Origin of the sequence: Bacteroides sp. 2201st1_D9_2201SCRN_220225 (assembly GCF_040928965.1) — a bacterium.
GTDB classification, from domain to species: domain Bacteria; phylum Bacteroidota; class Bacteroidia; order Bacteroidales; family Bacteroidaceae; genus Bacteroides; species Bacteroides stercoris.
In genome coordinates, this window is record NZ_JBCODG010000015.1 from 1 (window position 1) to 57,671 (window position 57,671).

The 57,671-nt window shown below is 50.2% G+C and carries 42 protein-coding genes (1 of these 42 running past the window's edge); 28 read left to right on the forward strand and 14 right to left on the reverse strand.

The window, feature by feature from the left end:
• The first annotated feature begins 154 nt into the window (after positions 1 to 154).
• The 5 genes from ettA (at position 155) to AB5903_RS06785 (ending at position 10,256) form a co-directional block, all read left to right on the forward strand.
• Positions 155 to 1,852, forward strand: coding sequence for an energy-dependent translational throttle protein EttA (gene ettA, locus AB5903_RS06765; RefSeq protein WP_272710654.1), 1,698 nt, complete (start codon positions 155 to 157; stop codon positions 1,850 to 1,852).
• Between the two features lie 222 nt (positions 1,853 to 2,074).
• Positions 2,075 to 4,798 carry a TonB-dependent receptor gene (locus tag AB5903_RS06770; RefSeq protein WP_060385039.1) on the forward strand — a complete coding sequence of 908 codons (2,724 nt, stop codon included), beginning with the start codon at positions 2,075 to 2,077 and terminating at the stop codon, positions 4,796 to 4,798.
• Positions 4,799 to 4,817: 19 nt separating this feature from the next.
• Positions 4,818 to 6,170, forward strand: coding sequence for a hypothetical protein (locus AB5903_RS06775; RefSeq protein WP_195658008.1), 1,353 nt, complete (start codon positions 4,818 to 4,820; stop codon positions 6,168 to 6,170).
• A gap of 507 nt (positions 6,171 to 6,677) precedes the next feature.
• Entirely contained in the window at positions 6,678 to 6,881 is a 204-nt protein-coding gene (locus tag AB5903_RS06780) for a hypothetical protein (RefSeq protein ID WP_040315655.1), read from the forward strand.
• 180 nt (positions 6,882 to 7,061) lie between these two features.
• Positions 7,062 to 10,256 carry a carboxypeptidase regulatory-like domain-containing protein gene (locus AB5903_RS06785; RefSeq protein ID WP_368117703.1) on the forward strand — a complete coding sequence of 1,065 codons (3,195 nt, stop codon included), beginning with the start codon at positions 7,062 to 7,064 and terminating at the stop codon, positions 10,254 to 10,256.
• Positions 10,257 to 10,388: 132 nt separating this feature from the next.
• Here AB5903_RS06785 and AB5903_RS06790 read toward each other — a convergent pair whose 3' ends face one another.
• From AB5903_RS06790 to AB5903_RS06815, 6 genes are all read right to left on the reverse strand, one after another.
• Positions 10,389 to 11,501: an endonuclease/exonuclease/phosphatase family protein gene (locus AB5903_RS06790; protein WP_005653540.1), complete on the reverse strand. Its 1,113-nt coding sequence runs from the start codon at positions 11,499 to 11,501 to the stop codon at positions 10,389 to 10,391.
• An 84-nt stretch (positions 11,502 to 11,585) separates the two neighbouring features.
• Positions 11,586 to 12,542, reverse strand: coding sequence for a D-2-hydroxyacid dehydrogenase (locus AB5903_RS06795; RefSeq protein ID WP_060385035.1), 957 nt, complete (start codon positions 12,540 to 12,542; stop codon positions 11,586 to 11,588).
• A 49-nt stretch (positions 12,543 to 12,591) separates the two neighbouring features.
• On the reverse strand, positions 12,592 to 13,860 hold the full coding sequence (locus tag AB5903_RS06800) for a replication-associated recombination protein A (protein ID WP_005653543.1): 1,269 nt from the start codon (positions 13,858 to 13,860) through the stop codon (positions 12,592 to 12,594).
• 25 nt (positions 13,861 to 13,885) lie between these two features.
• Positions 13,886 to 14,251, reverse strand: coding sequence for a four helix bundle protein (locus tag AB5903_RS06805; protein ID WP_005653544.1), 366 nt, complete (start codon positions 14,249 to 14,251; stop codon positions 13,886 to 13,888).
• Positions 14,252 to 14,297: 46 nt separating this feature from the next.
• Positions 14,298 to 16,883 carry a DUF5686 and carboxypeptidase-like regulatory domain-containing protein gene (locus AB5903_RS06810; RefSeq protein ID WP_040315657.1) on the reverse strand — a complete coding sequence of 862 codons (2,586 nt, stop codon included), beginning with the start codon at positions 16,881 to 16,883 and terminating at the stop codon, positions 14,298 to 14,300.
• 418 nt (positions 16,884 to 17,301) lie between these two features.
• Positions 17,302 to 18,396, reverse strand: coding sequence for a UDP-N-acetyl glucosamine 2-epimerase (locus AB5903_RS06815; RefSeq protein WP_005653550.1), 1,095 nt, complete (start codon positions 18,394 to 18,396; stop codon positions 17,302 to 17,304).
• A 79-nt stretch (positions 18,397 to 18,475) separates the two neighbouring features.
• Between AB5903_RS06815 and AB5903_RS06820 the strand changes: the two genes are divergently transcribed.
• From AB5903_RS06820 to AB5903_RS06830, 3 genes are all read left to right on the forward strand, one after another.
• Positions 18,476 to 19,111: a trimeric intracellular cation channel family protein gene (locus AB5903_RS06820; RefSeq protein ID WP_368117704.1), complete on the forward strand. Its 636-nt coding sequence runs from the start codon at positions 18,476 to 18,478 to the stop codon at positions 19,109 to 19,111.
• A gap of 429 nt (positions 19,112 to 19,540) precedes the next feature.
• On the forward strand, positions 19,541 to 20,044 hold the full coding sequence (locus AB5903_RS06825; protein WP_005653557.1) for an RNA polymerase sigma factor: 504 nt from the start codon (positions 19,541 to 19,543) through the stop codon (positions 20,042 to 20,044).
• Between the two features lie 408 nt (positions 20,045 to 20,452).
• Positions 20,453 to 22,228 (forward strand): oxaloacetate decarboxylase, encoded by a 1,776-nt coding sequence (locus AB5903_RS06830; RefSeq protein WP_117665817.1) that lies wholly within the window; start codon positions 20,453 to 20,455, stop codon positions 22,226 to 22,228.
• Between the two features lie 17 nt (positions 22,229 to 22,245).
• On the opposite strand, the gene AB5903_RS06835 is transcribed toward AB5903_RS06830, so the two are convergent.
• From AB5903_RS06835 to AB5903_RS06845, 3 genes are all read right to left on the reverse strand, one after another.
• Positions 22,246 to 24,972 carry an ATP-binding protein gene (locus AB5903_RS06835; RefSeq protein WP_368117705.1) on the reverse strand — a complete coding sequence of 909 codons (2,727 nt, stop codon included), beginning with the start codon at positions 24,970 to 24,972 and terminating at the stop codon, positions 22,246 to 22,248.
• 12 nt (positions 24,973 to 24,984) lie between these two features.
• On the reverse strand, positions 24,985 to 26,175 hold the full coding sequence (locus tag AB5903_RS06840) for a glycosyltransferase family 2 protein (protein ID WP_005653568.1): 1,191 nt from the start codon (positions 26,173 to 26,175) through the stop codon (positions 24,985 to 24,987).
• A 186-nt stretch (positions 26,176 to 26,361) separates the two neighbouring features.
• The gene (locus AB5903_RS06845) at positions 26,362 to 27,564 is read right to left on the reverse strand and encodes a BamA/TamA family outer membrane protein (RefSeq protein WP_117899361.1); all 1,203 of its coding nucleotides are present in this window, start codon (positions 27,562 to 27,564) and stop codon (positions 26,362 to 26,364) included.
• Positions 27,565 to 27,810: 246 nt separating this feature from the next.
• Between AB5903_RS06845 and AB5903_RS06850 the strand changes: the two genes are divergently transcribed.
• The 20 genes from AB5903_RS06850 (at position 27,811) to AB5903_RS06945 (ending at position 51,689) form a co-directional block, all read left to right on the forward strand.
• Positions 27,811 to 29,208, forward strand: a complete 1,398-nt coding sequence (locus AB5903_RS06850; RefSeq protein WP_005653573.1) for a C1 family peptidase — start codon at positions 27,811 to 27,813, stop codon at positions 29,206 to 29,208.
• 250 nt (positions 29,209 to 29,458) lie between these two features.
• Complete coding sequence (locus AB5903_RS06855) at positions 29,459 to 30,808, forward strand: Na(+)-translocating NADH-quinone reductase subunit A (RefSeq protein WP_005653576.1); 1,350 nt, start codon at positions 29,459 to 29,461, stop codon at positions 30,806 to 30,808.
• A 122-nt stretch (positions 30,809 to 30,930) separates the two neighbouring features.
• Positions 30,931 to 32,103 carry an NADH:ubiquinone reductase (Na(+)-transporting) subunit B gene (locus AB5903_RS06860; protein WP_005653578.1) on the forward strand — a complete coding sequence of 391 codons (1,173 nt, stop codon included), beginning with the start codon at positions 30,931 to 30,933 and terminating at the stop codon, positions 32,101 to 32,103.
• A 16-nt stretch (positions 32,104 to 32,119) separates the two neighbouring features.
• Complete coding sequence (locus AB5903_RS06865; RefSeq protein ID WP_016662928.1) at positions 32,120 to 32,809, forward strand: Na(+)-translocating NADH-quinone reductase subunit C; 690 nt, start codon at positions 32,120 to 32,122, stop codon at positions 32,807 to 32,809.
• 4 nt (positions 32,810 to 32,813) lie between these two features.
• The gene (locus AB5903_RS06870) at positions 32,814 to 33,449 is read left to right on the forward strand and encodes an NADH:ubiquinone reductase (Na(+)-transporting) subunit D (RefSeq protein ID WP_004294324.1); all 636 of its coding nucleotides are present in this window, start codon (positions 32,814 to 32,816) and stop codon (positions 33,447 to 33,449) included.
• Positions 33,450 to 33,543: 94 nt separating this feature from the next.
• A complete protein-coding gene (gene nqrE, locus AB5903_RS06875) occupies positions 33,544 to 34,170 on the forward strand; it encodes an NADH:ubiquinone reductase (Na(+)-transporting) subunit E (RefSeq protein ID WP_005653585.1) in 627 nt (208 codons plus the stop codon).
• A 17-nt stretch (positions 34,171 to 34,187) separates the two neighbouring features.
• Positions 34,188 to 35,462, forward strand: a complete 1,275-nt coding sequence (nqrF, locus tag AB5903_RS06880) for an NADH:ubiquinone reductase (Na(+)-transporting) subunit F (RefSeq protein WP_034536317.1) — start codon at positions 34,188 to 34,190, stop codon at positions 35,460 to 35,462.
• A gap of 156 nt (positions 35,463 to 35,618) precedes the next feature.
• The gene (locus AB5903_RS06885; RefSeq protein WP_005653588.1) at positions 35,619 to 37,172 is read left to right on the forward strand and encodes an ATP-binding protein; all 1,554 of its coding nucleotides are present in this window, start codon (positions 35,619 to 35,621) and stop codon (positions 37,170 to 37,172) included.
• A 640-nt stretch (positions 37,173 to 37,812) separates the two neighbouring features.
• Complete coding sequence (locus AB5903_RS06890) at positions 37,813 to 39,210, forward strand: hypothetical protein (RefSeq protein ID WP_368117706.1); 1,398 nt, start codon at positions 37,813 to 37,815, stop codon at positions 39,208 to 39,210.
• Between the two features lie 51 nt (positions 39,211 to 39,261).
• The gene (locus AB5903_RS06895; protein WP_368117707.1) at positions 39,262 to 41,058 is read left to right on the forward strand and encodes a PL29 family lyase N-terminal domain-containing protein; all 1,797 of its coding nucleotides are present in this window, start codon (positions 39,262 to 39,264) and stop codon (positions 41,056 to 41,058) included.
• A gap of 108 nt (positions 41,059 to 41,166) precedes the next feature.
• Positions 41,167 to 42,498 carry a DEAD/DEAH box helicase gene (locus AB5903_RS06900; protein WP_272710742.1) on the forward strand — a complete coding sequence of 444 codons (1,332 nt, stop codon included), beginning with the start codon at positions 41,167 to 41,169 and terminating at the stop codon, positions 42,496 to 42,498.
• 326 nt (positions 42,499 to 42,824) lie between these two features.
• The gene (gene serC, locus AB5903_RS06905) at positions 42,825 to 43,892 is read left to right on the forward strand and encodes a 3-phosphoserine/phosphohydroxythreonine transaminase (protein WP_117665826.1); all 1,068 of its coding nucleotides are present in this window, start codon (positions 42,825 to 42,827) and stop codon (positions 43,890 to 43,892) included.
• A 113-nt stretch (positions 43,893 to 44,005) separates the two neighbouring features.
• A complete protein-coding gene (locus AB5903_RS06910) occupies positions 44,006 to 44,926 on the forward strand; it encodes an NAD(P)-dependent oxidoreductase (protein ID WP_016662923.1) in 921 nt (306 codons plus the stop codon).
• Between the two features lie 21 nt (positions 44,927 to 44,947).
• Positions 44,948 to 46,195: a DUF1015 domain-containing protein gene (locus AB5903_RS06915; RefSeq protein WP_005653622.1), complete on the forward strand. Its 1,248-nt coding sequence runs from the start codon at positions 44,948 to 44,950 to the stop codon at positions 46,193 to 46,195.
• 178 nt (positions 46,196 to 46,373) lie between these two features.
• Positions 46,374 to 46,778, forward strand: a complete 405-nt coding sequence (locus AB5903_RS06920; RefSeq protein ID WP_005653626.1) for an FKBP-type peptidyl-prolyl cis-trans isomerase — start codon at positions 46,374 to 46,376, stop codon at positions 46,776 to 46,778.
• A gap of 16 nt (positions 46,779 to 46,794) precedes the next feature.
• The gene (locus AB5903_RS06925; protein ID WP_060385022.1) at positions 46,795 to 48,126 is read left to right on the forward strand and encodes an MATE family efflux transporter; all 1,332 of its coding nucleotides are present in this window, start codon (positions 46,795 to 46,797) and stop codon (positions 48,124 to 48,126) included.
• A gap of 114 nt (positions 48,127 to 48,240) precedes the next feature.
• Positions 48,241 to 49,143 (forward strand): DMT family transporter, encoded by a 903-nt coding sequence (locus AB5903_RS06930; protein ID WP_040315602.1) that lies wholly within the window; start codon positions 48,241 to 48,243, stop codon positions 49,141 to 49,143.
• Positions 49,144 to 49,228: 85 nt separating this feature from the next.
• Positions 49,229 to 49,831: a YigZ family protein gene (locus tag AB5903_RS06935; protein ID WP_005653630.1), complete on the forward strand. Its 603-nt coding sequence runs from the start codon at positions 49,229 to 49,231 to the stop codon at positions 49,829 to 49,831.
• Between the two features lie 75 nt (positions 49,832 to 49,906).
• Complete coding sequence (locus AB5903_RS06940) at positions 49,907 to 51,034, forward strand: HpaII family restriction endonuclease (RefSeq protein ID WP_022104495.1); 1,128 nt, start codon at positions 49,907 to 49,909, stop codon at positions 51,032 to 51,034.
• An 88-nt stretch (positions 51,035 to 51,122) separates the two neighbouring features.
• Positions 51,123 to 51,689 (forward strand): nitroreductase family protein, encoded by a 567-nt coding sequence (locus AB5903_RS06945; RefSeq protein WP_368117708.1) that lies wholly within the window; start codon positions 51,123 to 51,125, stop codon positions 51,687 to 51,689.
• A gap of 34 nt (positions 51,690 to 51,723) precedes the next feature.
• Here the strand turns inward: AB5903_RS06945 and AB5903_RS06950 are convergent, their stop codons facing one another.
• From AB5903_RS06950 to AB5903_RS06970, 5 genes are all read right to left on the reverse strand, one after another.
• Positions 51,724 to 52,395, reverse strand: coding sequence for a hemolysin III family protein (locus tag AB5903_RS06950; RefSeq protein WP_117665834.1), 672 nt, complete (start codon positions 52,393 to 52,395; stop codon positions 51,724 to 51,726).
• A gap of 234 nt (positions 52,396 to 52,629) precedes the next feature.
• Positions 52,630 to 55,479 carry an aminomethyl-transferring glycine dehydrogenase gene (gcvP, locus tag AB5903_RS06955; RefSeq protein WP_117740094.1) on the reverse strand — a complete coding sequence of 950 codons (2,850 nt, stop codon included), beginning with the start codon at positions 55,477 to 55,479 and terminating at the stop codon, positions 52,630 to 52,632.
• Between the two features lie 128 nt (positions 55,480 to 55,607).
• A complete protein-coding gene (locus AB5903_RS06960) occupies positions 55,608 to 56,246 on the reverse strand; it encodes an MBL fold metallo-hydrolase (RefSeq protein ID WP_005653644.1) in 639 nt (212 codons plus the stop codon).
• Positions 56,247 to 56,389: 143 nt separating this feature from the next.
• Positions 56,390 to 57,010, reverse strand: coding sequence for a 16S rRNA (guanine(527)-N(7))-methyltransferase RsmG (rsmG, locus tag AB5903_RS06965; RefSeq protein WP_005653646.1), 621 nt, complete (start codon positions 57,008 to 57,010; stop codon positions 56,390 to 56,392).
• 30 nt (positions 57,011 to 57,040) lie between these two features.
• Positions 57,041 to 57,671, reverse strand: the 3' portion of a protein-coding gene (locus AB5903_RS06970; RefSeq protein ID WP_005653648.1) for a DUF3298 and DUF4163 domain-containing protein. It continues 227 nt past the right edge of the window; 631 of the gene's 858 nt are visible here — the last part of the coding sequence; the start codon falls outside the window, past its right edge; it ends in the stop codon at positions 57,041 to 57,043.

The window sequence follows — 57,671 nt, forward strand, 5'->3', positions numbered from 1 at the left end:
AAGGCGAAAGAGAGGGAGGTGGTCTTGTTTTTTATTGGACTGGCATAAAAATCCAAGGTTTTTATGTAAGTTTGTACCGAAATTTCGTGTGCAGGAGTCTCACACTTCATCTCGAACATTATATTTTATACTTTATATTTTATACTTAACTCACATGGCAACAGTAGACGATAAGAAAATTATCTTTTCTATGGTAGGGCTGAACAAGACCATTCAGCAGAACAATAAGCAGGTGTTGAAGAACATCTACCTTTCGTTCTTCTACGGAGCGAAAATCGGTATCATCGGTTTGAACGGTTCGGGTAAATCGACCTTGCTGAAGATTATCGCCGGCTTGGACAAATCCTATCAGGGCGAAGTGGTGTTCTCGCCCGGATATTCGGTAGGATATTTGGCTCAGGAGCCTTACCTCGATCCCGCGAAGACAGTGAAAGAAGTGGTGATGGAAGGCGTACAGCCCATTGTAGATGCGCTGGCAGAGTACGAGGAAATCAATCAGAAGTTCGGACTGCCCGAATACTACGAAGATCAGGACAAGATGGACAAGCTCTTCACCCGTCAGGCGGAGCTGCAGGACATCATTGACGCTACCGATGCCTGGAATCTTGACAGTAAGCTGGAGCGTGCGATGGATGCGCTTCGTTGTCCACCCGAAGACCAGTCGGTAAAACATCTTTCCGGTGGTGAACGCCGTCGTGTGGCGCTCTGTCGTCTGTTGCTTCAAAAGCCCGACATACTGCTCCTCGATGAGCCTACCAACCACCTTGATGCCGAATCCATCGACTGGCTGGAGCAGCACTTGCAGCAGTACGAAGGTACGGTAATTGCTGTAACTCACGACCGGTACTTCCTCGACCATGTGGCAGGCTGGATACTCGAACTCGATCGTGGCGAAGGTATTCCCTGGAAAGGCAACTACTCCAGCTGGCTCGAACAAAAGACCAAGCGCATGGAGCAGGAAGAAAAGACTGCCAGCAAACGCCGCAAGACGTTGGAACGCGAGCTGGAGTGGGTGCGTATGGCTCCCAAAGCCCGTCAGGCAAAGGGAAAAGCCCGTCTGAACTCTTACGACAAACTGCTGAATGAAGACGTGAAAGAGAAAGAAGAGAAGCTCGAAATCTTTATCCCCAACGGTCCCCGTCTGGGCAACAAGGTTATTGAAGCTAAGCATGTAGCAAAAGCTTTTGGCGACAAACTCTTGTTTGACGACCTTAACTTCATGTTGCCGCCTAATGGTATTGTAGGCATCATTGGTCCTAACGGAGCGGGTAAAACCACCCTTTTCCGCCTTATTATGGGGCTGGATACGCCCGATAGTGGCGAGTTCGAGGTAGGAGAGACCGTAAAAGTAGCCTATGTGGACCAGCAGCACAAGGACATCGATCCCAATAAGAGCGTTTATCAGGTAATTTCCGGCGGCAACGACCTCATCCGCATGGGTGGGCGCGATATCAATGCCCGTGCCTACTTGTCGCGTTTCAATTTTTCCGGTGCAGATCAGGAAAAGCTTTGCGGTGTACTTTCCGGCGGTGAGCGCAACCGTCTTCACCTGGCTCTCTGTCTCAAGGAAGAAGGCAATGTGTTGCTTCTTGACGAACCTACCAATGACATTGACGTCAATACACTGCGTGCTCTCGAAGAAGGTCTTGAGGATTTTGCCGGATGTGCTGTTGTTATCAGTCACGACCGTTGGTTCCTCGACCGTATCTGTACGCATATTCTTGCATTTGAAGGCGATTCTAATGTATTTTTCTTTGAAGGCTCCTATTCGGAGTACGAAGAAAATAAACTGAAACGTTTGGGTAAGGAAGAACCTACTCGCGTTCGTTATAGAAAGTTAATGAATGATTAGTCCGGGTTTTAAACTGAAAGCATACCTGCTTTATCTGTAATAAAAAGAAACTCTGCAAGATATTTGTGGAGTTTCTTTTTTTTTAAAAGTTTTTAGAATGCTTTATTAGGCTGAAAAAATGTAGTGCAATCGTAATAATTATTTGATATATAAATAGTATATTTGCAACTCAATATCATTTTAAACTTTAATTAACACTATCTATTAACAAAAAGCAGAATTATGAGAAAACATCTAATTCAATTTCTGTTGGTTGCCGTGTTGTTGGTATTTACTTCCGCAGCATGGGCTCAGACCACAGTGCATGGTCAGCTTGTCGACGCTGAAACCGGCGAACCTTTGGTAGGTGCTGCCGTTATGGTAGAGGGAACCACTCAAGGTTCCGTGACCGACATTGACGGCTATTTCAAGCAAAGCGTTGCTTCGAATGCCACATTACTTTTCAAATACATCGGTTATAAAGACCAGAAGAAAAAGATTACACAGAAAGGCGCTTCCGTAGAGTTGGGAACCATCAAGATGCAACCTGATGCAGTGATGCTGTCGGATGTGACGATTACATCGTCCGTTGCAGTGGCTCGTAAAACTCCGGTTGCGGTATCTACCGTAGACCCGGTGTTCATTGAAGAAAAACTCGGTTCGCAGGAGTTTCCCGAAATTCTGAAATCCACTCCGGGTGTATATACCACAAAAGATGGTGGTGGTTATGGTGATGCGCAGACTCGTATCCGCGGTTTCTCCAGCGAGAATGTGGCCATGATGATTAACGGTGTGCCCATGAATGGTATGGAGAACCAGAAGGTGTACTGGTCCAACTGGGCAGGTTTGTCCGACGTAACCCGCAGCATGCAGGTACAGCGCGGTTTGGGTGCTGCCAAAGTGTCTGTTCCGGCAGTGGGCGGTTCTATCAATATCATCACTAAGAGCACGGAAGCAAAGCGAGGCGGATTCGTATCTTACGGTATGGGTAACGACGGTTACAATAAAATCCTTTTCAGCGTATCGTCCGGTTTGTCCAAAGACGGTTGGGCGTTCACATTGCTGGGTGGTAAGACCTGGGGTGACGGATACATCCAGGGTACGGAGTTTGAAGGCTACAACTGGTTTGCCAGTGTTGCCAAGCGTTTCAACGACAATCACCAGTTGTCTCTTACTGCGTTCGGTGCTCCGCAGTGGCATAATCAGCGCAACAATCAGAACGGGCTTACCATCAAGGAATGGCAGCGTGTAAAGCAATACATGGGCGAGGACAGTCCTTATAAGTATAACCCCACTTTCGGTTACAGAAACGGACAGGTATTCAACTCATCCAGAAACTCATACCACAAGCCGCAGATTTCATTGAACCACTTGTGGCAGATAGACCGCAAATCAAGTTTGAGTACGGCACTGTACGTATCCATTGGTCGCGGTAACGGTTACAGCGGTTCGGGCGATGCTGCCAACCGCAGCAAGTGGTATGGTGCAAGCAACGGACTGGTGAACAATGAATTCCGCGAAGTGGACGGCACATTTGCATACGATGAGGTAGAAGCCATGAATGCGGCAAGTACTACCGGTTCTAAGATGATAATGTCCAAGGCAATGAACAACCATACATGGTATGGATTGCTTTCCACTTATACCACCAAGTTCGGCGAGAACTTCGACTTCTATGGTGGTATTGACTTGCGTTACTACAAAGGATTGCACCAGAATGTGATTACCGACCTTTTTGGCGGTTCATACTTCGTGGATATAGACAACCGTAAAAATGTACGTGTTGAGAATAATGCGGCGGCGGCTGATCCCAATTTCAAGAATCAAAAACTGGGAGTAGGCGATGTGATATACCGCGACTATGACGGCTTTGTAATGTCTGAAGGCGTATTCGCACAGTTGGAATACAACTACGACAAGTTGAGCGCATTTGTTTCCGGTGGTCTTTCAAACACCAGCTACTGGCGTTACGACCGTCTGTATTACGATAAGGCACATGCCAAGTCAGACAAGAAACACTACCTGGGCGGAAACGTCAAAGGCGGTATTAACTATAACCTCAACGAGTACAACAATATCTACTTCAATGCCGGTTACATTAACCGTGCCCCGATGTTCGATACATCTTTCATCAACTCTCAGAACTCACACGCACGCAACAGCGATGCCAAGAACGAGAAAGTAATGTCCTTTGAGTTGGGCTACGGTTTCCGTACAGGTTTCTTCACAGCCAATGTGAACGCTTATTACACCCGTTGGAAAGACAAGGCACTCTACGACTCAGGTACATACAACTATGAGAATGAGGAAGGCGTAGAGATAGAAGACCGCTGGACGCTGAACATGACCGGAGCTAATGCCAACCACATGGGTATAGAGTTTGATTTCGTTGCCAAGCCGCTCAGATGGCTTGATGTAACGGGTATGTTCTCTTGGGGAGACTGGCGTTGGAACGGTAACGCGAAAGGTTTCTACTACAACGGAGCAGGCCAGATGCTTGCCGACCTGAAGACCGGTGAAGTAGTGAGCGATATGGCTAATGCAGAGCAATACCGTGCCAATATCAAGATGGACAACATCCACGTAGGTGGTTCGGCACAGACTACAGCTGCTTTGGGTGTGAATGTACGTCCTATGAAAGGTTTACGCCTCAGTCTGGACTGGAACTTCTTTGCCCGTAACTATGCCGGATATGACATCGATGCAGGACAAGCCGGTATGGGTAATGAATACGTGGTTACAGAACCCTGGGAGATACCTTCCTACCATACATTCGACCTGAGTGCGGGTTATTCCTTCGACTTCGGTAAGGTACGTGCCACTTTGAGCGGTAACGTCAACAACCTCTTGGATCAGGAATACATTGCCGATGCACGCGATGGCAGCAAGCACGATTGGGAAACCGCAACACGTGTACTTTACGGTTTCGGCCGTACTTATTCCGTACGCTTGAAATTCAATTTCTAAACCTTTAAGAGCTATAATTATGAATAAAAAGTTAATATACGGCTTGTGCGCTGCCTCGTTCCTGATGACGGCGTGCGACTATAACGAAGATAACTTCCCCGGCTTCGACCAGGAACCTCTGACAGACATTGTCTACTACGAAGGAGAATTTACCGGGAAGTATCCTACCGAAGGCTATTTCAGCCTTGTGCAGGGTGATGAAGAGTCAGGAAAGGCAACCATAGAAAAAGCATTGATCGAAATGCTTGAGGATACCTATCCGTATTGTGATAAGGGATCATCGGCAAAGATTAAGGTGAAGGTGGCGGATGTGATGCCTTCTCAGGAGAAAGAACCTGCTTATGAAGATGCCTATGAGTTGAGCACAGCAGATTATGATGCAATGGGCACGGGCAAGAATGAACCGGGTGAACATGATAACTTCTCGTATAAAATCGATCCGAATGACTATCTGCCGGATTTCTGTGCAGGGAAGTATGCTGACAAGGCGGAAGGTTTTATCTGTAAGATAATATATAAATATTATAGTAACAGAGTTACCACTACTCAGGCTAAATACTACAAAAAAGGTGCGGACGGTTGGACAGAAGAGCCGCTTATTCCTTACGATGCGGATAAGAAATACTCATTGGAAGAGTCGGATTATGTCGCTATGGGTACAGAAGCCGGCGAGCCGGGAGCTAATGACACATTTGTTTCCGATGAGCAGGCTGATGCTTGTTTGCCGATATTCCTGCAGAATAAATATACCTATGTTGCCAAGGAAGGTCTGACTGTAGAAGTAACTTATAAAGTATCCGGTAAAGAGAAAAAAGCTATTTACCGTTACAACGGTTCCGCTTGGGAGGTATATAACCCGAAGGCATCCGTTGTTGTTTCCATCACCGAGCGCATCACAGTGATGAAGTTCGACGGCAAGGAATGGAAGCTCTCCAACCTTATCAGCGATATCAAGGAACTGTCTCTCACCAATGCTGAATACACTAAGCTGGTAGAGTGGGTGAAGGAAAACAAACCGGAGTTTATGAGTACGCAGAACACAACTTCCGAGTACTATTTTGGCGCCGATACTAAGAATAACAATATCAACAACAAGTATTCCACTTGGACTCAATATTACAATGTAGACGGCTATCTGAACGATTTGAAAGATGAGGAAATCCAGGCTATCATGGACGAACGTCTGGCAAAAGAAGCCTTCCCGCTCATCCTGCTGCCCGATATGGTGAATAATCCCGACCCGGATATAAGCTATACTGTTATCTATAAGATATACGGCGGACGTGGCAACGGTAATTATGCAATGTCGTTCTACTATAGTAAGGAAGATAATACTTACACATGGGATGAAATGACACCCGTTATGCAATAATAGGATGTAACATCATTTCAAAGAACTCTGAAAAAAACGGGGGGGAGTTGTCCTGCAAAGGGCAGTTCCTCCCGTTTTGTTTTCCTGTTTTCTTATAGATTAATCAATTTCATGTCAGTAAAAATATCGGTTAGCATATTGCTATGTTGGCATAACGAATCGATGTAGTTTTGTTCCCGACTTTCTGACAACCTGGTGTGCGTTCTGCAGTGATTGCCATAATAATGTTTGATTTTAAATTATGAATATGGAGTGTTTTACGATTCGTCCCGGTAAGGTTGAGTAACGATAAGTAAGATCAGGTAATGTTTCTGTCATGCGGGTCATTTCTTCTTTTTATTGTATTATTTATCCATAATCATGCAAATAATAGCAAAAAGTGTTATCTTTGAGCATCTTTCTTTCCGTAAGGGGAGTGAGGTGCATTTTTTCGATGCGGGTGTTTCCCAAACATGTTTTTGTAAAGCAGATAAGATACCCCCTTACATAACCCCAAAAAATAAACTAATGGATAAAAGTCCTCTATGCACCTGCCTGATAAAGCAGGATTTGGAAGAAGCCGCCGATCCTTATGAGTTTCTTGATAAAAACTACTCGATTTCCGGTATTCTCGACAATTTGGATAAACTCTCCCCAAGAGAATTGAAATGTGCTTGCTGCCTGTTCGGTGTGGCATTGCAGAAAGCCTGCAAGAAGAAAAGGCGGTGGTAGAGGATGGCATAGTATTGTTTGTCTTTATAAGAAGCATGGCGGGTCGGTTATGCGACAAATAAAATCAGGCTTAATTCTTAAAAAATGTAGCATGATTGTAATGTATTTATATATTATTTTGCTTATCTTTGCCAATGTTTTCAAAAATATAACATTTTAAGAAACTAATTAAAAGCTATTATGTTAAAAGTATTAAGACTTATTTTTACGTTTATGCTGGTTCTGACGGCTGCGGGCGTAAATGCGCAGGTTACGACTTCCGCTATCAGCGGTAAGGTGACCGACGAACAGAATGAGACGGTAATCGGAGCGACGATTGTTGCCGTTCATGAGCCTTCCGGTACACAGTACGGTGCTATTACCAATGTGGATGGACGTTACACGATTCAGGGTATGCGTACGGGTGGTCCGTACAAGCTTACAGTGTCTTATGTAGGTTATCAGAGCGCAGTGTTCACCGGTATCATGTTGGAATTAGGTAACACTTATACACAAAACGTAAAACTGCACCCCAGTTCGGAATTGCTGGATGAAGTGGTTGTCGTAGCCGATGCCAAAACACAAAGCGGTGCTGCTACCAACTTCTCTGCCAACTCTATTGAAAATACTCCGACCGTAGACCGTAACATCTACGACATCGTGAAGAATAGTCCGTTGGCTATGACTTCCAAAAACGGCGGTATCACTTTCGTAGGCTCCAACAACCGTTACAACAGTTTCCAGATTGACGGTACGGTGGCCAACGACGTGTTCGGTCTTTCTGCCGGTGGCACGAACGGTGCTCAGACAGGCGCCAATCCTATTTCTATGGATGCCATTCAGGAAATTCAAGTAGTGGTGGCTCCCTACGACGTTCGCCAAAGCGGATTTACGGGCGGCGGTATCAACGCCATCACCAAGCAGGGTACGAACGAAACCCACGGTTCCGCTTACACTTATTTCAACAACCAGAATATGTATGGCAAGTATAGTGCCGTACGCGGTTACGAAAAGTCGCCGATGTCCCAGCAGTTCGACCGTACCTACGGTGGTACGTTGGGTGGTGCCATTATCAAGAACAAACTGTTCTACTTTGTCAGTGCAGAAGGTAAGAAGAACAGCTATCCCTCAAGCACTTATCCGGGATATACCACTAATTACATCACCAGCACCACTGCCAAGCTGATTGCCGACCAATACAAGAAGCTCACCGGTATAGAAGAAACTTACGGTGAACGTGATATCGAACAGAAATCTTTCGGCCTTCTGGCACGTGTGGACTGGAATATCAGCGAAAAGCATAAACTTGCCGTACGCTACCAGCACAACAACTCTTATAAAGATGTGTACGGAGCAAATTCCACCACTTACTATTTCGGCAACAGCGGTTATCGCATGAACAACAAGATGAATTCGGTAGTGGCCGAGTTGAACTCTCGTCTGGGAGATAACCTCTACAACGAGTTGCGTGCGTCGGGTACGTTTGTCCGCGACTTCCGCGATACGGAATATTCAGGTCCTTGCGTACAAATCAGCAATGTCACAGGCGGTGACGGTGAAACTAAGATTACAGCCAATATCGGTACGGAGTTCTCTTCCGGTGCCAACAAGCTGAATCAGGATGTGTATAGCTTTGAGGATAACCTCTCTTGGTATCTTGGCAACCATACACTGACTTTCGGTACTCACAACGAAATCTACAAAATCAGCAACTTGTTTATCCAGGCTTCGGAAGGTGCATGGTACTATAACTCTTTGGATTACTTCCTGCAAGACAAGCCCTACAAGTTTACTTACAAGTACAGCGACCCCGACATGACGGGTGGTAACCTGAAATATGCTCCTGTTATGAAAGCTGGCCAGTTCGGTTTCTATGCTCAGGACAAATGGGTAGTGTCAAGAGACTTCAACTTCACTTACGGTATCCGCTTCGATATTCCTCTGCTGTTCAACAAACCTACTGTGAATCCTACTTTCAACGACTTTGCAGCCGGACGTAATATGGGTGTGCGCGTAGGCGAAACTCCGAGTGCCAAGCTGATGGTTTCACCGCGTGTGGGCTTTAGCTGGTATATCGACGAAGAACATCGCACGCTTATCCGTGGTGGTGTAGGTATCTTTACCGGTCGTGTACCGTTTGTGTGGCTCAGTAACTCGTTCAACAATACGGGTATGGAACAGAAAGGTACTACTCTCCAGCCCAAGGATGAATCGGGCAAGAACGATACCAATGAAGCTCCTTCATTGGGAGAATACAAGGATAATCCGCTGGCTGCCGCTACAGGAAGCATGAAGCAGGATATCGTGACTACCGACAAGAAGTTCAAGTATCCGCAGGTATTGCGTGCCAATCTGGCTTGGGAACAGTTCTTGCCGGGTGATGTGAAGATGACTCTCGAGGGTGTTTACTCCAAGACCATGAATAATGTATTCTTCGAGAATCTTGCTCTTGTGGAAAACGGACAGGTGTATGCCGTTCCGGGTGTAGAGGCTTCCGCTTCTCCTTCTTATAAGGTACAGGCGGGTGACTATTACTCTATTATCAACCTGAAGAATACAAACAAGGGTTATAGCTATGCTCTTTCGGCCTTGCTGGAGAAACACTTCGGGTTCGGTCTTGACATGTCTGCATCTTATACCTTCGGACACTCCAAGTCTGTAAACGACGGAACTTCTTCCGTTGCCTACTCTAACTGGAAGTACAACTACTCCCGCGACACCAACAGCGGTAATGAACTGGGTTTCTCCAAGTTCGATATTCCTCACCGCGTAATGGCTCAGGTGGCTTATACTACTCCGAAATACTGGAACAACTGGATGAGCACTTCTATCTCTGTTATCTATAACGGATTCTCCGGAAACCGTTACAGCCTGACCATGAATGAAACTTCCGACTTCAACGGCGACGGACAGAAGGGTAACTCCCTGCTGTATATTCCGACTGACGAAGAGTTGGATAAGATGAAGTTCGTGGACGCTACAAACAAAAAGGGAGAAGTAACCATGACTGCCGAAGAAAGCCGCCAAGCTTTCAAACAGTGGATTGAAGGTGATGCTTATGCCAAGGATCATCGCGGACAGTATGCCGAGCGTAATTCCAACCTCACCAAGTGGGAACATGAAATCAATCTCCATCTGGCTCAGACCATCTATAATCCTAAGGGGTTGGGCAAACTGGAATTTACTTTCGACATTATCAACTTTGCCAATATGTTGAACAAGAAATGGGGAGCAACCTATGGTTCACTCTATAACCTTTCACCGATTTCCGTTACAAAACTGACAACGGTGGACGGTCAGACCACTCCTAACTATATTTACAACAAGTCCGAAATCACCAAGAGCGATGTTTCCTCACGCTGGCATGCTCAGGTGGGTATCCGCTTGACGTTCTAAGGATATTTTTGTTCATGTTTATTTTTACGGTAGAGCTGTTCCGGGAAACCGGGGCAGCTCTATTTTTTTATTGTACCTTGAGCGTAAGAGGAAATACGGTATAGCAGAGTGGAGGGTGTTTGGAATCGTCTTTTAATACTTCACCGTAAATATCACCGGGTTGTGGTCACTGCATAAATCCAGATTAGGAGAGTAGTAGTCGGTGCATTCCAGCTCCGGTGAGTGGAAGGCATAGTCGATGCGTAGCATGCGCTTGCCGTAACGGTAGGTGTACATATAACCGTGTCCGCCTGTCTTGAAGCCGTCCTTGAGGCTCTCGGAGAACCGGTGATAGGTGTAGGATGAGGGTAGGGAGTTGAAGTCTCCGCACACCAGTACGGGGTGAGGGCTGGCAGTAGCGAGCTGACAGATGCTGTCGGTCTGGAAAGCACGTTTCACGAAGTTTTCATGCAGGGTTTCCGCTGCATCCTGTACGGCTTGCGCTTCACGGCGTGTATTGTCGGCGGCAAGTTCGCGTTCCCATTTTTTACGGTTCTGGCTGACACTGGTAGTTTGCAGGTGATTGTTCAGCAAGCGGATGGTATCTGTATTCAGAATGATGTCGCACAGCATGCTGCAATTGGCGCTGTGAGGGTAGGTGATGAAACGTCCGCCGATAAGCGGGTAGCGGCTGAATACGGCGATGGGGAGGATGCCGCGGATGGAGTCGTCTGCGGGGATAATGGCATATTGCCAATGGGAAAGGGCACGACGCAGACTGTCTGCCGTGAAGTGTTTGTTTTCGCCGAATTCCTGAAAGCAGAGTACATCGACGTGTTGTTGCTGCATGTACTTGGCAATCTGTTTGCAGGAGTAGCCGGTAATTTCGTTTCCGAAGTTATGGACGTTATAGGTGGCTACGGTGAGGTAACCGCTGTTTTTGCCTTGCCGGTTCGGTGCCGGTGCGGTGGCGGGTACTTCGTGGGGAGAGCCGAAACGGATAACAGCTGTAAGGTATTCCCAGTTGAAGAAGAAAGCCGTCAGCGTGACGAACGCCCATTTCCTGCGTGCCAATGCCCAGCAGAGGGCAACAATCAGGCAGGACACCAGCAGTACCGGTACGGCAAGTCCCAGCAAGGGCATGATGGTGGAATGTTCCGGATGGTAATGCCCGGAACGGGATGCGATGATGGTGACAACAGCCAGTGCAAATGTGGTAGCTATCAGTATCAGATGAAACAGACCTTTGACGGCGGTTTTTCCCATGATTAACGCAGGTGTGTTTTATAAAAGTGTGGCGAAAGCCCCGGCTACAAGCTTGCCGGAGCTTTCGTCACACCCTTTTGCTGGTTATTTTATTACTGAATTAATCGGCTTTCCGTCCAAGAAAGCTTTTATATTATCCAGCATGATTTGCATGAGGCGTTCGCGTGCGGCGGCGCTTGCCCAGGCTATGTGCGGGGTGATGTAGCAGTTTCGGGCGGTGAGCAGCGGGTTGTCGGCACGGGGCGGTTCCTGCGAAAGCACATCCAGTCCGGCGGCAAAGATGGTGCCGTTGTTCAGTGCATCGGCAAGGTCTTGCTCGTTGACCAGCGGACCGCGTCCGGTGTTGATGAGGATGGCGTTGGGCTTCATCTGTTTCAAGCGGGCGGCATTGACCAGTTCACGGGTGGAGTCGGTGAGGGGGCAGTGCAGGCTGATGATGTCGCAGTTGGCAAAAAGTTCATCGAGCTCCGTTTTCTTGATTTCGGGAGGAAGCTGGAAAGGCGATTTGGATGTGTATGCATGTACTTCCATGCCGAAGCCGATGGCGATGCGGGCGGTGTTGTAGCCGGTTTGCCCAAGACCGATGATACCGATTTTCTTGCCACTCAGTTCGATGAGCGGAGTGTCCCAGAAGCAGAAATCGGGGCTGTTGGTCCAACGGCCTTTGTGTATCTCGTCGGTGTAGTGCTGCACCCGTTGGGTGATGTTGAGGATGTGGGCAAAAACCATTTGCGCAACGGACGGGGTGCTGTATGCCGGGATGTTGGTGACCGTGATACCCCGTTCTTTGGCAGCGGCGGTATCAATGATGTTGTATCCGGTGGCAAGTACGCCGATGTATTTCAACTGGGGCAGGGCTGCGATGGTTGTTGCATCGAGCACTACTTTGTTCGTCAGCAGGATGTCTGCTCCGGCAGCACGTTCAAGCACTTCGGCAGGGGCGGTACGGTCGTAAACGGTACATTCGCCCAGGCTCTTCAGTTCGTCCCAGGAGAGGTCTCCGGGGTTGGCGGCATAGCCGTCGAGGACTACTATTTTCATAAGTGTTATTATAAGTTGTTTCTAATGTTGTTCTGCAGAATTTCCATTTCTAAAATCTTTCCTTTCCCCACAGGGCCTGCATCCTTTCTTTATGCTTTTGTTCGGCGGCATTTGCTTGCGGCTCCCAGATGCGGCGGTCTTTCAGTTCGTCGGGCAGGAACTGCTGGCGCACGAAGTTGCCGGGGTAGTCGTGGGCATATTTATAGTTGTCGCCATAGCCAAGCTGTTTCATCAGTTTGGTGGGGGCGTTGCGCAGGTGCAGGGGAACGGGCAGGTTGCCGGTTTGCCGCACCAGTTCGAGTGCATCGTTGATGGCCATATAGGCCGAGTTGCTCTTGGGACTGGTGGCGAGGTAGATGGTCGTCTCCGCCAGCGGGATGCGTCCTTCGGGCCAGCCCACTTTCATGATGGTATCGAAGCAGGCGTTGGCCAGCAGCAGTGCGTTGGGGTTTGCCAGCCCGATGTCCTCGGAAGCGGAGATAACGAGACGGCGGGCTATGAAAGCAGGGTCTTCACCGCCCTCTACCATGCGTGCCAGCCAGTAAATGGCTCCGTCCGGGTCGCTGCCGCGGATGGACTTGATAAAGGCGGAGATGATGTCGTAGTGCATCTCCCCGTCTTTGTCGTAGGCGAGGGGATTCTGCTGGAGACGCTCGGTCACCATCTCGTCGGTGATGACAACGGGGTCTGCGGTTTCGGACTGCACCACGAGGTCAAGGATATTAAGCAGTTTGCGGGCATCGCCGCCGCTGTAGCGGAGCATGGCGGTAGTCTCCTTGAGCTCTATCTGCCGTTCTTTCAGTTGCACATCCGTGGTTATGGCGCGCTGGAGCAGTTCCAGCAAGTCATCCTTTTCCAGTGATTTCAGTACGTAGAGCTGGCAGCGGGAGAGCAGCGGGCGGATTACTTCGAACGAGGGGTTCTCGGTGGTGGCGCCTATCAGCGTCACCGTTCCCTGCTCCACAGCGCCCAGCAGCGAGTCCTGCTGCGACTTGCTGAAACGATGGATTTCGTCAATGAACAGTATCGGGCTTGCCTGCGAGAAGAAGCGATTGCTTTTGGCGCGGTCTATCACATCGCGCACATCCTTCACCCCGCTGGTCACGGCACTGAGTGTGTAGAACGGCGTCTCCAGCTTATTGGCTATAATCTGCGCAAGCGTCGTCTTACCCACTCCTGGCGGGCCCCACAGAATGAACGAGGAGATACGTCCCGCATCAATCATCTTACGAAGCACAGCCCCCGGTCCCACCAGGTGCTTCTGCCCGATATATTCGTCTAATGTCTTGGGTCTGAGTCTTTCTGCTAAAGGTTGCATGGGGTTAGCGATTAGGGGTTAGTGATTAGTGATTAGGGGGCAGATTCTTTTTACGGGTGATGATGGAAGAGGTTATCATCTTCATCAGTTCCGTACAATCGGTATCCAAGGACACATATTGCTCTGTGGTGATGTAGTTTGTTTTATTTAGCAATTCGAGCCAGTATAGGGTTTCTGAACATTCCTTTTGAGCAACGGAATATTTGTGTATAAAGTCGGCTGGGGACTCGGCAAATTGCCCTTCCCTGATATTGGCTCCCACAGATGTACCGCTTCTTAGTATTTGTTTAGACATAATTCTTTCCTGTTTGGTTTCATTCAAGAAATTATATAAATTCACAATGCGTATAGCAAAGTTCATTGATTTGTTTTTTAATATTCCCTCTCCCATATAACCGCTCCTCGCTCATCACTAATCACTAATCGCTAATCACTAACTAAAAAATCATCAATATCATAAAGCGCACTCCGCCTTTCTTCACCCCCGGGATGTCGGTATAGGTGAGGCGGCGCACATATTCTATATGCAGCAGCTTGAAGATGTTGTAGATGCCTACGCTGGCTTCAATGTAAGGGGTCTTGCCCATGACATGGCTGGTGGGCACGCCGTCGCGCATCGGAAAGAGGAAGAGGTCGGGGTTGCTGCTTTTGTAGGGGTTGTTCTTGTCCGTGAGCGTGCCCCACATGCCGCGGATGCGGAACATCTCTCTCCATTTCAGTTTCTTGATGAGGGGGATGCGGTTGAAGAGCTTCCCGTTCATGTCGTAGCTGAGAGCGAGCGAGGCGTAGCGGTCGTTCAGGAACTCCATGTTGTCGATGAGGTTGAACGATTCGTTGTTCTGAGTGATGTATGAGAGGTTCGCCATGGGCAGGTTCAGCAGCGGGAAAGGAACGGTGTTCCACTGCGCGCCGGCACGGGCGGTAACGTCCAGCTTACCCCACGAACCGAACCAGAAACGTTTACGGATGCTGGCTTCCGTGAGGTTGAAGTTGTATTCGCCGCCCAGCACGCCTTTCAGACCGACGGTGTGCGAGAGGGTGAACGTGGGGGCGTCCAGCGACACGGGAACACGGCGTTGCTTGGTGTTGACAAACGTTTCGCCGGGAGAGTAGCGCAGGGTCACTCCGAGTTCGGTGGTGGTGATGTCGTGCACCAGGGTATTTTTCTCGTCCCATTCGCCGGGGGTAGTGCCGTTGTTCTTCCAGTATTGCAGCATGCCGGCGGGCTGGTCGTTGCGGTGGCGCGCCATGGCCTTGACGGAGAAGCCGGTATTGGTTTCCAGCTCGTAGGTCAGGGTGGCGTCGCGCATGTACGACATCTGGTCTACGGTAGTCCATTTCCAGCCTACGAACATATTGTCCTTGTCCGTAGCCAGATACTTGTCCATAGGAGACATCACATCGTAGGTGTACTGGAAAGCGAGGTAGTGCTTGGGAAATTCCCAAAGGACGTACTCGCGCTTGTTGAAAGAGTAGGCAGCCTGTCCGGAGTAGAACCACTTCTTGTCGCGCGTGCCGTAGGCGCCGTAACCGCTGAAGCTCCAGTGCGGATGCAGGTTACCGGTGGTCATGCCACTGAGACGGAAACGGGTTCCGTTCACGTAGTTGCTGGTAATCATGGTGTTGATAGGGCCGAAGTCGAACTTGCTGGGGTGCTTCTTGCTGCCCGTCTCCACGAAGTTCTCGATAAGCGCCTTGGCACCGAAAATGACGTACTTGAAGCCCGGTATCTGCTCGATGCGGTTCATGAACACGTCCATGGAACTTTCCTTTTTGGTGAGCGGCACCTGGCGCACTTTGGCCCAGTATTCGTCGCTCTTGGCAAGCATGTTGGCTTCCTTGATGACGCTGCCTTTCAGGCGGAACAGGCGGGGTTCTATCTCGTCGAATTTATAGTCGCTGTACTTGGTGGTGCGCTGCACTTCCAGGCCTTGTATGCCTTTCATCAGGGCGAGTTCCACGGTCATGTCGTCGTCGGTGAGCACCCAGTTGCTGTCGGGCAGTTGCTCAAACTGCTGCACGATGTCGAGGTTCTTCACGAAGTTGACACCCGTCTTTTTGGGCAGGTTCATCACGGCTTTCTTTACGGCATAGGTGGAGTCTTTCACTACGTACAGATGTCCTGTGAAACCGAAGTCCTGCGGGTTCTGCGGCACGAAGGTGAGGTGCACGCACTCCTGCTTGTCCACCATGAGGGTATCCATCAGGTAGAACTTATAGAAGCTGATGGCTCCGCGTCCGATAGGGCTTACGAAGCGGCGTTGCAGCAGGCGGATGTCATCGTCGTAGATATTGACGTCGGAAAAGACATCGGTAAGGATAGTACCTAACATATCGCCCGTGTTGAAGAACTCCTCGATGCCGTTGGAGTTCATTCCCTCGATGATGGTCTTCTCGCTTTTGGGACTTTTGCGGTAGATGGTTCTGGAAGCCGTCTCCTTGATGGAGATGGGTAGAATCATCTTGTTGGTCTTGGGCGACACTTCCACCTGGTCCTTGAAGAAAGAGAATTTCTTGTAGATGCCTTTCTCCATTTTCTCCGGCGTGACGTCGTTGATGGACATCTTCATCTTTTCGTACTTCTGGTACTGGTAGAAGTCGTTCTCCTCGAGCTTCAGGGCTTTTTTGTGCTCGATGACCTTCTTCATAAACTCCACGGCAGGATTGTTCTTGCGCGAATACTTCTCTTTCTTGGGCTTGACGACGACTTCGGAAAGCATTACATCGGCAGGCGCCAGCGCCACGTTGAGCACTTTCGTACCGGGGGCGAACTTCACTTTCTTGGTGATGTAGCCGATGGCGGAAAAGGTCAGTTCATTCCACCCCTTGCGCGTCTCCACCTGGTATTCTCCGTCGGCATTGGAGATGCCTCCTACGCCTTTTCCTTCGTATTGCACGGTGATGTACATCAACGGTTCGTGGGTGAGTGAGTCCGTTATAACGCCTCTTATCTGTGCTGATGCGCCGGCAGAGGCGAATAGTAAAAGCAAGAGGATGAGGGTAATGTTATATAGTCGTTTCATACGTTTCATAATCAAGCTGCAAAGTTAACAATTTACTGTTAATCAAGAAGCAAATATATTTTAAAGAATGAGAGGGATGTTTAAGAGGCAGAGAAACGGGCAAGGTGATGGACCGGCAGGAGAACGCTGCCTTTTTCTTCCTTTTATTTATCAATATCGGCAGGATAGGTCGGGATTTGTGCCGTATAGGAAGAATGGGGCGGATTGGAACTTTGAGCCTTTGGTATAATTGGATACTTTTGTCTTGCCGTACAGTAACGTACGATACGGAATGACTCCGAATGATAATATATGGACAGACTTGCTTAAACTATTCTTCTTTTTTACAATACTGTGTTTAGTGTGGGGAGATGTGCCGGACCAGCATTTTTTTGTATGGGCACATCTCCTTTTTTATGCGGTTTTCCGAACGCGGGTCTTATAGCTTCTCCCCGTTTATCAACGTCTGTACGATACGCTCGGCGGTGCGTCCGTCCCAGCGGTCGGGCAGGGTGGTGTGCTTCCATTCGCCGTGCAGCAGTTGGTCGAGGGCGGCGGAGAGGGCAAAGGAGTTCTCCCCAACGAGCTCGTTGGTTCCGATACGCCAGGTTTCGGGGTGCTCGGCATAGGTGTTGAGCGTGATGCAGGGCACATCGAGGAAGGTGGCTTCTTCGGCTATATTGCCGGAGTCGGTCACGATACCTTTGGCCTGGTTGATGAGGAAGCCGAAGTGCAGGTAGCTTTGAGGCGGCAGGATGTGCAGGCTGGGCATGTCAAGTCCCAATGATTTTACGGCACGCTCCACGTACGGGTGTATGGGGGCTACGATGGGCATATCGCCCGCTTTTTCGGCCACTGTCTGCATCAGCGAACCGAGTACGGCTTTCTTTTCCAGCAGGTCGTGGCGGTTCAGGGTGAGCAGGAGATAGTTGCCCTTGCGCAGTCCGAGGCTGGAGAACCAGAGCGGCTGTACAAGGCGGTGGCGGTTGTAGCGGATGGTGTCGATGAGGATATTGCCTACGTAGTGGATATACTCCGGTATCATACCCTCCTGGTTGAGGTTGCGGTTGGCCACCATGCCGGCGGTGAAGAGATAGTCGGAGATGGCGTCTACAATCGTGCGGTTGACCTCACGCGGCATGTTCATGTCGAACGAGCGCGTGCCGGCTATGACGTGCGCCACCTTCAGTCCGCGCTTCTTGGCTACGATGGCGCAGCTCATGGTGGCGGTCATGTCGTCCACCACAAGCACCACTTGGGCGGGGTGTTCGTCAAGCTCCCGCTCGAAAGCCAGCATGATGGCGGCTGCCACCTGGGAGTGGTCGCGTCCGCTGATGCCCAGATAGGCGTCGGGCTTGCGCATGGCAAGGTCGGAGAAGAGCGAGGCGTCCAGGGTGGTGTCGTCCTGCGGTCCGGTGTAGACTATGCGATAGGATATATTTTTACCTGCCTCTCTGGCTGCGTCTATGGCGCGGCAGAGGGGAGCGATTTTCATAAAGTTGGGGCGTGCGCCCGATACGATGGTTATTTTCATTGCTGATATAAATTGGCGGTACAAAAATACACTTTCTTAGGGAAATTATTTGTTACTTTGCAAAAAAAGAAATGCTCTCATGCCAACATTTGTTCAGATACTCGACTTTATCGGTACATTTGCTTTCGCCATCAGCGGCATACGGCTGGCTTCGGCGAAACGTTTCGACTGGTTCGGCGCTTACGTCGTGGGTTTCGTAACGGCCATCGGCGGCGGTACGATACGCGACCTGTTGCTCGATGTGACTCCCGGCTGGATGACCGACCCCATTTATCTGATATGTACCGGACTGGCATTGCTGTGGGTTATCTTCTTCGGAAAGCACCTTATCCATCTGCACAATACATTCTTTATATTCGACACCATCGGCCTGGCACTGTTTACGGTAGTGGGCGTGGGCAAGAGCCTGGCTCTGGGCTATCCTTTCTGGGTGGCCATTATCATGGGCAGCATCACCGGAGCTGCGGGCGGTGTGATACGCGATGTGTTTATCAATGAGATACCGCTCATATTCCGTAAGGAGATTTATGCGATGGCGTGCGTAGTGGGCGGTACGATGTATTGGATTTGCGGGCTTGCCGGCATGCAGTCTTACGGTTGCCAGGTGATAGGCGGGATATCTGTGTTCATCACCCGTATTCTGGCCGTGAAATATAAGATTTGCCTGCCCATACTCTCGGGCAACGATGAGGAAGGGCAGGAGAAAGAGGAGTGACTTTGCGGTTGCTTCTGCCGATGCTTTTTGAGGAACCGGATAAGGAAATACTTACCGTTTTTTTTAGGCACGGATTACACGGAATTCACGGATAGGTGAGGGGGACTTTATACTTTATACCTTCTCTCTCATACCTCATACTATTTCTTTCTCATAACTCATATAGCTGTATTTTGTTTATCTTATGGTAATATTGGCATAAATTATAGCCAAAATCGTACGCCGATTATAGTCAAAATTGTACTTCCTGCTGAAAACCAGCCGCTTTATCTCACCTGAAAACTGTCAAGATAGGGGGTGAAATCTGTCAAATGATAGTTTTCACCCCAAAGAATACCCGTATTCCAGCCCTCAGGACTTGGAAACTTCCGTATACTTGCAACCACTAAACCGAAACGAATATTAACCATTTTAAAAAATTAGCAAAGTATGAATACTTACAGTTTTAGAAAAGATTTACTTGCCGTGCAAGAAGAACTGCTTCGCTTTGCATACAAATTAACGGCCGACCGGGAAGAAGCGAATGATTTGTTGCAGGAGACCTCTCTTAAAGCCTTGGACAATGAGGATAAATATGAACCCGACACCAACTTTAAAGGTTGGATGTATACCATTATGCGTAACATCTTTATAAATAACTACCGGAAGATAGTCCGTGAACAGACTTTCGTAGACCAGACCGATAACCTGTATCACCTGAGCATGCCGCAGGATTCCGGTTTCGCCAGCACCGAAGGCGCATACGACCTGAAAGAAATGCACCGCATCGTCAACTCATTGCCGCGCGATTATAAAGTGCCCTTCTCCATGCATGTTTCCGGATTCAAATACCGCGAAATTGCCGAACGCCTCGGACTCCCCCTCGGAACGGTAAAAAGCCGCATCTTCTTTACAAGACAGAAACTGCAGGAAGAATTGAAGGACTTCATTTAGAGTCTGTCCGGTTTCTGCCCGGCATTCTTTCGGGAGTTCTTGGGGCTGTTTCTCTGAGGAGCATAGCGGATTGTGTGACGGATAAAAATAGGAAAACAGCGGTGAGGTGAAAGAAAATGTGTGAAGAGAAAGAGGCTGTAAAAGACAGAGAGCGATACGGGCAGTCTAAAGTAGAACTTTAGAATCGCCAAGTAGTACTTTAGACTTCTAAAGTGCCACTTTGGATGTCTCAAGTCAAACGTTACGTCCCTTGTTCCTCAATTTCTTATTTCCCAATTTACCAAATGATATAAAACATATCTTTCAAGTGAATATTTATGGGGTTATTTTGACTATATGTCAGAATAATCCTTTATATTTGTATATATCAAGTTAACCGAGTGAACAAATAGCTAATTACCTATTACAATGAAAAAGGAAATCAAATTCAGTCTTGTTTACCGAGATATGTGGCAGTCGTCCGGTAAATACCAGCCGCGAGTGGACCAGTTGGTACGCATCGCGCCGTTGATAATCGAAATGGGGTGTTTTGCCCGGGTCGAGACCAACGGCGGAGCTTTCGAGCAAGTGAACCTTCTCTATGGCGAGAACCCCAACAAGGCAGTACGTGCCTTTACCAAACCCTTTAATGATGCAGGCATACAGACCCACATGCTAGACCGCGGACTGAATGCGCTGCGTATGTATCCCGTTCCCGCCGATGTACGCCGCCTGATGTATAAGGTAAAGCATGCACAAGGTGTGGACATCACCCGTATTTTCTGCGGACTGAACGAAACGCGCAACATCATCCCCTCTATCCGCTATGCGCTCGAGGCAGGCATGATACCGCAGGCAACGCTCTGCATCACTCATTCGCCCGTGCATACGGTAGAGTACTATGCACACATTGCCGACCAGCTCATTGAGGCGGGAGCACCCGAAATCTGTTTGAAGGATATGGCAGGCATCGGCCGTCCGGGTATGCTGGGCGAGCTGACAAAGGCTATCAAGGAGAAACATCCCGATGTACTGATACAGTATCACGGGCATAGCGGTCCGGGACTTTCAATGGCATCCATCCTTGAAGTATGCGAGAACGGCGCCGATATAATAGATGTGGCTATGGAGCCTATGTCATGGGGAAAGGTGCATCCGGACGTTATTTCCGTACAGGCCATGCTGCGCGACAAAGGCTTCCAGGTGCCCGATATCAACATGAAAGCCTATATGAAAGCACGTGCCATGACGCAGGAATTCATAGACGATTTCCTCGGTTACTTTATGGACCCCACCAACAAGCATATGTCGTCCCTGCTCCTGAAGTGCGGGCTTCCGGGCGGTATGATGGGTTCCATGATGGCAGACCTGAAAGGCGTGCACTCCGGTATCAACATGATACTGAAAAGCAAGAACCAGCCCGAACTCAGCATAGACGACCTGCTGGTAATGCTTTTCGATGAAGTGGAATATGTATGGCCCAAGCTGGGTTATCCGCCTTTGGTGACCCCGTTCAGCCAGTACGTCAAGAACGTGGCGCTGATGAACGTGATGCAACTGGTGAAAGGCGAAGAACGCTGGACGATGATTGACAACCATACGTGGGATATGATTCTGGGCAAGAGCGGACGCCTGCCGGGTAAGCTGGCTCCCGAAATCGTGGAGCTTGCCAAATCCAAAGGCTACGAATTTGTCGACACAGACCCACAGTCCAACTATCCGGATGCTTTGGACGAATACCGCAAGGAGATGGACGAAAACGGATGGGAGTATGGCGAGGACGACGAGGAGCTCTTCGAGCTGGCTATGCACGACCGGCAGTACCGTGACTATAAGTCGGGCGTTGCCAAGAAGCGTTTCCGCGACGAGCTGGAGCGCGTAAAGGACACTTCCATGGCAAAGAGCGGATATTCGGAAGAGGAGATAAAGAAGCTGAAACGCGCCAAAGCCGATCCTATCATAGCCCCGTCCAAAGGGCAGGTGCTTTGGGAGGTTTCCGTGGAAGGTCCGTCCTCAGCGCCGTTTATCGGGCGTAAGTATCAGCACGATGAGGTGTTCTGCTATGTCTCTACACCGTGGGGCGAGTACGAAAAGGTAATGACCGGCTTTACGGGCCGTGTTGTGGAGGTATGTGCCCAGCAAGGCGCCAACGTCAATAAGGGAGACGTCATAGCGTATATCCAGCGGAGCGATATCTTTGCATAATGATTGGTAAGGGTGTGTCAAGGCCTATCCGGGCTTGACACACCTGTTTGTTTCAGGTATTTATTTATCAGTTCTTTCAATATCTCCTGCGTATAGGGCTTTATCAGGAAATCATTGCATCCTGCATCGAGAGCCGCTTGTCTGTCATGTTCGTAGGCATAGGCGGTAAGAGCTATGATGGGTATCCCGGGCGAAAGCTCGCGGATGATTTTCGTTGCGTCCAGTCCGTTGAGGTTGGGCATTTTCATATCCATCAGAATTAAATCCGGATGCAGCTCCTCGAACATGGTTACGGCTTCCATGCCGTCCTTGGCGCGTTCCAGGTGGTATGACTTTCCTAATATTGCTTTGGCAAGGATGTAGTTGCTGTCCGTATCTTCGGCTATCAGGATAGTGGGCTGCCGGGTGTCCCGGGATGCTCCGGTTGTTTGTGTCGCTTGGTGTTCGTGCGTTTCTTCATTAAGGCCGTAAGTATTGTTGCCTGTTTCTGCATTGCCGGGAGTGTTGAAGCTGGTTTCGGATACAGAGTTCTGTTCCTCCGCTGTTTCCCTTTTGTCTTTTGCCAGAGGCAGGGTAAAGGTAAAAGTCGTTCCTTTCCCCACTTCCGAACAGACGGAGATGGTTCCGCCCAATCGTTCGATAATGGTTTTGCAGATAGACAGTCCCAATCCCGTACCTTGCGCAAAGGTATTCACCTTTACAAAGCGTTCAAAGACCTTTGCCAGTTTGTCAGTTTGGATGCCGATGCCGGTGTCGCTGACGTAAAATTCTATTTCGTTTCCTTTGCGGCGGTATCCGTAGCCGACGCTGCCTCTTGTGGTGAATTTGAAGGCATTTCCGATGAGGTTCGATATAACTTGGAAGATGCGGTTCTTGTCGCCTTCAACGGTAATCTCCTCGTCCGAGGCTTCGTAAACAAGCTCCACACCTTCGGGACAGCGGAATTTCAGTGCGTCGTGTATTTCCTTGCAGAGCGGGTGCAGGCGCACCGGGGTGATGGTGAATTCTACGATGCCTGCTTCAATCTTGGAGAGGTCCAGGATTTCGTTTATCAGTTGCAGAAGTCTTTCGTTGTTGGCTTCCACGATGTCGTAGTAGTTTTGCCGCTCTTCGGCATCGGTGCTCTCGGCAATGATTCTGGAAAAGCCTACGATGGCGTTGAGCGGGGTACGTATCTCGTGGCTCATATTGGCAAGGAAAGCCGATTTCAACTGGTCGGAAGTCTCCGCTTTCTCTTTGGCCACGAGCAGTTCCCGTTTCATCCGTTCCATTTCGGTGATGTCCCATTCGATACTCAATAGGATGGGTGGGAAGTCGTTGCTTTCAATACGCACCTTCCGTTTGTCCAGAAAGATGGATTTACCGTTCTGGTCGTGCTCTTCGGTAATCCAATGCTTCTCGATTCCGGTCCGGGCTATTTCAACATCCTGCTTTCTCTTCTCTTGTGCCAGCTCGGGAGGATAGAAGTCGAAATCGTCTTTGCCCAATGCCTCTTTAAGGGGGATGTTGCGGTTGTACGATTCGCGGTTGCGGTACAGGTATTTAAAGCCGCTTTGGATGTCCTTGACAACGATACCGGCAGGCAGGTTTTCAATGGTTTTGTCCAGAATCTGACTGAACCGTTTGATTTGCTGCTCGTTCCTGATGCGTTGGGTGATGTCCCGGCTGAATCCCCATAGGATGGCCTCGCCTTTGTCGCTTGTCACCCAATAGGCACTTCCTTCCATAGCCAGCACTTCGGGGTGTTCGGGCAGGGGATGGTAGAGGATGAAGCCGTTACGTTTTTCTCCCTTTCTGAGTGACTTGATTAATCTTTGCCAGGAATTCTCGTCTTGTTGTGCATTTGCGTTTATCCGGTAGATGTTCAGTGTGCTGACGTCGTCCGTTATGCTGATGTTGTGATGCTCCCGGAAACGGCGGTTGGCAAAGACGAGCGTACCGTCTTCACGGGCGGCAAATATGTCTTCGGTGGAGTTATTGATGGCGTGTGTCAGCAGGGTGATGTCATTGCGCCGTTGCTGGATGTCGGTAATGTTCTGTATGTAGCCTTCCAGAATGCCGGTTCCGTCGGGGAGTGTTTCGTGCGAGAAGGTTTTCAGGCGGATATAGAATATCCGTTTCTTGAAAAGGATGCGGTAGTCTATGCTGTTTTCTGTATTTCCCTGAAGGTTCTGTGCCAGCCACTTGCCGAATATTTCCCTATCCTCGGGCAGGATGTACATAGTGTAGTCCTGAAGCGGAATTTCCTGTTCCTCTGCAGTGCACATTACACCGGAGTGACCGGTGTAGTAGAAGCATTGCCTGCCGGAGTTGTATTTCCATCTTCCGATGAGGGCGGCTTTCTGTATTTCATTAAGTTCGTGGTTTTTCTTTTCCAGTTCCCGTTTGCGCTGGCTACGTTCGGTGATGTCGCGGTATTGGCAGAGCACCATATCTTCGTAGGGGCGCATGATGCACTTAAAGAAGTAGGTCTCGCTGCCGATAGTCAGTTCGTAGTTCCGGGCGGAAACTTCCTTGTACGCAAGTACTTTCTTGAATTCGGGGTAAACCTGCCGGTAGGTAACAGACGGTAGCAGTTGGAGTATGTTCCTGCCCAGTAACTGATTTTCTTTCAAAAACCACAAGTCTGCGTTATGTACTGCGATGTCCACGCAGATGCCGTTTCTGTCCAATAAAATCATGGTGTCCGATGTCAGCTCCAGCAGCTTTTCGGCATTCTCCGCGTTTTTCAGGATGTTTTTCATAGTTCTCTTGTTTTATGCCCTCCGTGCTTTTTCCCATGCGCCGCCGGCCTGCCCCCGCCGTTTGCGCAGGTAGTTGAAGCCGCGGACAACATTAATGTTCATGAAAAGAAAATAATAAGGAACAAAGAGTATTTTATTCTTGATACGTTTTGCTGACAGGTAATGCCCCCAGCTCGCCATGAAGTAGAACAGTGCTTGCAGCAACCAAATGACGGCATAGAGCAGAGGGGTGTTTGACGTAAAAATGAGAATCGTATTGAGGGGGAACAGCAGGAACAACAGTACGGGCGTAAGCGACCATCTCAGTACGCGGTGGGATATGTATTGAAAACAAAACACACCGTAGCGCAGCGGATTGAGCAATGCACGCAGACGCCAGACGGACTGTAAGCCGCCAGCAGCGATACGCACTTTGCGTTTTTCTTCTTCGTGCATGTCTGCCGAACCGTTTTCTACGGCATAGGCATCGGCGCAATAAGCGATGGTATATCCGCGCATCACAATGCGCAGGGAGAGGATGAAGTCGTCCAGCAGTGTGTCGGCAGGCATCTCCTCGTACAGCTCGCGACGGATGGCAAACAACTCTCCGGCTGCTCCTACGGCAGAGTAGAGGCGGGAGTCCAGTTGCTTGAGGGCGGACTCGTATTTCCAGTAAAGGCCTTCGCCGCCGGATGCAGCATTGTCTTTGTCCTGTAAGGCGATGCGCTTCTCTCCGGCCACACAGCCTACTTTGGGATTGGCGAATGCGCGTACAATCTCGCGCAATGCTTCACGGTTGAGGTGTGTATTGGCATCGGTGAATACCACAAGCGGGGTGGTGACGAACCGGATGCCGCGGTTCAGTGCAGCGGTCTTTCCCTCTCTTTGGGGTTGATAAAGCACGGTGGCTTGCGGCCAGTGCGAGAGACGTTCGTTGGTGCGGTCGTTGCTGCCGTCCGTTATCCAGAGTATGTGCAGCTTGTCTGCCGGATAGTCCAGGGAAAGGCTGTTGCGCATCTTATCGTCTACGACATCTTCTTCATTATAGGCAGTAATGAATAGCGTCAGTTCGGGAAGCATGCAGTCTGCCGGCAGGGGCGGGGGAGGTGTTTGACGAAAACATTCCTTTAGTCTGACCAGGACATAAAGAAGCATTCCATAGCCTATATATGTATAGAATATAACGAGTAAACTTATCCAAAAGACAGTTTCGCAAATTTTCATCCGTATCAGATTCTTATATTTCTATTTCGGGAGCAGGGGGATTAATGCCCAAAAATATGGATAATCTTTTGGCGGTGCAAGAAAAAGGAAGAATTTATTAGTGATTGGCAGGTAAATGGTAGATGATTGCTGACGGGCAGACTGTCTTATTATGCCGTATGGCGCTAACGGCTGCCCGTCAGTTATTTAAAATGCTTCCGTCATATTGAAATAGAACAGCGTCTGGTCGTTTACGGTATTTTTGCCTAAGTCCAGACGCACGTTCATACGGGGTTGGACTTCGATGCGCAGACCTACACCGTAGTTGGGCAATACGCCTTCAATCTTGCCCATGGTGGGGCCCATGAAACCGCATCCGGTCCAGGCCACGAAGCCGATGTGATGCAGCAGGCGTTTTATCCAGTTGCTGCGGTCGGTGTTTATCATCTGGCGGTATTCGGCCATGACGACGTGCGAGGATTTGTCGCGATACTGCCCCATGTAGTAGCCGCGCAGGTCGAAAGGCGTTCCGGTCAGGGAGTATTGGGTGAGGGGGACGTTGCCGAATACGTTCTTGCTTTGCGCGGTCCAGGCGAATACCTTGCGGTGGCCTACGGACTTGTACTGGCGGTAGTCCAGTTCCAGACGGTAGAAGTTGTTGTCACTGCCGAAAGCCTTGCTGTACATCATGCCCCGGAAATCCAGGTATATACCCTTGTAGGCGTTGGCGGGAATGTCGCGGCTGTCGTAAGTGAGGAGGAAACCGAGACCGGCGTTGAAGTTCTTGTAGCCGTTGGCCGTACCGCCGGCTGCCACGTAGTCGGGCTCTTCGATGAGATGTTTGGCAGGGTCGCTTATCTTGTCGTAGTTGATGTCTACCTGCGGGCCGGCAAAGACGTTGCTTTCTCCCAGGCGGAACAGGAACCACGGGTTGATTTGTATGCCGCTGTAACGGTATTTGCTGGTACTGTCGCTTCGGACGTAATCTTTGTTCGTGCCGTAACCGATACCGTAGAAGTTGTCTTCCGTATTCTTGTAGACAAACTTTCCGAAGATGCGGAAGCGGTCGCCTTTAAAGAAGAGCTGCGGCTTTACCATCAGGTTGACGCCGCCTTTGAACATATAGGCTATGGACATGGGCAGCACCGAACGCAACTGTGTGGTGTCGCTTGGATTCATACGGAAAGTCATCAGCGCGCTTCCGCCTATCAGTGCGCCGAAATCGGGCGTATAGCTAGGGCCGCCCAATATGTTATAGTGGAAATTTCTACGGGCTACCCTTTGTTTGCGCAATTCCTTTTTGGTCAGTGCGGGAGTGGTGTCGTTGGTAGCTGTAACGGTCTGCTCTTGTGCTGAAACAGTCGTCAGTATCAGTATCAGAGTAAATATACTCAGTATGTATTTTCTCATATCGTACGAATATGGCTGCAAAGAAAACTATTTTATTTGAATTGGTTTTGAATAGAATAGATAATAAATCTAAAGAGGGCACTAAAATTATCAAAAAAGACATTACATTTGCTTTGTCAAGGCTTTTAGATGGGGAATGCAAAGTTCATAGACATAAGAGAATACTCTGTATGCTTTGTCTGCTTTGTGGTGAAAGTATCTGTTTATCATCTTATTTAATATCGAACATACATAACAAATAATGAAATGAACAAACGTATTTTATCTGTAATTGTTTTCGGCGCCGCACTGCTTTCGGTGCAGGCGCAGGACGGCAAGGGCGGGATAAGCCCTGCCATGCTCGGCCAGATTCAACAGAGTTATCAAGGTACGCCTTCCGACAAGGCGTTGCGCAATGCCATCGGCAACAACGACATCCGCAAGCTGGCGCTCAACCAGGAGAATATGCAGGATATGGATACCCATTTTTCTATCAAGGTGGATTCCAAAGGCATCACCGACCAGAAGTCTTCCGGCCGTTGCTGGCTGTTCACCGGGCTGAATGTAATGCGTGCCAAGGCCCTTGCACGTTATGGTTTCCCGGCTTTCGAATTCTCGGAGATATATCCTTTCTTCTGGGACCAGTTGGAGAAATCCAATCTCTTCCTGCAAGGCATCATCGACACTGCCGACAAACCGTTGGACGACAAGACGGTGGAATGGCTGCTGAAACATCCGTTGAGCGACGGCGGCACATTCACCGGAGTGGCGGACATCGTTTCCAAATACGGCCTTGTGCCCAAATCTGCCATGCCGGAGACGAACAGCAGCGAGAATACCGCCCGTATGGCTAATCTCATCTCTTTGAAACTGAAAGAGTACGCCCTCCAGCTCCGCAACCTTGCTGCCGAAGGCGCCAAGCCTGCCGCTCTGGAGAAAGAGAAAACCGCCATGTTGGGCACTGTCTATCGCATGCTGGTGCTGAACCTGGGTGTTCCGCCTACGGAATTCGACTATGTGCGTACCGATGCCCAAGGCAATCCGGTGGAGACGGAGCATCATACCCCGATGTCTTTCCTTGAGAAATACGGTGACAAACAACTGCTCACCAACTACGTGATGCTGATGAACGACCCCAGCCGCGAGTATTACAAATGCTATGAGATTGACTACGACCGCCACCGCTACGACGGCAAGAACTGGACGTACGTAAACCTGCCCGTAGAGGATATCAAGCAAATGGCTATCGCTTCATTGAAAGACAGTACCATGATGTATTTCTCCTGCGATGTGGGCAAATTCCTGAATTCGGAACGAGGCTTGCTCGATGTGAAAAACTATGACTATGAATCGCTCATGGGCACTACCTTTGGAATGGACAAGAAACAACGCATCCAAACCTTCTCCAGCGGCTCTTCCCACGCCATGACACTGATGGCGGTAGACCTGGACAAAGACGGAAAACCCGTCAAATGGATGGTCGAAAACAGTTGGGGCGCTGACAGCGGCTACAAAGGCCACCTCATCATGACAGACGAATGGTTCGACGAATACATGTTCCGCCTGGTAGTGGAAACCAAATACGTCCCTGCTAAGATAATGGAACTCTTCAAACAAAAGCCCGTCCGCCTGCCGGCATGGGACCCGATGTTTGCAAACGATTAGCGGTTAGTGGTTAGCGATTAGTGGTTAGTGATTAGTGATTAGTAGGCTGCGCTATAACTCTGCAGGATATCCATTCCCAACCGTTCATCGCTAATCGCTAATCACTAACCGCTAATCCCTACCCTCGTGTTCGTTAACGAAAGGAATTACGGAAATTTCTCCGTAATTCCTTTCTTTTTTGCTCTTTATTCACATTCTTTTTTGCTACTTTTGCGGGCAAATTAATGAAACCATTATTTTATATAAACGCATGGCAAATGTAATTAAGTTACGCAAAGGCCTTGACATCAACCTGAAAGGCAAAGCTGCCGAAGAGTTTATGTCTGTGAAAGAGCCGGGATTCTACTCGTTGGTTCCCGATGATTTTACGGGTATCACTCCGAAAGTGGTGGTGAAGGAACAGGAGTATGTGATGGCCGGGGGACCCTTGTTTATCGACAAGAATCATCCTGAATTGAAATTTGTTTCGCCCGTAAGCGGCGTAGTGACGAGCGTGGAACGCGGTGCACGTCGTAAGGTGCTGAACATCGTGGTAGAGGCTGCCGCCGAGCAGGACTACGAGGAGTTCGGCAAGATGAACCCGTCCAAGATGAGCGCACAGGAAGTGAAGGACGCATTGCTGCAAGCCGGTATGTTCGCCTTTATCCGCCAACGTCCGTACGACGTAATCGCCGACCCGACGGTGACGCCGAAAGCAATCTTTATCTCCGCTTTCGACAGCAACCCGCTGGCTCCCGACTTCGAGTTCGTCCTGAAGGGCGAGGAAGCAAACTTCCAGACAGGACTTGATGCTTTGTCCCGCATGGCAAAAACCTATCTGAGTATCAGTGTAAAACAAAAAGCAGCCGCACTCGTGCAGGCAAAGAACGTTACCCTTACCGCATTCGACGGGCCTAATCCGGCAGGTAACGTAGGTGTACAAATTAACCACATCTCTCCCATAGTGAAAGGCGAGACGGTATGGACCATCGGCGCGGAAGCCGTAATCTTTATCGGCCGTTTGATGAACACCGGTCGCGTAGACCTCACCCGCACCGTAGCCGTAACAGGCAGTGAAGTGCTGAAACCCGCATACTGCAAGTTGCGTGTAGGCGCATTGCTCACCAACGTTTTCAAAGGCAATGTAACCACCGACAAAGACCTGCGCTACATCAGCGGTAATGTGCTGACGGGTAAGAAAGTTGCCCCCAACGGTTTTCTCGGCGCTTTCGACAGCCAGCTCTCCGTAATTCCCGAAGGAGATGAAATCCACGAAATGCTGGGTTGGATTATGCCGCGTTTCAATCAGTTCAGTGTCAACCGCTCTTATTTCAGTTGGCTGATGGGTAAGAAAGAATATGTAATCGACGCCCGTATCAAGGGTGGCGAACGCCATATGATTATGTCCAACGAATACGACCGCGTGTTCCCCATGGACATCTACCCCGAATATCTGCTGAAGGCCATCATCGCGGGAGACATCGACCGCATGGAAGCTCTGGGCATCTACGAAGTAGCTCCCGAAGACTTTGCGCTCTGCGAATTCGTATGCTCTTCCAAAGTGGAAGTCCAGCGTATTGTTCGTGCCGGTCTCGACATGCTCCGTGCCGAAATGGCTTAGGAAATTAAGAATTAAGAATTAAAAATTAAAAAATGACGGTTGAAACATTGCGATATAACCTGCCAAGTGTATACGGCGCAGCCTATTTCTCAATTTTCAATTCTCAATTATCAATTTAATAAATGAAAGCGTTAAGAAATTATCTCGACAAGATAAAGCCGAACTTTGAAGAGGGCGGCAAATTCCACGCATTTCGTTCGGTGTTCGACGGCTTCGAGACATTCCTGTTTGTGCCCAACACCACTGCGAAATCGGGAACGCATATTCACGACTCTATCGACAGCAAACGCATCATGTCGATGGTGGTTATTGCGTTGATGCCGGCGCTGCTGTTCGGTATGTATAACGTAGGTTACCAGCATTTCCACGCCACCGGTGCTGCCGGCGGTTTCTGGGAAATGTTCGCTTACGGTTTCCTGGCTGTATTGCCTAAAATCATTGTATCTTATGTAGTGGGTCTGGGCATCGAGTTTGTTGTGGCCCAGTGGAAGAAGGAAGAAATTCAGGAAGGTTTCCTGGTTTCGGGTATCTTGATTCCGATGATTGTGCCGGTAGACTGTCCGTTGTGGATTCTGGCGGTGGCCACTGCATTCTCTGTAATCTTTGCCAAGGAAGTATTCGGCGGTACGGGTATGAACGTGTTCAACGTTGCCCTGATTACGCGTGCCTTCCTGTTCTTCGCCTATCCTACAAAGATGTCCGGTGATGCCGTTTGGGTATCGGGCGACAGCATCTTCGGTTTGGGACAGACGGTAGACGGGCTCACCGTTGCCACTCCGCTGGGAGCAGCCGCTACTGCGGGCGCTTATCCGGAGTTCTCGTGGGATATGGTGACCGGCCTTATTCCGGGCTCCATCGGTGAAACCAGCGTCATTGCCATCGCCCTCGGCGCCATCCTGCTGCTGTGGACGGGCATCGCAAGCTGGAAAACGATGTTCTCCGTGTTCGTGGGCGGTGCATTCATGGGCTGGGTGTTCAACACCATCGGTCCGGACACTGCAATGGCCAACATGCCGTGGTACGAACATCTCGTGCTGGGCGGTTTCTGCTTCGGCGCCGTATTCATGGCTACCGACCCCGTAACTTCTGCCCGTACGGAAACAGGTAAGTACATCTTCGGATTCCTTATCGGCGCAATGGCTATCATCATCCGCGTGCTGAACCCCGGTTATCCCGAAGGCATGATGCTTGCCATCCTGCTGATGAATATCTTCGCTCCGCTGATTGACTACTGTGTGGTACAGGGCAACATCAGCCGCCGCGAGAAACGTGCAACCGCTAAGTCTAACAATTAAAATACCGGAAAAAGAAATGAATACCAATAGTAACAGTTATACTATCATTTATGCTTCGGTAATGGTTGTTATCGTTGCATTCCTGCTGGCATTCGTAAGTTCTTCTCTGCGTGCCACTCAGAACAAGAACGTGGAGCTGGATACGAAGAAGCAGATTCTTGCCGCCCTCAACATCAAGAATGTAGAGGATGCCGATGCAGAATATAATAAGTACATCAAGGGCGATATGCTGATGAACGAGGACGGTACGCTGACCGAGAACACCGGCGCATTTGCCACCGCTTACGAGAAAGAAGCCAAGGAAAACCACCGTCTGCACGTGTTTGTGGCCGAAGTGGACGGAGAGACGAAATATGTATTCCCCGTTTACGGTGCAGGTCTTTGGGGTGCTATCTGGGGGTATGTAGCCCTGAACAGTGACAAGGATACCGTTTACGGCGTTTACTTCTCTCATGCCAGCGAAACCCCGGGTCTGGGTGCGGAAATCGCAACCCCTCAGTTCCAGGGAGAATTTCCGGGCAAGAAGACACTGGAGAACGGTGAAATTGCCCTCGGCGTTGTGAAGAACGGAAAAGTAGAGAAACCGGACTATCAGGTAGACGGCATCTCAGGCGGTACTATCACCTCTGTGGGTGTGGATGCCATGCTGAAAACCTGTCTGAACAGCTACAAGAACTTTTTAACCAATAATAATGAGGAGAAATAAGAATATGGGAGCATTGTTTTCAAAAAAGAATAAAGAAGTATTCTCTACTCCGCTTGGACTGAACAACCCCGTTACCGTACAGGTGCTGGGTATCTGTTCTGCCTTGGCCGTTACCGCCAAGCTGGAACCGGCTATCGTGATGGGGCTTTCCGTAACGGTGATTACGGCATTCTCCAATGTAGTGATTTCATTGTTGCGCAAGACCATCCCCAACCGTATCCGTATCATCGTCCAGTTGGTGGTAGTTGCCGCATTGGTAACGATTGTAAGTGAGATTCTGAAAGCTTTTGCTTACGATGTAAGCGTGCAGCTTTCCGTATATGTAGGTCTGATTATCACAAACTGTATTCTTATGGGACGTCTGGAAGCATTTGCCATGCAGAACGGTCCGTGGGAGTCTTTCCTCGACGGTGTGGGCAACGGTTTGGGATATGCCAAGATTCTGGTTATCGTGGCTTTCTTCCGCGAGTTGCTGGGTTCGGGTACGTTGCTCGGTTTCAACATCCTGAACTACGAGCCTTTGCAGAAGATCGGTTATGTAAACAACGGCTTGATGCTGATGCCGCCCATGGCACTGATTCTCTGTGCCTGCATTATCTGGTATCAACGCGCACGCCATAAAGAATTGCAGGAAAAGTAATATAAATGAAGAATGAGGAATGAGGAATGAAGATTGTGCCGTCACTGTATGGAGATTCTTGATTCTTAATTCTTAGTTCTTAATTAAAAGAATTATGGAACATTTATTAAGTTTATTCGTCCGCTCCATTTTTGTGGACAATATGATATTTGCATTCTTCCTCGGTATGTGCTCTTATCTGGCCGTATCAAAGAATGTAAAGACTGCCGTAGGACTGGGTATCGCCGTAACTTTCGTGTTGGTGGTGACGCTGCCGGTCAACTACTTGTTGCAAACGAAAGTGCTGGGTCCCGATGCCATCATTGAAGGCGTCGACCTCAGCTTCCTGAGCTTTATTCTTTTCATTGCCGTGATTGCCGCTATCGTGCAGTTGGTGGAGATGATTGTGGAACGTTTCAGCCCTTCGCTCTACGCTTCACTGGGTATCTTCCTGCCGCTGATTGCCGTGAACTGTGCCATTATGGGTGCGTCACTCTTCATGCAGCAGCGCATCAACGTGGGCGAGAGCGATCCTAAATTTATCGGTGGCGTTGCCGATGCCGTTTCCTATGCACTGGGTTCGGGTATCGGCTGGTTGCTGGCTATCGTGGGTCTGGCTGCCATCCGCGAGAAGATGGCTTACTCTGATGTACCTGCTCCGCTGAAAGGCCTGGGCATTACCTTCATCACAGTAGGTCTGATGGCAATGGCATTCATGTGTTTCTCTGGTTTGAACATCTAAAAGAAAGGAATAAGACAATGGATATGAATTTGATATTAGCAAGCATTGGAGTATTCCTCGTGGTTGTTCTGCTGCTTGTGGTTATTCTGTTGGTAGCCAAGAATTTCTTGGTTCCATCCGGTAATGTGAAATTGACTATCAACGGCGAAAAGGAACTGGAAGTCGCTTCCGGTTCGACGCTGCTGAATACGCTGTCTGTCAACGGCATCTTCCTTTCCTCTGCTTGCGGTGGCAAGGGCTCTTGCGGACAGTGCAAATGCCAGGTTGTAGAGGGTGGCGGCGAGATTCTGCCTTCCGAAATACCTCACTTCAGCCGTAAGCAGGTTCAGGACCACTGGCGTCTGGGCTGCCAGGTGAAGGTGAAGGGCGACATGGGCATCAAAATCGACGAGTCCGTACTCGGCGTCAAAGAGTGGGAGTGCGAGGTTATCTCCAATAAGAACGTGGCTACGTTTATCAAAGAGTTTATCGTGGCATTGCCCAAGGGCGAGCACATGGACTTCATCCCCGGCTCTTATGCGCAGATTAAGATTCCTAAATTCTCCATGGATTACGACAAGGACATCGACAAGTCCCTTATCGGCGAGGAGTATCTGCCTGCATGGGAGAAATTCGGTCTGCTCGGCCTGAAATGCCGTAACGATGAAGAAACCATCCGTGCCTACTCCATGGCTAACTATCCTGCAGAGGGCGACCGCATCATGCTGACGGTACGTATCGCCACTCCGCCTTTCAAGCCGAAAGACCAGGGCCCGGGCTTCATGGATGTGATGCCGGGTATCGCTTCCTCTTACATCTTCACCTTGAAACCGGGTGATAAGGTAACGATGAGCGGCCCTTACGGAGATTTCCACCCGATTTTCGACTCCAAGAAGGAGATGATGTGGATTGGCGGTGGTGCTGGTATGGCTCCGTTGCGTGCGCAGATTATGCACCTCACGAAGACGCTGCACACAACCGACCGTGTGATGAACTACTTCTACGGCGCGCGTGCCCTCAACGAGGTGTTCTACCTGGAAGATTTCCTGCAGATAGAAAAGGATTTCCCCAACTTCAAGTTCCACCTTGCACTGGACCGTCCCGACCCGGCAGCCGATGCAGCGGGCGTGAAGTACACTCCGGGCTTCGTACACAACGTAATCTACGAGACTTACCTGAAAGACCACGAAGCCCCCGAAGACATCGAATACTACATGTGCGGTCCCGGCCCGATGTCCAAAGCCGTTGAGAAGATGCTCGACGACCTCGGCGTTCCGGCTCAGAACCTGATGTTCGACAACTTCGGCGGATAAGGAAACGGTGTTGTCAAAGACACATAATAGTAAAATAGTGAAGAAACTCCGGCAGGGCTGCGGCTCTTGCCGGAGTTTTTTTGTGGGCATAGGATAGAGGCGGTTCGAAAGAAATGAGTATCTTTGCTTTATCGTAATCTAAAAACAGTGGACGGTATGAGCAATAAAATATATCCTATCGGAATACAGAACTTCGAGAAAATCCGCAAAGACGGGTATTTCTATATCGATAAAACCGCTTGGGTTTATCAGTTGGCCAAGACCGGCAGTTACTACTTCCTCAGCCGTCCGCGCCGTTTCGGCAAAAGTCTTCTGATCTCCACCTTAGAGGCCTACTTTCGAGGGAAAAAGGAATTGTTCAAGGGACTGGCCATCGAGAAACTGGAGAAAGACTGGACAGAACATCCCATTTTGCATCTGGACTTGAACATCGAACGGTATGATACGCCCGAAAGTCTGGGTAATATACTGGAGAAGAACCTTTCCGAATGGGAAAAACTTTATGGCGCCGATGTTTCCGAACGTACATACTCTTTGCGCTTTGCCGGAATCATCAAGCGTGCTTGCGAGCAGACAGGGCAGCGTGTGGTAATCCTTGTGGACGAATACGACAAACCGATGCTCCAGGCTATCGGCAACGGGGAACTGCAAAAGGAATACTGCAACACGCTGAAACCTTTCTACGGTGTGCTTAAAACGATGGACGGCTGTATCAAACTGGCTTTCCTTACCGGGGTCACTAAATTCGGCAAGATCAGCGTATTCAGTGACTTGAATAACCTGGATGATATTTCCATGCAGGAAATGTATGTCGGTCTTTGCGGAATAACCGGACAGGAGATTCACGATAATCTTGAAGAAGAGCTTCACGAGTTGGCAGACGCTCAGAAAATGACCTACGAGGAAGCCTGTGCCGAGTTGAAGCGGAGATATGACGGCTATCATTTCGTAGAGAACACCGAAGGTATCTACAACCCTTTCAGCTTACTGAATACTTTTAAATATAAGAAATTCGGCAGTTACTGGTTCGAGACGGGAACACCCACCTACCTGATAGAACTGTTGAAACGCTACCATTACGACCTGGAACACATGGCGCATGCCGAAACGTATGCCGATGTGCTGAACAGTATTTATGGGGATGAGGAACCGTTGCCCGTAATTTTCCAGAGCGGTTATCTCACGATAAAGGGGTATGATGAACGTTTTGGAATTTATCGTCTCGGCTTTCCCAATCGTGAGGTGGAAGAAGGTTTTGTTAGATTCCTCATACCTTACTATACACGTTTCAACAAGATTGAAGCACCGTTTGAAATACAAAAGTTTGTACAGGAAATAGAGAGAGGAGAGCCCGATGCTTTCTTCCGCCGCCTGCAAAGTTTCTTTGCCGATACTCCCTACGAATTGGTGAAAGAACTGGAGCTGCACTATCAGAATGTGCTCTTCATCGTTTTCAAACTGGTGGGTTTCTATGTAAAAGCGGAGTATCACACTTCGCAGGGCAGGATAGACCTTGTACTGCAAACCGACAAGTACGTTTATGTAATGGAATTCAAACTGAACGGCACTGCGGAAGAGGCTTTGCAGCAGATTAACGACAAGCAGTACGCACTGCCTTTTGCAGCGGACAGCCGCAAGGTACTCAAGATAGGGGTGAATTTCAGTAATACTACGCGCAATATCGAGCGTTGGGTGGTAGAGGAACTTTAAGTCAGCCATATTGCTGCCATTGTTTTTTCTCCGTCTGTACCGGCTCTTTTTCTACACATGTGTTTTTTTCTTCAGTACATACTGATTGTTTTTCCAGTGGGTACCCTTTGTTTATCCCTGTTAAACTCAAAATTTATCCTCAATAAACTTGAAGTTTAACCGGGATAAATCGGGAGTTTGACCGGGATAAATTGTAATATACTTCATGCAGTGCAGAAAGTCCGTGTTGTTCTTCTTTTTGCTCTCAAAAAAATAGCTAACCTTATCTTTCGTGCATCTTCAAAAAAATAGTGAAATAAAAAGCATACCATCCTGCTATTGCTGACAAAAAACTGTTTATCTTTGCAGCAGTCCCGTTGGGTGCAATGGAACTGTTGTTTTTTAAGAAGCGTTATTGAAATTATCTTCTACAATCAAACTTCGCAACTTTGAAAAGTACTTGAAGATGATAACAACAACGCTCACGTCTGTGTTATATATCTACTTCTCTTCCGGGATATACGGGAGTGTCGTATCTATATACAAAATGGCGTGAGTGGCTGTTGTTTATCCAAGTACTGGGCAATGCGAAGGCCTGATTGTAGGATAAACAGATACAGCGACTCACGTTTTTTGTATGTTTAACTTAATAATATGGCACATGACGAAAAGAAAACGCATCTCCATTTGTATCCTGACGAAATTACTGACAGCATCATCGGCGCGGCTATTTGCCGCATTGCCGGTAATGCTACTGGCTGTACTTTTATCATTTTCACCCTACATTGTAATGCAGGGAGCTGAAAGAGACAGCCTGTACACATTCCGCTTCGTTCCTGAACAGGGAATGTTCTACGTCCCCTACAAGGAAAACAGTGCAGAGCTGGAAAGATTATCTGCTCTGCTAAAACAGCATCAGAAAGATATTCTTGCAGGGAATATCCCTGTATTTGTCAGCGGTTTCTGCCGGTCTGCATCGGTCGCTAAAGAGAACCGCCGTCTTGTACGTGAACGCAGCAACCGCGTAAAAGCGGAAATGATAGTGCGTAACGGCTTGTGTGAAGATTGTTTTCATACTACAAACTTCACGGGCGACAACGGGAAAGCGGATGATGTAGTGTTTGTACGCATTGTGTTGCCGGAAGATAAAGCGGTTGATGATCTGCCGGTGATGGGAGAAAGAATGCCTGGCTCTTCTTTAAATGACAATGTGAAATGTAGTGATTCTAAAGTAGAACTTTACACTTCTAAAGTAGAACTTTACACTTCTAAAGTAGAACTTTGCACTTCCAAAGTAGACCTTTACGAAGCCCCGGCAGTTACTGACAACTGTTATTCGAACCGCAACGTGGAATCTCCTCTCTCCACATCCGCAAACGTATCCGATTCAAGTGTAACCTTTTCCTTTCGAGGCTGGACTCTTGGTTTGAACATCGGTATTCCTTTCTTTTGGGGTGATATGCTTTCCATGTCTGCCGATAAAACCTACATTGGCATATCCGCAGGCCTACAAGCTGATTACCGTTTCTCCGATTTCTTTGGGGCAAATCTTTCTGCAGACTATGCACAGGGCAAGGCAGGTGCGCGAGACTATGCACAGCATTATCAACTCTCTCCTTCCGGTATGACGGCCTATTCTGACGGAACTGACTGCTCCCGACCTTACAAAGAACTTTACTCTAAAATATCCGTAGTAAATATAGGTTTGGGTTTGGATATATATTTCAATCGTTTTCTTGGTGTCCGTGCCTTGTACAGCCGGTTCCAGGCTGTTCTGACTCCTACCGTCTATGGGCAATTCTTCAAAGCCGACATATATAATAAGGCGACCGACACCCGGTTTTCCAATGGAATTACCCGGCCGAATACGGTTTCTCTCGGTTTAGGCGGAGCCTTGAGTTTCCGTTATCGTATCGCTTCCGATTGGAGTCTGCAACTGAAGAACAGCTTCCTGTGGATGACCGATAATAAATTCGATGGTATCACTACACCTTACGGGCATACACGCCATAATGTCCTGTGGATGCCCCAATTCGGCATACTCTGGACTTTGAAATGACAGAAACCGTTCATTTGATTAAAAACCCATATTAAATTAAAACTTATACTTATGAAGAAGATGCTATTCCTGTTGCTTGCCGCAACATTTGCTTTATGCAATTGCACCAAGCAAGACCTTGATGAAATACGTGCCAAACAAGCAGAACTTGACACCCGCCTTTCTGCTCTGGAAGAGTGGCAAAGGGCAATAAACGGACAAATTGCGAGTCTGCAAAATCTTTTCTCCGCCCTTGAGGATAATGACTATGTGACAAGTGTCAGCGAATTGGCCGACGGAACCGGCTACGTGATAAACTTCATGAAGGGCGGAGCCATAACCATAAAGAACGGTGTCAAAGGAGATAAAGGGGAGACAGGTGCTACCGGAATACCGGGTAATGCGCCTGATATCGGTGTCAAAGAAGACAACGGCATCTATTACTGGACACTTGACGGTGATTATATAAAAGACGGTAACGGCAACCCCCTGCGTGTCACAGGTGAACAGGGAAAACAGGGGGATGCAGGAGTAAAAGGTGATGATGCCATTGCCCCGCAAGTCCGGATTAATGCAGATAATAATGAATGGGAAATATCCACCGACAACGCTACTAACTGGATGCCTACGGGAGTAAAGGCTGTGGGTAAAGACGGTACGAACGGAGTAAACGGCACTTCCTGCTCTATCAAGGTTGATGATAGCAGCGACCCGGTCATTGTTATCATAACCAATACCGATGCCGATGGAAAAGAAACCGATACGGAAATTTCATTTCCCCTTTACCGGACTTTTTATATCGGTGATGATGCGAAAGCTGTACGGAATGCCGCACTGGTTGTTACCCACAAGGTGACGGAGATTCCTCTTGTACTTCCTGATGCTTTTTCCAAGAACGACTATACCGCCATTATGGCTCAAATCATCAGTAAGGATGCGAATACGGATATTCAGACTCGCGCAGCTACAGGCTCGTGGCAGGTCGCTGTAGCAAAGCCGACTTTCAATGCTGACGGCAGTTACAAAGGAGACGCGAAAGTAACTGTGACAATGCCCGTGGGCATAGGGGAGGACGAAAGTGCCCTTTTGGAAGTGACTCTTGTAGGGCAGGATGGTGGTAAAACGGTTTCCACTCGTGCCCTGACTGTTCCCAAATCCGGTGATTACTATTATAGCGACGGTTCTGTTTCGGGTCAGATCATCAGCGGTAATCCCGATAGGATTCCTGTCGGCATCGTCTTTTATGTAGGCGATATTGTGGCAAAGGATAGCCATTTGAAGGAAATATTAGGTGGCGGTAACGCTGATAATTATAAGTCGGATGATATTCACGGGCTGGTGGTTGCCTTGAAAGATGCGGGCAACCGTACTTATTGGCAGCGAAACTATACTCCGACCGGTATGAGCGTTGCCGATGCGAATGATATATGCGGATATGGCAATACATTGCAAATGAAAGAATGGAATGAAAAAGACAGTCATAGCGGCAATCTCATCGAAGCCTACGGATTGGTGGCTGAATATGCCACTGCCAATCCTGCTCCTGCCGGCAGCAGCGGTTGGTATTTTCCTTCCGTTCGCGAGCTTTCCACTCTTTGTTCGGGCTGGCAGTCCGCTTGGACGGACTCCGGTACGTATGGCGGTACAGACAGTCCCGGCAGTAATATTGATACGGTCAATGAAAAATTGTCCGCCTTGTCTGTATCGGGCATAGATGCCGAAAAGGTGGCAGGGGCGGTTTACTGGTCATCCTCGTCATATCGGTACAATGAAAAGATTGCGTTCATGGTCTATATGCTTAGCGGCAATGTGAATATGGACCGTAAGGACCTTACGTCTAACCGGGTACGTGCCGTTCTGGCTTTTTAGTACATCGGCGGAAAACGGTTGGCAGCGTGTGTGGGCAAACATTATACACCATCACCTCGTTTTCCGCCAATCTTTTCGTATCTTTGCTCCATTAAACCAAAGTACTTTATGGAACAATCTGACATACTTCGTAACTTACGGATAGAGCAACTCACCCCGATGCAGGAAGCAGCGCGGGATGCCTATCAATCGGATAAGGACCTCGTCCTGTTGTCGCCCACGGGGTCGGGCAAGACACTGGCATTCCTGCTGCCGCTGGTGCAATCGCTCAAAGCCGATGTGCAGGGCGTACAGGCGGTGGTGCTCGTACCGTCGCGCGAGCTTGCCTTGCAGATAGAAAACGTATTCAAGTCGATGAACGTCCCTTTCAAGGCGATGAGCTGCTACGGCGGACGTCCGGCAATGGACGAGCACCGTACGATGAGGGGCATCAACCCTGCCGTTATCATCGGCACTCCCGGACGTATGAACGACCATTTGCGGAAGCAGAACTTCGATACCCGCTTTGTAACCACATTGGTGATAGATGAATTCGACAAATGCCTTGAATTCGGTTTTCACGACGAGATGGCGGAAATTATCGGACAGTTGCCTGCCTTGAAGAAACGGGTATTGCTGTCGGCAACGGATGCAGAGGAAATCCCGCAGTTCACCGGAGTGGGCGGGGGGGAGTCATCACCGCAGGTTGTCAAGCTGAATTTTCTTTCGGGCGAAACCGTATCCGGACGATTGGACTTGCAGAAGGTAATCTCTCCCGAAAAAGACAAGCTGGAGACATTGTACCGGCTGCTTTGTACGCTGGGCGACCGTTCTACACTGGTATTCGTGAACTATCGCGAGAGCGTGGAGCGTACGGTAGCCTATCTGAAGTCGAAGAAATTCCCTTGCGATGCTTTTCACGGCGGTATGGAACAGGACGACCGCGAGCGGGCGCTCTATAAGTTCCGCAACGGCAGTTGCCCCGTCCTGGTATCGACCGACCTTGCCGCACGCGGATTGGATATTCCGGGCATCGACAACGTGGTGCACTATCACATGCCCGTCAACGAAGAAGCCTTTACGCACCGTAACGGACGCACGGCACGCTGGGAAGCGCGCGGCTCTTCTTTCCTGCTTCTGCATGCCGAAGAGCGTCTGCCCGATTATCTCCCGGAGGAGCTCTCCGTATTCGAATTGCCGGAGCAGACGCCGAAACCTGCCAAACCCCGCTGGACTACCTTATATATAGGCAAAGGCAAGAAAGACAAACTGAACAAGGTGGACATTGTGGGCTTCCTGTATAAGAAAGGCGGACTGGTGGGCGAAGATGTAGGACAGGTGGATGTGAAGGAGCACTATGCTTTCGTGGCAGTCCGCCGCGGCAAAGTAAAGCAATTGCTTACACTGCTGCGCGGGGAAAAAATCAAGGGGATGAAGACTTTGATAGAAGAAGCTCGTTGACAGTATGTTATGAAGCATATCCGGTGATGTTATTAAGCATGGGAAAATAGTTTGTTTTTGATAATCATGCACTTTTTTTTCAGTTTTTATTCCCGGTAGAAAGTTTTTTCAGCTTCTATCTTTCAGTTTACTTTTTAATACTTTCCTTGTTAAGTATACATAACAGTTTGGCGTATATTTCTTGTATATACCAATAAAAAGTAAGGCAAATACGCGATAAAGAAGAAAATTTATAAGGAAAGATTTGCAATGCAGAAATAATTCCGTAATTTCGCCATGTCGAAAGACATAAACGAACGAAATTGTATAACCAAAACAAACTTCAAATGAAAAAGCATAATTTCAACGCAGGACCTTCCATTCTTCCGCGTGAGGTGATAGAGGATACGGCGAAGGCTATTTTAGATTTCAACGGATCCGGTCTGTCTCTTATGGAGATTAGCCACCGCGCCAAGGACTTCCAGCCCGTAGTGGACGAAGCCGTAGCACTGTTCAAAGAACTACTTAACATTCCCGAAGGCTATTCGGTGCTGTTCCTGGGGGGTGGTGCAAGTCTGGAATTCTGCATGATACCTTTCAACTTCCTCGAAAAGAAGGCCGCTTACCTCAATACGGGTGTGTGGGCAAAGAAAGCCATGAAGGAAGCCAAGGGATTTGGCGAGGTTGTAGAGGTTGCCTCTTCTGCTGAAGCCACTTATACTTACATTCCGAAAGATTATACGGTACCGGCCGATGCGGACTATTTCCATATCACCACCAACAATACTATCTATGGCACGGAATTGAAGGAAGACCTGAACGTAAACGTTCCTATGATTGCCGACATGTCGTCCGATATTTTCTCCCGTCCTATTGATGTGTCCAAATACATCTGTATCTATGGCGGTGCACAGAAGAATCTGGCTCCTGCGGGCGTAACATTCGTCATCGTGAAGAATGATGCGGTAGGCAAGGTATCCCGTTACATCCCGACCATGCTGAACTATCAGACTCACATCGACGGCGGTTCAATGTTCAATACTCCTCCCGTTGTTCCTATCTATGCGGCATTGCAGACATTGCGCTGGATAAAGGCTCAGGGCGGTGTGAAGGAAATGGAACGTCGCGCCATCGAAAAGGCGGATATGCTGTATGCCGAGATAGACCGCAACAAGATGTTCGTGGGTACTGCCGCCAAAGAAGACCGTTCACGCATGAACATCTGCTTCGTAATGGCTCCCGAATACAAGGAACTGGAAGCCGACTTCCTGAAATTCGCTACCGAAAAGGGTATGGTAGGTATCAAGGGACACCGTTCCGTAGGCGGTTTCCGTGCATCTTGCTACAATGCCATGCCGAAGGAAAGCGTACAGGCTTTGATAGACTGCATGCAGGAATTTGAGAAACTTCATTAATAATATTTGTTCACCACAGAGGGCACAGAGTCCCACAGAGATGAAATGAAAAGGAAAACTCTGTGAAACTTCGTGCGGTTCTGTGGTGAATCTTTTTTTAATACCATTGAATCATGAAAGTATTAGTTGCAACAGACAAGCCGTTTGCAAAAGTTGCAGTAGACGGTATTCGCAAAGAAATTGAAGCAGCAGGCTATGAACTTGCCTTGCTGGAGAAATATGGCGATAAGGCAAAATTGCTGGAAGCCGTGAAAGATGCCAATGCCATTATTATCCGTAGCGACATTATTGATGCCGAGGTTTTGGATGCCGCCAAAGAGCTGAAAATCGTAGTGCGTGCCGGTGCGGGATATGACAATGTGGACTTGGATGCCGCAACCGCCCACAATGTATGTGTGATGAACACTCCGGGGCAGAACTCCAACGCTGTGGCCGAACTGGCTTTCGGGCTTATGGTAATGGCTGTCCGCAATCTGTACAACGGTACTTCCGGTACGGAGCTGAAAGGCAAGAAGCTGGGCATTCATGCTTACGGTAACGTAGGCCGCAATGTAGCCCGCATAGCCAAAGGTTTCGGCATGGACATTTACGCATTCGACGCTTTCTGCCCGAAAGAGGTTATCGAGAAAGACGGTGTAAAGGCTGTGGCTTCGGCCGAGGAGCTTTATTCTGCCTGCGACATCGTTTCGCTGCACATTCCCGCAACGGCGGAAACCAAGAACTCCATTAACTATGCTTTGGTGGGCAGGATGCCGAAAGGCGGTCTGCTGGTGAACACCGCCCGCAAGGAAGTTATCAACGAAGCCGAGCTGATACAACTGATGGAAGAACGTGCCGACTTGAAGTACATGACCGACATTATGCCCGCAGCCAATGATACATTTGCCGCCAAGTTTGCCGGCCGTTACTTCTCCACACCGAAGAAGATGGGTGCGCAGACGGCCGAAGCCAATATCAATGCCGGCATTGCCGCTGCCAGACAGATTGTGGGCTTCCTGAAAGATGGCTGCGAGAAGTTCCGCGTAAATAAGTAATGGATTTATACTCAGACAACCATGGCAACAATAAAACCTTTTAAAGGGATTCGTCCCCCTCAGGATTTGGTAGAGCAGGTGGCATCCCGTCCGTACGACGTCCTGAATTCCGCCGAAGCGCGTGAAGAAGCGGCAGGAAACGAAAAATCCCTGTATCACATTATCAAGCCCGAAATAGATTTTCCGGTCGGTACGGACGAGCACGATGAACGTGTGTACCGGAAAGCAGCCGAGAACTTCCGGATGTTCCAGGACAAAGGCTGGCTGGTGCAGGACGATAAGGAGAACTATTACATATATGCCCAGACCATGAATGGTAAGACGCAATATGGTTTGGTAGTGGGCGCATACGTGCCCGATTATATGAACGGCGTTATCAAGAAGCATGAGCTTACCCGCCGCGACAAGGAAGAAGACCGCATGAAGCATGTCCGTGTGAACAATGCCAACATCGAGCCCGTATTCTTCGCTTATCCCGACAATGCAGTGCTGGATGCGGTCATTGCCCGTTACACGGCACAGAAGCCTGTTTACGACTTTGTGGCTCCGGACGACGGTTTCGGCCATACATTCTGGATTATCGACCGGCAGGAAGATATTGAGGTCATAACCAAAGAATTCGCCAAGATGCCGGCACTTTACATTGCCGACGGGCACCACCGCAGTGCAGCAGCAGCCCTGGTGGGTGCGGAGAAAGCCGGACAGAATCCCAATCATCGCGGAGACGAGGAGTACAACTACTTCATGGCAGTCTGTTTCCCCGCCAACCAGTTGACTATCATCGACTACAACCGCGTGGTGAAGGACCTGAACGGGTTGACTCCCGGAGAATTCCTGGCTGCCGTAGGCAAGAACTTCACGGTAGAAGAGAAAGGAACGGAAATCTACAAGCCGGCAGGCCTGCATAACTTCTCCCTTTACCTGGACGGCAAGTGGTACAGCCTTACGGCAAAGCCGGGCACTTACAACGACAACGACCCTATCGGCGTGCTGGATGTTACCATTTCGTCCAACCTGATACTGGATGAAATCCTCGGCATCAAAGACCTCCGTTCCGACAAGCGTATCGACTTTGTCGGCGGTATCCGCGGGCTGGGCGAATTGAAGAAGCGGGTGGACAGTGGTGAGATGAAAGTGGCTTTGGCGCTTTATCCTGTGTCCATGAAGCAGTTGATGGACATTGCCGATACCGGCAATATCATGCCGCCCAAGACCACTTGGTTCGAACCGAAGCTGCGTTCGGGACTGGTAATTCATAAACTGGACTGATTCAGATATAATTTCAAAGAATGAATGAGAAGAAGGTGCATGGAAACTTGGCAGGTTTTGATGCACCTTCGCTATTTTATATTGCCATTCCCTTTTCCGGTATACGGAAAATGCCGACCTTTGCCGTCAAAATAAGATACCGTTATTCGGCATTAGTTATTAAAACCAAAAGAACGATATGGGTAAAAAGGAAGAATACAAACTGAAGAACGAACAGTTCCTGCAAAATCTGCGTACCGAAGAAGGCGTAAAGGAGTTGGCTGCCGGCGTGCTTTACCGTATTCTGGAAAGCGGGCAGGGCAGTAGCGCTACTCCTCGCCCGAACAGTATTGTGTCGGTGCATTACAAGGGAACGCTCATCAACGGCAGGGAGTTTGACAATTCCTGGAAGCGCAACTGTCCGGAAGCTTTCCGGCTGAACGAAGTAATCGACGGCTGGCAGATAGCCTTGCAGCAGATGCGTGTAGGCGACCACTGGATGGTTTACATCCCGTACACCGTGGGATACGGCACACGCACCAGCGGGCCTATTCCGGCTTTCTCCACACTGATATTCGAAGTGAAGTTGTTGGGCATTGCCTGAGAGGGTGTGAACAATCATGTTACGGAACGGAGACCTTACCCGGGGTGGCATAACGGGTACGTTGTTGCGTTTCACCCTGCCTATGATGGCGGGTTCGTTGCTGCAACAGTGCTATAACATAGCCGATACGCTGATTGTAGGGCAGTGCATCGGTGCGGATGCACTGGCGGCGGTAGGGTCGGCGTATACGCTGATGGTCTTCCTTATCTCCATCCTTCTCGGTTTGTCTATCGGCAGCGGCACGGTATTCTCGCTGCATTACGGTGCGGGAAACCATTCCGCCCTGCGCCGCAGCATTTTCGTGTCGTTCGTACTGATAGGGGCGGTTACATGCGTGCTGAATATGGCGGTATTCGTATGGCTGGACCCTATTCTCCGTTTGCTGCAAGTGCCGCAGGACATTTACGGCATGATGCGCGGTTACCTGTGGATAATCTTTTGCGGCATTGTCTTTACGTTTATCTATAATTTCTATGCGGCGATGCTGCGTGCGGTGGGAGATTCGGTAACTCCTCTCTGGTTTCTGGCACTCTCTGTGGCACTGAATATCGTTCTCGACCTGTTTTTCATCCTGCAACTGGACTGGGGCATCGAGGGGGCTGCGATAGCCACGGTCATGGCACAGGGAGTCGCTTCTGCGGGAATAGTGCTCTATACCTGGAGGAAGCGTCCGGAACTGCGGCTGCATATCGGAGACATGCGCTTCGACCGTGGCAGTCTGAAAGAGATAGTCTCTTTCTCCACACTGACCTGTGTGCAGCAGTCGGTCATGAATTTCGGCATCCTGATGATACAGGGGCTGGTCAACAGCTTCGGCACGGCAGTCATGGCCGCCTTTGCCGCTGCCGTCAAGATAGACTCCTTTGCATACATGCCCGTGCAGGAGTTCGGGAACGCCTTTTCCACTTTCATCGCGCAGAACTTCGGGGCGAAACGTTACGGGCGTATCCGCCGGGGTGTCCGCAGCGCCTTGCTTACTACGGTTATCTTTTCGATTATCGTCTCCGTGCTCGTGTTCGTCTTTGCAGAACCGCTGATGCTGATTTTCGTCCATCCGGGCGAAACGGAAATCCTTGCTACCGGAGTGGAGTACCTGCGCATAGAGGGTGCGTTTTACTGCGGCATCGGCATTCTGTTCCTGCTTTACGGCTATTACCGGGCTGTCCGGAAACCGGGGATGTCGGTAGTGCTCACGGTGATTTCGCTGGGCACTCGCGTGGCGCTATCCTACCTACTGGCGGCTATTCCTTCTGTCGGGGTAACGGGCATCTGGTGGTCTATTCCCATCGGTTGGCTGCTGGCGGACGCGGTGGGTATGCTGTATTATAAAATGAAGAACGGGGCATGAACAATTCCCTTGCGGCATGCTTGCGTTGTGCAGGATTCTTTTTAGTTCTTCATGGAGCTAAGTATCAATAAAAGCGGTATCTTTGCGCCCGATTTTTCAGAAAGAGATACTGCCATGACCAATAATCGTCTTAAAGGATTTACTTACGGAGCCGTTGCCGCTGCCAGTTACGGCATGAACCCGTTGTTTGCATTGCCCTTGTACGGGGCGGGGATGAGTGTGGATTCCGTCCTCTTTTACCGTTACTTTTTCGCCGTTGTGATGCTGGGCATCCTGATGAAAGTGAAGAAACAGTCCTTTGCACTGAAGAAGGCGGATATACTTCCGCTGGCGGTAATGGGGCTGCTGTTCTCCTTTTCCTCGTTCTTTCTCTTCGAGAGCTATAACTACATGGATGCAGGCATTGCGTCCACCATCCTATTTGTCTATCCGGTGCTGGTTGCCATCATCATGGCGGTGTTTTTCCACGAGAAAGTCTCCTTCATCACGATGTTCTCCATAGCGCTGGCATTTACGGGCATCTCCCTGCTGTACGAGGGTGGGGACGGGAAGACGTTGAGCATGCTGGGCGTACTGTTCGTTATTCTCTCCTCGCTGACCTACGCCATATACATCGTAGGCGTGAACCGCTCTTCACTCAAGGAGCTGCCTACGGCGAAACTCACTTTCTATGCTTTGCTCTTCGGCATCAGCATCTATGTGGTGCGTCTGGATTTTTGCACGGCTTTGCAGCCCGTCCCTTCGCCGGTGCTGTGGGCAAATGTCCTTTCGCTGGCTTTGTTTCCCACTATCATTTCGTTGGTGCTGATGACGCTCTCCATCCACCTCATCGGCTCCACGCCGGCTGCCATATTGGGGGCGCTGGAACCGGTGACGGCGCTGTTCTTCGGCGTAGTGGTGTTTGGCGAGCAGCTCACTCCGCGCATCATGCTCGGCGTACTGATGATACTTACTGCCGTGACACTGATAATTGCGGCGAAACCGTTGCTGCAACTGGTGAGGAGGCGCATCGGCTGAAAAGCGGCTCTTTCTTCTGCCGCGATAAAGTTTTTTTTGCCGGCTATCAAAAGGCGGATAGCAAAAAGTGTAGTATCTTTGCGGCATGAGCGAAGATACGTATAAAACCATAGCCGTCCCGTCCGAGGGAATTTATACCGAGAAGCGCAGCAAGTTTATCGCTATTGCCTTGCCGGTGCGTACGGTTGAAGAAGTAAAGGCGCATCTGGAAACTTATCAGAAGAAATACTACGATGCCCGCCACGTGTGTTATGCCTATATGCTGGGGCACGAGCGCAAGGATTTCCGTGCCAATGACAACGGCGAACCGTCCGGTACGGCGGGAAAGCCCATCCTGGGGCAGATAAACTCGAACGGACTGACGGACATCCTGATTGTCGTGGTCCGTTATTTCGGCGGCATAAAGCTGGGAACCAGCGGACTGATAGTGGCTTATAAGGCTGCCGCTGCCGAGGCCATCGCTGCCGCCACCGTCATTGAAAAGACGGTGGACGAAACGGTGACCGTCCTTTTCGAGTATCCTTTCATGAACGATGTGATGCGCATTGTCAAGGAAGAGGAGCCGGAGATGTTGGAGCAGTCGTACGACATGGACTGCCGCATGACGCTCCGCATCCGCAAGTCGGCAATGCCCAAGTTGAGGGCGCGTCTGGAGAAGGTGGAGACTTTACGTTTTGAGGAAGCGTAAAGTCTCCGGGTTTTCCATATCTTTTGTACGGATTTACTTATCTTTGCACACTTATTTAATCAAAATTGAGTTGATATGGCATTTGAAGCAACCAAGCGCGAGCTGGGCGAACTGTATACCTTCTTCCGTCTGCTGGCGGACGGAAAAGTCTTTCCGGGAACGCCGGACGCGCAGAGAGATGATAGGAAGTATTGGCCTGTGGCGCTGATACAGAGAGAGGAACATGACGGCACGCGCCGCTATTATATCGGGGAAGAGGATGTGCGCATTGTCAGCGGTACGGTGGAGAAGGACGGTACGTTTACCGCATCGGCAGGAAAAGAGCCGCTTTCGTTTCCCCGTGCGGACTTTGGCGATGCGGCGGAAATCATACTCCATCTGCTCAGAAATGAGCAAGGCGAGGAGGTGGAAGTTTCCGAAGGGCTGGAAGCCTTTCTGGATGCTGTGAACATCTACGACTTGGAGTCCAGAACCGATGACCGTACCGACTTCTCCGTAGCTTTCTGGAGTGCGGACGCTCCGCTCACGGGCTTCACCGTCCGTTGTCGTCTCAGCCGCATGAATCCTTTGCTGGACGGCGGGCGCACGGCCAATCTGAAGCTGGAGCAGAGCGGCGTGAAGTTTGCCGTGCCCACGGTAAACAAGGTGAACGCCTTGCCCGAATCGCCTATGGAAGTTGCCGAACGCATGATGATGATTGAGCGTCTGGGCGGCGTGTTGAAGTATTCCGACGTTGCCGACCGTGTGTTCCGCTGCAACCTGCTGATGATAGACCTCCACTTCCCCCGTATGCTGGCCGAGATGGTGCGTATCATGCATCTGGACGGCATTACCCGTGTTGCCGAACTGACGGAACGCATTAAGGAGATGAATCCCCTGAAAATCAAGGACGAACTGATAAACAAGCACCGCTTCTACGAATTCAAGATGAAGCAGTTCCTGCTGGCGCTTGCAACGGGCATGCGTCCGGCAAAGATTTACAACGGTACGGACTCTGCCGTGGAAGGCATGCTGCTGACCAATGGAGACGGCGGGGTGCTCTGCTACCATAAGTCCGACCGGCAGACCTTTGCCGACTTCCTTTACCGGAACACCCGTTTCGAGAAGGGTTCGGTAGATAAGGACAAATACGGCTTCCTGGAGCGGGAGAACGGTGTGTATTACTTTAAACTGAACGTAAAGATAGGATTGGTAAAGCGCTGACCGTCTGTTTAGCGCCGGTATAGGCGGAACGGCCGACTGAAACTTGACGCATTAACTCTCCTTACATAAAAAAACATATATCCTGACAATGAGCAACGAAGTATTGGAAAACATCAAGGCGCGCCGCAGCGTGCGTACTTATACGGAACAGCAGGTTTCCGCCGGAGATTTGAACCTTATACTGGAAGCGGCAGCGTATGCCCCCAGCGGCATGAACTTCCAGACGTGGCATTTCACCGCCATCCAGAATGCCGCCGTGCTGACCGAACTGAATGAAAAGATAAAAGGCGCTTTTGCCAAGAGCGACGACCCTCATTTGCAGGAGCGCGGACATAGCGAAACCTATTGTTGCTATTACCATGCTCCGACGCTGGTCATCGTCTCCAACGAGCCTACCCGCTGGTGGGCGCCTATGGACTGCGCATGCGCCTTGCAGAATATTTTCCTTGCCGCCAAGTCTTTGGGCATCGGCTCTTGCTGGATTAACCAATTGGGGCAGACCTGCGACGACCCCGACGTGCGTGCTTTCCTCACCCGTCTCGGCATCCCCGAAAATCACCGTGTGTACGGCTGTGCCGCCTTGGGCTATGCCCCTGCGGACGCTCCCGTGAAAGAGAAGAAGCTGGCGGCAGGCACGGTAACCGTAATCCGCTGACGGTGCATGTATCATGTATAGGCGGAGAGCCTGTTTATATCCCCGCCAGAATGTACCATACGGCAACAAGGTGGCAGCCCGACCCCGCCAGTACGAAGAAATGAAAAGCCGAGTGCATATAGCGCACGCTGCGTATGGAATACAACGCCGCACCGCCTATATAGCATACCCCTTCGGCGATAATCCAATAGCAGGATACGGGCGCAACGGCAAAAAGCTGTTTGAACACCACCAGCACGGACAGCCCCATAAGGATGTAGCACACCGTTTCCACATAGCTGTGTTCTTTCATTTTGCGGAAGCTGATGATAGTGCCCGCAACGGCGCACAACCAGACAAAGCAGAACAGTCCCCAGCCCCATAGCCCCTCATCGCGCAAGGCAATCAGCGTAACGGGAGAGAAACTTCCGGCAATGTGCCAGTAGATAGCCGCGTGGTCCCAATGGCGCAACCGCCGTTTCCACGGGTTATGGTGCTTCAGGGAGTGGTAAAGGGTGGAGGACAGGTAGGAGCCGCCCATACCGAACAGGTAGAGCCACATGCCGAGTATCGCCCACGGGTCTTGTGCCCGGTAGCATTTCATCAGGAAGAATCCCCCGATAATGACCGCCATCGAGATGCCTATGCCGTGAGACAGGCTGTTGACCGTTTCTTCGCCTCTGCTGTAGAAGAGACCGTTTCTTTTTCTTTTGTGAGTGGTACTCATAGATTTATTTGTGGCATAAAAGCAGGGGGGATATATAAACAAGGAAACAAATGGTATGTATTTTTTTCAGGCACGGATTACACGGATTACACGGATTACACAGGTTTCACGGATTTCACGAATTACACAGATTTCACGAATTACACAGAGTTCGCAGAAACAGAAAAAATCAAGTAAATCCGTGAAATCCGTGTAATCCGTGCCTAAAAAAATCATCGGGTATATTTCACTACCCTATTCGAAGCACCCGTAGCACGTAGGCAGCAGTTTGCGGTCGCCCAACGTATTGTCCACCCGTGCCACGTTCACCCAGAATTTGTTGTCGCGTACGCTTTCTATCGGATAGGCGGCTTTCTGCCGGGTATAGCTGTGCTCCCATGTATCGGCCACCACTTCGTATTCGGGATGCGGGGCATTTACCAGCACATTGTCGTTCTTGTCCGCTTCGCCGTTCTTCACTTCCTGAATCTCCTGCCAGATGGCGAGCATTACGTGTACGAAGTTATCCAGTTCGGCAAGGCTTTCGCTCTCTGTGGGTTCTATCATCAGCGTGCCGTGAACGGGGAAGGAGAGGGTAGGCGCATGGTATCCGTAGTCCATCAGTCGCTTGGCGATGTCGTTTTCGCTGATGCCCGTTTCCTCGTGCACCTTGCGGCACTCCAGTATCATTTCGTGGCCGACAAAGCCGTTTGCCCCGCGATAAACGATGCCGTAGGTATCCTTGAAGCATGCAGCCAGGTAGTTGGCGTTCAGGATGGCCGTTTGGGTGGCGCGTGCCAGCCCTTCCGCACCCATCATGCGGATGTAGCCGTAGGTGATGGGCAGGATGCCCGCGCTGCCGAAGGGTGCTGCCGCTACTTCATTGGCGGCATTGCCGAACAGTCCGTGCCCCGGCAGGAACGGAACCAGATGCTCTGCCACGCAGATAGGGCCTACGCCCGGTCCGCCGCCGCCGTGAGGAGACGCGAATGTCTTGTGCAGGTTCAGGTGGCATACATCGGCGCCGATAAATCCGGGGTTGGTCAGCCCCACCTGTGCATTCATGTTGGCGCCGTCCATATACACCTGCGCGCCGCAGGCATGGATAATCTGGCAGATTTCCACGATTTCCGTTTCAAAGATGCCGTGGGTGGAGGGGTAGGTAATCATCAGCGCGGCAAGGCTGTCCTTGTTCTCTTCGGCTTTGGCGCGGAGGTCGGCCATGTCAACGTTGCCCTGTTCGTCGCAGGCGCAGGTAACGGTGGTGAAACCGGCCTGGACGGCGGAAGCCGGGTTGGTGCCGTGCGCCGAAGCAGGTATCAGCACCTTGTTGCGGTGTCCCTGCCCGATGCTCTCCTGATAGGCGCGGATTACGCGCAGCCCCGCATACTCTCCGGCAGCGCCGGAATTGGGTTGCAGGCTTACGCCGGCAAAGCCGGTTATCACTTTCAGTTCCTCGCTGAGGTTGTGTATAAGCTCGCGGTAGCCTTCCGCCTGGTCTTCGGGAACGAGCGGGTGCATGCCCATGAATTCCGGGCGGCTGAGGGGCAGCATCTCCGCGGCGGCGTTCAGCTTCATGGTGCACGAGCCGAGCGAAATCATGGAGTGCGCCAGTGAGATGTCCTTGCGGTCCAGCCGCTTGATGTAGCGCATCATCTCCGTCTCCGTGTGGTATTTGTTGAACACCTCGTGCGTCAGGTACGCGCTCTGACGGCGGAACGCTTCCGCAATGGTGCAGCTTTCGGGGATGTCGGCGGCTTTGGTATAGTCCTTTCCGGCGGCGATGCCGAAAATGGAGAGCAGTACGTTTACTGCGGCGAGGTCGGTGGTTTCGTCAATGCTCATGCCCACGTCGCCGTTCTTGAAGTAGCGCAGGTTCACTTCCTTGCTCAGGGCTACGGTGCGCACTTGCTGTGCCGATACATTGTCGGGCAGGGCGAAGCGGAGCGTGTCGAAGTATTGGGCGTTCATCTGCCTGTATCCTAATTTATTGATTTCCTTTTCCAGGAATGCGGCGATGCTGTGGATGCGTCCGGCAATGGTGCGGATGCCTTCCGGCCCGTGGTATACGGCATAGAAGCCTGCCATCGTGGCCAGCAATGCCTGTGCGGTACAGATGTTGGAAGTGGCCTTCTCGCGTTTGATGTGCTGTTCGCGGGTTTGCAGCGCCATGCGGTAGCACAGTTTTCCGTATTTGTCTTTGGACCAGCCGATGATGCGTCCCGGCATGTTGCGCTTGTACTCGTCGCGTGTGGCGAAATAAGCTGCCGACGGGCCGCCGTAGAACATCGGCGTACCCAGCCGCTGGGTGGTTCCGAATACGATGTCCGCTCCCCATTCTCCCGGCGGGGTGAGCAGGGCGAGGCTCAGTATATCGGCGGCAACTGCCACTTTGCAGCCTGCGGCGTGTGCTTTCTCCACGAATGCGCGGTAGTCTTCTATGTTTCCGCCGGCATTCGGATACTGCACAATGCAGGCAAAGGTGTCGGGCGTGAGTTCCGTTTCGCCGTACTTGCCCGTGCGTATCCGGATGCCCTGCGGGATGGCGCGGGTGGTGACAACGGCAAGTGTCTGCGGGAATACGCTTTCGTCCACGAACACCACGTTGGCTCCCGACTTCTGCATATCGCGCGGGCGCAGGGCGTACATCATCGTCACGGCTTCGGCGGCGGCGGTTGCCTCGTCCAGCAGGGAGCAGTTGGCAAGGGGCATGCCGGTGAGGTCGCATACGGCGGTCTGGAAGTTCAGCAGGGCCTCCAGGCGTCCTTGCGACACTTCGGTCTGGTAGGGCGTATAGGAGGTGTACCAGACGGGGTTCTCGAACACGTTGCGCTGGATTACGGCAGGCGTCACGGTGTTGTACCACCCCATGCCGATGTAAGTGGTGTAGAGTTTGTTTTTGGCTGCCAGTGCCGCGATGTGCTGTCCGAACTCGTATTCGGTCATGGCTTCGGGCAGTGCCAGCGGTTCTTTGAGACGGATATTCGCGGGGATGGTTTTATCAATCAGCTCGTCCAGGCTGCTCACTCCGATTTTGCGGAGCATCTGCTCTTCGTCCTTTTTGCTGATGCCGATGTGGCGGTTAGCCAATAGGTCGTTTTTCATAACGGTAATGATTTAGAAGTTTATTGTTTTCGCCGCAGGGGGCGGACCGGTACTTGCGTCTGCTACGGAAGGGCCGGTGTCCTGCGCTTTCTGCGGCGGGCTTTTTTATCCGGAGAACGGGGGGAGGCTTACCTGAAGAACGGGTTCTCCGCCTTTTCGGTGCCGATGGTTGTGGGGGCTCCGTGCCCCGGATAGACAACCGTTTCGCTGGGCAGTATGAACAGGCGGCTGCATATATGTTCTATCAGTTCGTCGAAGTTGCCGCCGGCAAGGTCGGCACGGCCGATGCTGCCCTGGAACAGTACGTCGCCGGAGAACATGCAGTGCTCTGCCGCGCAGTAGTACACCAGGCTGCCCGGCGAGTGTCCCGGCACGTGGATGGCTTCCAGCTCCGTATGGCCGAAGGTGATGATGTCGCCGTCGTGCAGGTAAGTGCCCAGCGGTACGGGCGGTTCCGGCAACTGGAAACCGAACATGCGGCTTTGCTTGGGTGCTTCGTCAATCCAGAACTCATCCGCCTGGTTGGCTTCCGCTTTCAGTCCGAATTCTTTCAGCATGAAGGGGTTGCCGAAGATGTGGTCCAGGTGCAGGTGCGTGTTCAGCAGGTGCTTCACTTGCAGCCCGTTGCTGATGATAAAGTTCTTTAAAGCCTGTTTCTCTTCTTCGTAGAAACAGCCGGGATCGATAACTACGGCTTCCAGGGTTTCGTCCCACAGCACGTAGCAGTTTTCCGGGAACATGTTAAATTCAAATCTCTTTATCTTCATGGCGTATATATAGGCGTTTAATTCGATATGTTGTTTGTTACGGTTTCTAAAGTGCTACATTAATTTTCTAAAGTGCTACATTAGCTTTCCAGAGTGCCACTTCTGCTTTCCAGAGTGCTACATTAGCTTTCCGGAGTGCTCGTTCAGTTTGCCACGTACACCACCTTTTTGGTCTCGAAGAACTCTTCCCCGAAGAATTCCTTGAGGTTCCACATCGTGGTTTTGTTCTTCACGGGCATCGTCTCTCTCTCCAGCTCTCCGCCTTTGAGGCAGATGAGTCCGTTGGGCAGTGCGTTCTGCTGTTTGGGCGAGATGTTCTTGCGGATTATTTTCAGCAAGTCGGTAAGGGGCATTACGGCACGGCTCACCACGAAGTCGAACAGTTGCTTTTCCTCTTCGGCGCGTGCATGGCGGGTGGTTACGTTTTTCAGTCCGATGCTGCCGGCTATCTCGGTGGCCACGCGCACTTTCTTGCCGATGCTGTCCACCAGGTGAAACTGCACTTCGGGAAAGAGTATCGCCAGCGGGATGCCCGGAAAGCCGCCTCCCGTGCCTAAGTCCATGACTTTCGTACCCGGCTTGAAGCGGATTACCTTGGCTATGCCCAGGGAGTGGAGCACGTGGTGCTCGTACAGGTTTTCAATGTCTTTACGCGAGATGACGTTTATTTTGGAGTTCCAGTCCGTATAGAGGTCGTAGAGGGCGGCGAACTGCCTTTTCTGCTCCTCTGTCAGGTCGGGAAAGTATTTCAGGATAAGTTCCATTGTTGTGTTATGAGTTATAAAAGTTATGGGTTATGGGTTGCGCACGTCGTTCAGCGCCATTGTTTCGTCGCTCAGCAGGTGCTGCATCATTTCGTACGGTAGTGTTATCTTTACGGGGCCCATTACGTAGGGGGCGATGTCGTAGACATTGTAATAGAATGTGATGCCGTCCTTGCCCAGGTAGAAGTTCTCGGTCGGCGTGAGGTCGCCGGTGGTGACGTATCCCATATCTTCCAGTTCCTGGCGGGTGGCTACTTTGTTGTCCGCCATAAGCTGGTTCCAAAGGAGGTCGGTGAGCTGCTCCTTGTAGTCGCCGGCAAACAGGTCGTCCAGGCGGATGGGAGCGAGTGTGCGCAGGTCGAGGTTGAGGAAGGTGGACATATAGATGCCGTGTGCGCCGCCGGTGTATTCGTTGTAGTCGATGCGGTAAACGAGCAGATGCCCGGTGTACAGTTGCACATGGCTTTCGATGCCTTTATAGTAGGAGTACCATGCCCCTATCTCTCCGGCATTCTCCTTGTCCTGCTCGTCTTTGCGGTACATCGGTTCCAGGTCTTTGCGGTAGTCGCCCACGTACTTTTCGGTGTACTTCTTTACGGCTTCTTCGGGAGTCATGCCCATGTACTTCTCGCCGAAGCAGGCGGAGAGGAAATAGGTGTTC

What these genes read in the sequence shown, in the direction of transcription:
- ettA (WP_272710654.1), top strand. Translation starts at nt 155, where the DNA reads ATGGCAACAGTAGACGATAAGAAAATTATCTTTTCTATGGTAGGGCTG.
- AB5903_RS06770 (WP_060385039.1), top strand. Translation starts at nt 2,075, where the DNA reads ATGAGAAAACATCTAATTCAATTTCTGTTGGTTGCCGTGTTGTTGGTA.
- AB5903_RS06775 (WP_195658008.1), top strand. Translation starts at nt 4,818, where the DNA reads ATGAATAAAAAGTTAATATACGGCTTGTGCGCTGCCTCGTTCCTGATG.
- AB5903_RS06780 (WP_040315655.1), top strand. Translation starts at nt 6,678, where the DNA reads ATGGATAAAAGTCCTCTATGCACCTGCCTGATAAAGCAGGATTTGGAA.
- AB5903_RS06785 (WP_368117703.1), top strand. Translation starts at nt 7,062, where the DNA reads ATGTTAAAAGTATTAAGACTTATTTTTACGTTTATGCTGGTTCTGACG.
- AB5903_RS06790 (WP_005653540.1), bottom strand. Translation starts at nt 11,501, where the DNA reads ATGGGAAAAACCGCCGTCAAAGGTCTGTTTCATCTGATACTGATAGCT.
- AB5903_RS06795 (WP_060385035.1), bottom strand. Translation starts at nt 12,542, where the DNA reads ATGAAAATAGTAGTCCTCGACGGCTATGCCGCCAACCCCGGAGACCTC.
- AB5903_RS06800 (WP_005653543.1), bottom strand. Translation starts at nt 13,860, where the DNA reads ATGCAACCTTTAGCAGAAAGACTCAGACCCAAGACATTAGACGAATAT.
- AB5903_RS06805 (WP_005653544.1), bottom strand. Translation starts at nt 14,251, where the DNA reads ATGGGAGAGGGAATATTAAAAAACAAATCAATGAACTTTGCTATACGC.
- AB5903_RS06810 (WP_040315657.1), bottom strand. Translation starts at nt 16,883, where the DNA reads ATGAAACGACTATATAACATTACCCTCATCCTCTTGCTTTTACTATTC.
- AB5903_RS06815 (WP_005653550.1), bottom strand. Translation starts at nt 18,396, where the DNA reads ATGAAAATAACCATCGTATCGGGCGCACGCCCCAACTTTATGAAAATC.
- AB5903_RS06820 (WP_368117704.1), top strand. Translation starts at nt 18,476, where the DNA reads ATGCCAACATTTGTTCAGATACTCGACTTTATCGGTACATTTGCTTTC.
- AB5903_RS06825 (WP_005653557.1), top strand. Translation starts at nt 19,541, where the DNA reads ATGAATACTTACAGTTTTAGAAAAGATTTACTTGCCGTGCAAGAAGAA.
- AB5903_RS06830 (WP_117665817.1), top strand. Translation starts at nt 20,453, where the DNA reads ATGAAAAAGGAAATCAAATTCAGTCTTGTTTACCGAGATATGTGGCAG.
- AB5903_RS06835 (WP_368117705.1), bottom strand. Translation starts at nt 24,972, where the DNA reads ATGAAAAACATCCTGAAAAACGCGGAGAATGCCGAAAAGCTGCTGGAG.
- AB5903_RS06840 (WP_005653568.1), bottom strand. Translation starts at nt 26,175, where the DNA reads ATGAAAATTTGCGAAACTGTCTTTTGGATAAGTTTACTCGTTATATTC.
- AB5903_RS06845 (WP_117899361.1), bottom strand. Translation starts at nt 27,564, where the DNA reads ATGAGAAAATACATACTGAGTATATTTACTCTGATACTGATACTGACG.
- AB5903_RS06850 (WP_005653573.1), top strand. Translation starts at nt 27,811, where the DNA reads ATGAACAAACGTATTTTATCTGTAATTGTTTTCGGCGCCGCACTGCTT.
- AB5903_RS06855 (WP_005653576.1), top strand. Translation starts at nt 29,459, where the DNA reads ATGGCAAATGTAATTAAGTTACGCAAAGGCCTTGACATCAACCTGAAA.
- AB5903_RS06860 (WP_005653578.1), top strand. Translation starts at nt 30,931, where the DNA reads ATGAAAGCGTTAAGAAATTATCTCGACAAGATAAAGCCGAACTTTGAA.
- AB5903_RS06865 (WP_016662928.1), top strand. Translation starts at nt 32,120, where the DNA reads ATGAATACCAATAGTAACAGTTATACTATCATTTATGCTTCGGTAATG.
- AB5903_RS06870 (WP_004294324.1), top strand. Translation starts at nt 32,814, where the DNA reads ATGGGAGCATTGTTTTCAAAAAAGAATAAAGAAGTATTCTCTACTCCG.
- nqrE (WP_005653585.1), top strand. Translation starts at nt 33,544, where the DNA reads ATGGAACATTTATTAAGTTTATTCGTCCGCTCCATTTTTGTGGACAAT.
- nqrF (WP_034536317.1), top strand. Translation starts at nt 34,188, where the DNA reads ATGGATATGAATTTGATATTAGCAAGCATTGGAGTATTCCTCGTGGTT.
- AB5903_RS06885 (WP_005653588.1), top strand. Translation starts at nt 35,619, where the DNA reads ATGAGCAATAAAATATATCCTATCGGAATACAGAACTTCGAGAAAATC.
- AB5903_RS06890 (WP_368117706.1), top strand. Translation starts at nt 37,813, where the DNA reads ATGACGAAAAGAAAACGCATCTCCATTTGTATCCTGACGAAATTACTG.
- AB5903_RS06895 (WP_368117707.1), top strand. Translation starts at nt 39,262, where the DNA reads ATGAAGAAGATGCTATTCCTGTTGCTTGCCGCAACATTTGCTTTATGC.
- AB5903_RS06900 (WP_272710742.1), top strand. Translation starts at nt 41,167, where the DNA reads ATGGAACAATCTGACATACTTCGTAACTTACGGATAGAGCAACTCACC.
- serC (WP_117665826.1), top strand. Translation starts at nt 42,825, where the DNA reads ATGAAAAAGCATAATTTCAACGCAGGACCTTCCATTCTTCCGCGTGAG.
- AB5903_RS06910 (WP_016662923.1), top strand. Translation starts at nt 44,006, where the DNA reads ATGAAAGTATTAGTTGCAACAGACAAGCCGTTTGCAAAAGTTGCAGTA.
- AB5903_RS06915 (WP_005653622.1), top strand. Translation starts at nt 44,948, where the DNA reads ATGGCAACAATAAAACCTTTTAAAGGGATTCGTCCCCCTCAGGATTTG.
- AB5903_RS06920 (WP_005653626.1), top strand. Translation starts at nt 46,374, where the DNA reads ATGGGTAAAAAGGAAGAATACAAACTGAAGAACGAACAGTTCCTGCAA.
- AB5903_RS06925 (WP_060385022.1), top strand. Translation starts at nt 46,795, where the DNA reads ATGTTACGGAACGGAGACCTTACCCGGGGTGGCATAACGGGTACGTTG.
- AB5903_RS06930 (WP_040315602.1), top strand. Translation starts at nt 48,241, where the DNA reads ATGACCAATAATCGTCTTAAAGGATTTACTTACGGAGCCGTTGCCGCT.
- AB5903_RS06935 (WP_005653630.1), top strand. Translation starts at nt 49,229, where the DNA reads ATGAGCGAAGATACGTATAAAACCATAGCCGTCCCGTCCGAGGGAATT.
- AB5903_RS06940 (WP_022104495.1), top strand. Translation starts at nt 49,907, where the DNA reads ATGGCATTTGAAGCAACCAAGCGCGAGCTGGGCGAACTGTATACCTTC.
- AB5903_RS06945 (WP_368117708.1), top strand. Translation starts at nt 51,123, where the DNA reads ATGAGCAACGAAGTATTGGAAAACATCAAGGCGCGCCGCAGCGTGCGT.
- AB5903_RS06950 (WP_117665834.1), bottom strand. Translation starts at nt 52,395, where the DNA reads ATGAGTACCACTCACAAAAGAAAAAGAAACGGTCTCTTCTACAGCAGA.
- gcvP (WP_117740094.1), bottom strand. Translation starts at nt 55,479, where the DNA reads ATGAAAAACGACCTATTGGCTAACCGCCACATCGGCATCAGCAAAAAG.
- AB5903_RS06960 (WP_005653644.1), bottom strand. Translation starts at nt 56,246, where the DNA reads ATGAAGATAAAGAGATTTGAATTTAACATGTTCCCGGAAAACTGCTAC.
- rsmG (WP_005653646.1), bottom strand. Translation starts at nt 57,010, where the DNA reads ATGGAACTTATCCTGAAATACTTTCCCGACCTGACAGAGGAGCAGAAA.